This is a genomic window from Bacillus sp. LNXM65, from assembly GCF_002998575.1.
Classification (GTDB): Bacteria; Bacillota; Bacilli; order Bacillales; family Bacillaceae; genus Bacillus.
Genome location: NZ_PVRB01000004.1, coordinates 171313 through 227135 on the forward strand (window position 1 = coordinate 171313; position 55823 = coordinate 227135).

Below are 55823 nucleotides of genomic sequence, written 5' to 3' on the forward strand. Positions count from 1 at the left end.
GCCGAAGTACCTGGAAAGCTCAAACAAGCTGGCATCCTGTATGGTTTGTGATGATTTTTTTCCTTTAAAAAGATGGTAGACAGCACTAATGGAGCGTTCGCCGTTCAATTTATATACGCTGTCCATTAACATGACATCCAAATAATGAAGAGTCATTCATCAAAGCACCTGTCTTCCTGACAAAATTCGAATATTTTCTCCCTTTATTTTAACAGATTTCATACAAGAAGAAATGTTTAAACTCAATTTATGGGGGAAAGTTATGAACAAACCCTTATGTGATAAGCATTCTCAATCACTTTACAGTTGAAATGTGAATTTAAAATCATTACAATAAGGTTTGAGGAAATTGTTTTTTATCGGTGAAACTAAAAAGGTTAAACCATGTGTTCCATCGAACTATCTGGGAGGTATTTTTTAACATGGCAAAATATACAATTGTAGACAAAGACACATGTATTGCTTGCGGCGCATGCGGTGCAGCTGCTCCAGACATTTATGATTATGATGATGAAGGCATTGCATTTGTTACGCTTGACGACAACCAAGGGACTGTAGAAGTTCCAGAAGTACTTGAAGAAGATATGCTTGATGCATTTGAAGGATGTCCAACTGACTCAATCAAAGTTGCGGACGAATCTTTCGAGGGTGACCCACTTAAGCATGAATAGTATAAAAGCCCCTTATGCAGGGGCTTTTTTTATATTAACTATTTTGAAGTCGGCGTTTATTTTCAAACCATGGACGCATTTTCACAAAAATGAAGCTAAACACGATGGTAATGATCATTCCTTTAATAAAGTTAAAAGGTAAGATCCCTGCTGTAATGGTCGTCTTGAGCGCATGATCAGATAGTTCAGGTGCGTTTAAAAACCATGTGTAAGCTGGCAGGAATAAGAAGTAATTTAAAATGCTCATCATCACAGTCATCAGTAATGTACCGATGATCATTGACCATGCCATCCCTTTTGCTGATTTAATTTTTTTGAACATAAAGGCGACTGGTAAGATGAATAATGTGCCTGCAATGAAGTTCGCGACTTGCCCAACTGGAACACCAGACATACTGCCTTGAATGAGATAATGCAGAACATTTTTTAATGCCTCAACGGCAATTCCTGCACCCGGCCCATAAATTAAAATCGCAATAATCGCTGGTATATCACTGAAATCAATTTTCAAATACGCTGGAAGCCCTGGGAAAGGGAAATCCAATAAAATTAACACGAACGAAATACTGCTGAGCATACTGGTGACGACTAAACGTTTTACTTTACTTTGATTCAATATTCTCTCTCCTTTTCGATCAAATCTTTCGAAAAGAGGATTGTTCAATTTCAGCCGCAAAAAAACCGCTCATGAAAACAGGAGCGGGGAATTTGGGCTAGACAAATAAACGTGTGAAAAACCATGTTTTCAACGTTTACGAACCTCCATCTTCTCCCATCCAGACTATACTGTCGGCTTCGGAATCACACCGAATCCTGCCAAAAAAGGCTCGCGGGCTTAGAGACTATGCTCATCACCGCCGGTAGGGAATTGCACCCTGCCCCGAAGATTGATCATTATTCAATTCGACATCATTATATATGATATATGAGCATTTGTACAGATAAAAATCCTGAGCAATTTCATCAGTTTTAAGAAATCGTAAAAAACTTAAAAATTATAATGACAAATGCGCAAAAATTGGTTATCTTTTGTTTAAAGGTGTCCATTCTTTATAAAGATACCAATAAATGTTCGTGTTTTCTTTTTCGCTTTACTGCTTTAATTTGATTGACACAGTGAAAAGGAATATGGTAAATTATCAGATATTTATGACGTTTATTTTAGGAGGAAATCTTACGATGTTTCGAGTATTAGTCTCAGATAAAATGAGCAATGATGGTCTTTTACCACTTTTAGAATCAGATTTTGTTGAAATTGTCCAAAAAAATGTAACAGAAGCAGAAGATGAATTACACACATTTGATGCCTTACTTGTCAGAAGTGCTACGAAAGTGACCAAAGAGCTTTATGAAAAAATGTCTTCATTAAAAATTGTCGGCCGTGCCGGTGTGGGAGTAGACAATATTGATATTGATGAAGCGACCAAGCATGGCGTCATTGTCATCAATGCACCAAACGGTAATACGATCTCCACAGCTGAGCATACATTTGCCATGATCTCTTCGCTCATGCGTCATATTCCACAAGCCAATATTTCTGTGAAATCAAAAGAATGGAACAGAGGCGCATATGTTGGTGCTGAGCTTTATGGAAAATCTCTTGGGATTGTTGGACTTGGCAGAATCGGAAGCGAAATCGCCCAGCGTGCAAGAGCATTTGGCATGACGGTAAACGTATTTGATCCATTTCTCACAAAAGAACGGGCAGAAAAAATTGGTGTCAATGCCAAGTCACTTGATGAAGTACTCGAAGTATCAGATATTATCACTGTACATACCCCATTAACAAAAGAAACAAGAGGGCTTCTCAATAAAGAAACAATTGCAAAAACAAAAAAAGGCGTTCGCCTAGTGAACTGTGCGCGCGGCGGTATTATTGACGAGCGTGACCTTCTTGAAGCGCTTGAAAGCGGCCATGTTGCAGGAGCTGCACTCGATGTATTTGAGGTAGAACCTCCTACTGATAATCCGCTTGTAGACCATCCGCTCGTCATTGCGACTCCGCATCTTGGCGCATCGACAAAGGAAGCACAATTAAATGTAGCGGCGCAAGTTTCTGAAGAAGTACTTCAATTTGCAAAAGGACTCCCTGTCATGTCATCTATTAATCTACCAGCGATGACAAAAGACGAGTTCAAAAAGATTCAGCCTTATCATCAGTTTGCAGGAAAGCTCGGACGTCTTGTCTCTCAATCAATGAGAGAGCCTGTAAAAGAAGTAAGCATCTCTTACGAAGGCTCTATTTCAAAACTCGAAACCTCCTTTATTACAAAAAGTCTCCTGTCAGGCTTTTTAAAAGAACGCGTCGATTCGACTGTAAATGAAGTAAATGCTGGGATGGTGGCAAAAGAACGCGGCATTAGCTTTAGTGAAAAAATTTCTTCCAGCGAATCTGGTTACGAAAACAGTATTTCTATTGAAGTCAAAGGTGACCTTTCAACCTTTACTCTAAAAGCAACCTACATCCCGCATTTAGGAGAACGCGTTGTTTCCATTAATGGATTTAATATTGATTTTTATCCAGATGGGCACCTTGTCTACATCCAGCATACAGATGCCCCTGGTGTGATTGGAAAGGTTGGACAAATATTAGGCGACCATGATGTCAACATTGCGACAATGCAAGTAGGACGTAAAGAAAAAGGCGGCGAAGCCATCATGATGCTTTCTTTCGACAAACATCTTGAGGACGAAATTGTCAAAGAATTAACCGAAGTGCAAGATATACTTTCTGTCCGTCTGATCGACCTATAAAAAATAATGTTAAACCTCATGCATTTGCATGAGGTTTATTTTGTTGAAATCATTAAACGGTCTCCCGTTCGGATGAGATGAGTAGTAAGCTCATTGATTTTTTTCAATTGTTCCACAGTCATCTCGTGCGCCTTTGCAATCGACCAAAGGGTATCTCCTTGTTTAATGAGATATGTATTGTTTTCATGCCCGTTTACATGAAGAGCCGGCTCTTGGAAACGATCCATCGCAATGATTGTGAGTGGATCTACCGCATCTTCTTTACTGACTGACCAATTACCCTTGTGCACCTCAAAATGCAAATGAGTGCCTCTAGAAGCCCCTGTGTTGCCGATAATGCCGATCGGCTGTCCTGCTTCTACATGGTCATCCTTTTTAACAAAACGCTCGTGTAAATGAGCATAGACGGTTTCATATCCATTTGGATGCTGGATAAACACAACCTCTCCATATGTAGCAGATACATACGAACGCGAGACCACACCTTCACTTGCAGCAAATATGGATTCTCCTTCAGGCGCAGCTATATCTAATCCCTTGTGCGAGCCACCTCTTGTCCCAAACAAATCCGTGACTTCTCCTTTTATCGGCTCCACCCATTCGCTTGTTTTCTGTGCATGAGCAAAAGGCGAAAAAATCAACAGCAAAAAACAGCTGGCACATATGAAGCAATACCTTTTCATCAGTGACTCCCCTTCTTTGAGGTTCTTTTTATGACAGCTTAGTATACAGCAAGGAAGCTATTTTCTATACATCAAAAAAGAACGCAATTTCTTGCGTCCTTTAACGGTCTCTTATAACAACTGGATTCGGCAGAGCCGGCACCTCTATGGGTTCTTCTAATTCATATGGACCAACTTGATCTGCCCCCGCCTGTTGAATGGTGACCTCTGTAAAACCAAAATCTTTCGCTGAGAGCAGCAGACCTTCAATGAGTAGAATATGATCATTTGAGTCCGATAATTGCGCTGATGCTCCAAACGTGATAGTCACATGTTTTCCTTTAGTCGTCACTTCTTTAATCGATTCATCTTTAATTAATGGATCAAGTCCGGCATCACTTGTCCGCTTCATGGCCTCTACCGCATCTTCATACGAAGGATAATGGGTTTTTGAAGGCACTAAAAAAGTCCCGCTTTTGTTGTCTAAAACATAATAAGCGTGCTTTGTTTGTTTCTCAATCGACATTGTTCCAATGCGGCCATTTGCTCCTAATTGAAGTTGAGAACCTTTGGATGTCTTGACCTGTACCTGCTTATACTTACTCCATTTTAGCGTTTCTTTTACCATATCTTTAAACCGGTTGGCTTCTTTTAACGTATCGAGGGACAAATCATTTTTTAACTGAAAGATGAGTGTATCTCCTTTTTCTCGAAGATCTACCATATCAATATAAGATTGAAGAGGTTTTGTCATTTCAGGCAGCTGCACTTGCTCATATGTGTTCATCATTTCCTGCAAATGATCATACTCATCCTCTTTTTCAATGCTAATTGGAACTACCTGAGAGGTTGATTCATCTATGTATGCAATGGTCATATACTTTTGCTGCTGCTTACGAGAAACAACGTGTGAGGGCCCATCAGTCTGTTTGACCGCCTCTAATGTGGCGTTCACCTGACTTTTGTCAGCACTTGTTTCCACTTGCTTATGATGATCTTGAGCAGCCGGCTGAAATAAATGAGGAGAAATCAAAAACGCCATAAATAAAACCACAACGGTTGCGACCGCTGGACCGATCCATTTGGCACTTTTCTTTTTCTGCCCGCTTGCCATCAGCATCTGCTGGTATATCTGCTTAGATGAACGGTTGTCCTCCACCTTTGGAAGCTGACTTAGTAACACCTTGATTCGTTCTTCGCTCCAATCGGACCTGTTCGTTTTCATTCACTAGCTCCTCCTTCAAAAGCTCCATATGTTTTCGGAGCACTTTCAGGCCTCGGTGCTGCGTTGTTTTGACTTTGCTTTCCGAGAACTTTAGCGCCTTTGCCGTCTCCATGATTGAGTAGCCCTGGATAAATCTTAAAATGATGACAGCTCGTTGATCAATCGTGCAATGATCAAGTGCGGCATAGATTTCTTTTACATTTTCATCCTGTACAGCCAGTTCGTCTGGGAGCAAGTCTGGGTCCTTTACATCCTGCTTATCCCAATCAAACGTGCCGAGTACCCGTTGTCTAATGGTTTGCTGTTTGCGAAACCAATCAATCGCCACATGCCTTGCAATTGAAAACAGCCACGTTTTCTCGCTGCTTCTTCCTTCAAAAGTTTTATATGAGTGAAGTACCCGGATGTAAACCTCCTGAACGAGATCCTCTGCCTGATTTTTATCTTTAACCATATAAAATAAAAACTGGTACAAATCTTGATGGTACGAATCATATATTTTTTGAAAGGTTTCATGCATAGGAAACCCCTCCGTTCACTTATTTTTGTCGATTGACTCTTACAAAACGTTACATTACAACTTTATGACAAATATATTACAAGTTCGACAATTTGGGAAGGGCTTTTTGTTTAACTTCTCCTTAAAAATATGAAAATAAAAAAACACTTCTTTTTTTAGAAAAGAAGTGTTTCTCATGTAACAAGATTCTTCGTCAGGATTAGACGAGTTCCTGCTTTTTTCTCGGAATATAAAAGGTAAAGTGTGTACCTGTACCCGCTTTGCTATGTGCATGAATGGAGCCTTGATGCGCCTCTACGATGTTCTTCACAATCGCAAGACCAAGCCCAGTACCAGAACGCCCTCTTGTTCTTGCCTTATCCGCTTTATAGAAACGTTCGAAAATAAATGGCAGATCCTCTTCCGGGATTCCGCTTCCCGAATCTTTTACATCCATTTTCAGACCGCTTTCCACCGATTGAACCGAGAAGTGAACCTCTCCGCCCTCTGGTGTATGACGAATGGCGTTATCAATGAGATTCGTAAACACCTGCTCAATCTTATCCGGATCGAGTACAAAGTGCGGTTCATCCACTTGAATGTCATATGTGAGATCAACTTGTTTTTCTTTCGCAATACCGAGAAACTTGCGGTAAATCTTCTCGGTTAACTCTTCTGTATCTGTCGATTCAAGATTAAGTGTAATATGGCCCGCTTCCATTCTCGCTAGATCTAGAAGGTCATTCACAAGACGTCCCATTCGAAGTGATTCGTCGTAGATAATTTGCGCAATCTCTTTCTTTTCCTCTTCTGAGCCTGCAATATCATCTACAATCGCCTCACTATACCCTTGAAGCATGGCAATTGGTGTACGAAGTTCATGACTGACATTGGCAATGAAGTCTTTTCTCAGCTTATCAAGTCTTCGTTCCTCTGTCATATCACGAAGGACCGCAACTGCTCCCCTGACATCCTGCTGATTATAAAGCGGAGACATGAGAAGAACCCAAGTACGTCCTTGCAGCGTGACTTCGATCATTTGCTCTTTTTCTGTGCTGACGGCTGTATGAAACAGTTCTCTCGCTTCTGGTGGCAGTTCATCTCCATCTTTGATCTTCATATTTTGCTCGTAATACCATGCCTGCAAGAATCGTTCTGCAGGAGGATTCGTCATGAGAATCGTTCCATCAATATTGATGGTGATGACACCATCGGCCATACTGCTTAAAATGTTGGACAAATGTTCTTTTTCTTGATTTAAGGCTGTGATATGGAATTTAAGCTGCTTGCCCATTTGATTAAAGGCGATGGCCAATTCTCCAATTTCGTCTTGCGTTAATATAGGAATCTTTGTATCAAATTTCCCCTTCGCCAAATCCTGTGCTCCCTCTCTCATCTTTCTGAGAGGATAGGTGACACGTGTTGATAAGAAGAAAGCGAAGATAGTGGTCAGAACAATGGCAATTCCGGCTGCTAAGAAGATATAACGCGTCGTATGTTTCGTTGTTTGTTCTACAGCGAGTAATGATTGAGAAAGAAAGACCATGCCTTTTTTTCCGTTTGCCTCAAATGGAACACCGACGACAATTCGTTCATCTTTCTGATTGCCTGCATTTGGTTCTGCACGTTTACTGATTTTTTTACGATCTTTTAGTGCTTGATTTAAATCACTGTCCGCTTCAATTTGTTTCTTTGTAATCGCAGGAAGCTTCCCGTCTTTTTCAGACGAATACCACTCTAGCCCGTCCTCTTGGATAATCGCAATACTCGTCAATTTGTCAGCAAGCTCTGATGTAATCGACCTTGCGAGCGATTGATCCTCATGGCTTTCTAAAATGACCGCTACTTTGTTTGCCATTTGAGTTAAATCTGACTTTGCTTCTTCTACATGGTAATTCTCAATGAACTCTAAAAGAAGCACGGTTAAAATAGATAAAACGATCAGGACGAGGAAGAGAATGGTTAACCATAACTTTCCAACGACACTTTTCCACAGTTTCATTCAGCGCCGACCTCAAATTTGTACCCGACACCCCATACCGTCACGATTTTTTTCGCAGCTTCTGGTGACACTTTATTCAGCTTTTCGCGAAGTCGTTTGACGTGGGTATCGACTGTTCTCAAGTCTCCAAAGAATTCATACTGCCATACTTCTTTTAACAGCTTCTCTCTGTCATAAACCTTATCCGGTGTTTTCGCAAGGAAATATAAAAGCTCATATTCCTTCGGCGTGAGACTGACTTCTTTGCCATCAGCCGTCACTCTATGCGCATCGTGGTCAATTGAAAGATGAGAAAACACAAGTACATCTTTTGTTGTTGTCCCAGTATTGAGATAAGACGTTTGAGAAGATCTTCTGAGCAATGCCTTCACACGTAAAACAACTTCACGCGGGCTAAAAGGTTTTACGATATAGTCATCCGTTCCTGCCTCAAACCCTTGGACGCGGTTGGCTTCTTCTCCTTTTGCCGTCAGCATAATGATTGGAGTCGCTTTTTTGTCTCGAATTTGATTACACACTTCGATTCCATCTGTCCCAGGCATCATTAAATCGAGTAAAATGAGGTCATAATCTGTTTGGAGTCCTTTTTGAATCGCCTCATCTCCATTTTCTGCTTCATCGATTTCATAATTTTCACGTTCTAAATACATTTTTAAAAGGCGGCGAATTCTTGCCTCATCATCTACGACTAATATTTTCGTTTGAGTTGTGTGTTCCATTAGACAATCCTCCTGCTTTCTCCGTTGTTACATTCATTTTAACAAAAAGCCGAATCGATTCATAAAAGTTGGCCTTTTTCATGTGATTACGCGTAAGAATGAAGCCCTGCAATCACAAGATTGACAAAGATGAGATTAAACATAATGATGGCGAATCCGATGACAGCTAACCAAGCGGACTTTTCGCCATGCCAGCCCCTTGATAAGCGAAGATGAAGGTAGGCTGCATAAAAGAGAAACGTAATCAATGCCCATACTTCCTTCGGGTCCCAGCCCCAGAACCGAGTCCAGGCAATTTGCGCCCAGATCATTGCAAAAATCAGCCCGCCTAACGCAAATACAGGGAAACCAATGGAAACAGCCCTGTATCCAATTTCATCGACTAAATCTAGGTTCACCTGCTTCACAAGCGGTTGAAGCAGAGCGCTGAGTCGTTTGCGAATGATCAACCGAATCAGTCCATACAAGATCAGCCCCGTGCCGAATGACCATAACACCGTATTGACCTTTCTTCCTGAAAAAACAGGCGGCAAATCAACAAATGGTTCCAAACGATCTTGCGTCACAAGCTCTCCTTTATGAGGTCCAACTAGAGCTGGCAGCTCATAGACCATCACACTTTCCTCTTTATTTTTATCGACCCAATTAAATTTCGCCTCGTATCCTGTCATTCTAAAGATGGACGTGACAGCGATAAATGCAAGTGTGACGACAATCATAAACATGACGAGCTCTAAACCAAATGTCTTCTTCCCTGGCTTTGTTTGGTCGACATGCTTTAATAGGAAGATGACACCTGCCACAAAGCTGATCGCTAAAATGGCTTGCCCAAGTGCTGCTGTTGTCACGTGAATATAAAGCCAATTACTTTGTAGTGAAGGAATCAGCGGTGATATATCAGATGGGAACATACTTGCATAGGCAATAATCAATAAAGCGATTGGAAGTGTAAATAAACCAAGTACAGACACTTGATACACAAAATATAAAATGATGAATGCGAGCACAAGCATCATGCCAAAAGCGGTTGTGAATTCAAACAAATTACTGACTGGTGCATGACCAGACGCCATCCATCTTGAAATAAAATAGCCAAATTGACTTAAAAAACCGATGATGGTGAGCGTAATGCCGATAAGTGCCGCCTTATTCCTGCGCGGTCCATCAACTTTCTTTTTTCCTTTAATGGCACCACCAAAAAAAGGAACTGCCGCTAAATACAATAGAAAAGCTGCAAATAACAGGTTTTCACTGACTGCTGCCATCTAATCCTTCCCCCTTGCTTTTGCTGATACTTGTTGTATCAGGCAGTTCTTTTTGATCAACTGGCTGTTTGATGCCACTGTCACTTAGTAACACGTTGAGATCAGACTTTAAGCCGAACCAGTTTTTGTTTGTGTGTCCTGCCACAAATACTTTTCCATCCTTTGCAGACAGCCAAATTCTTCTATGCTGCCAATACATCCCCTGCACGACACCAATCATGAAGATAATCCCGCCTACGATGAGCACCCCGAGAGTTAAATCTTTTCTAACCGTCAATCCCGTGACGTTTTTCGTTTCCACTCGATCAAACTTCATTTTATATATGTTGTTATCAGAGCCTTCTACTGTCTCTTGAATCGCCACAAAGCTTTTTTCACCTTTAGGCTTTTCAGGAGAAATCATTTCAAACACGAAAGCAGGATTATTCGGATTCCTTGTTTTCGTACTCGGCGTTCCATCATCGTCAAAATAAAAATCAGGGAGATAGCTCATCACTTTGACTTTGTAACCGCTACCAAGATCATATTCTGACTTAGGCTCCAGCAGATTAATCTTCACTGTTCCGAAAGATTTTTCTGTATCTTTACGAATCAGTTGAAAGACCATTTGATCGAGTTCATTTTGTTTAAAATCCACTTGATATAATGAGAAATGATCAAACTTGAGCGGTTCGTTCACTTTGATATCGTGTTCTGTTACCTGCTTCAGCTTGGGCTTTTCACCAAACACAACTTCCCCTTCACGTTTGTATAAAGTGGCATCGGTTTTATAACTTTTCACCACTTGACCGTCGCCAGCTCTTTCAATCGCATTCTCAAACACTTCTTTTTCATTTCCAGTTTCATAGCGGTCAATTGAAAACGCATTATTTTTCAAGAAGTATTGACCATCTGTGCCTGGGATTGGGGCCGTTTCACCTTCTCTGACCCAGAGCGTTTCATCCACGTACATGCCTGGGACAAACCGGAGCATCGATCCAATGAGAAAGATGATTAATCCAATGTGATTGACGTAAGGCCCCCAGCGTGAAAAGCGGCCTTTTTCAGCTAAAATATGTCCGTTTTCTTCTCGCACGCGGTAACGCTTTTGTTTCATTGCTCTTATGATGCCTTCATATGTATGCTGATCTAACGTTTTGTCTGTCTCACTGAACAGACGCTGTCTTCTCATAAAGCCTTCTTTTTTGATAACCCCTTGGTTTTTAAGTGCCCGATAAAGAGGAATGACCCGGTCGAGACTGCAAATGACAAGGGAGATTCCGATTGATGCGACTAAAGCTAAAAACCACCAAGAATTATAAAGATCATGGAATCCAAGTATGTAATACAGCTTACCAAACGACCCATATTGCTCTTCATAATAGGTGGAAGCAGATGCACCTGGCGGAATAAACCGCTCCTGCGGAAAAATGGTTCCTAGTGAGGAAGCAAGCAGTGTAATAACAATCAGCCACACACCCACTTTAACGGAAGAAAAAAAGTTCCATACTTTATCCACAATCGTTTTGTTGTATGTTTGCGAGCGTCTTGCACTGCCGTCATATCTCATATCAAGCAGCTTTGAAGAGTTTTTCTCTATAGCTGCAATTGGATTCCCGCATGATTCACATAGAACAGTTCCGATTGGATTAATATGTCCACACTCGCACTTTACCTCTTTCATTCTATGACCCCTTTGGTTTAATCAAATTCATATATTCATAGACATTACGTTCTGTCATGGTTCCCTTTATGACTTTGATTACCTTGCCTTCAGGATTAATTAAAAGCGTAGTTGGCAACTGCCCAATATCATATGCCTCTGTCACTTGACGATCTTTGTCCATCGCAACAGGAAAATTCACGCCATAGGATTCCATAAAATTCTTCACGGCAATATTGGATTCCGCAACATTGACTGCAACAATTTCCACACCGCGATTCTTGAACACTTCATACTGATTCGACATATAAGGGAATTCTTGTTTACACGGACCACACCAGGTCCCCCAAAAATTTAGAAAGATGCCTTTGCCTTTTAAGTCCTTTAATTCAATCTGTTCCCCATCCACAGATTGAAGGACAAAGTTTGGCGCAATAGATCCTTCTTTGACCCGATCCTGTTTGGCAAATACTGAGTTATACATGGTATAACATAGTGCAGCAAGCATCACGAGGAGAATGCCCGTCCGTATGAAAAACCGTCTTTTCTTCATCTGAAGTACCCCTTCCCCATAGACATTCAGGTAAATTATAGCATTCTCCTTCTTTTGATGCTTCTTCATTTTTTGAAGTTTATGTGAAAATTAAAAAGCGCTTTTCCCATGATCTGCAATCGCTCTTAGGCGCTTGACTTCATGCGGAGACAATTCTCTGCGGTCTCCCGGTCTCATGCCTTCAATATGAAGGAACGCATATTGCTCTCTTTTTAGCTTTAACACATCATGACCGATCGCTTCAAACATGCGGCGCACTTGTCTGTTTCTGCCTTCATGAATGGTTAATTGAACGATAGATGTCTGCTTTCGTTTATCGATAGAAAGCATTTTGGCACGAGCACGTGCTGTCTTTTTATGATCTAACATGATCCCTTTTTCTAGCTTTCTAAGCAATTCCTTTGATGGGATGCCTTTTAGCTTCGCTGCATACGTTTTATCAATTTCATATTTCGGATGCATGAGCTTATGGGCAAATTCCCCGTCATTTGTAATTAAAATCAAACCGCTCGTATCATAATCTAAGCGGCCGATTGGATAAAGGCGCTGCGGGACGTCATCAAAGAAATCTGTGACGACCTTACGTCCTTTATCATCCTCAGCAGCTGAAATGACGCCGCGCGGTTTATAAAGCATAAAGTAAACCGGTTCTTCTCTTTCAAGCTTTAATCCGTTGACTTCAATTTTATCTGAAGAGCCCACTTTTACTCCGAGCTCTGTCACTGTTTGTCCATTAACGGTAACTCGTCCTTCTTTAATTAATTCTTCTGCCTTTCGTCTAGAAGCGACGCCGGCATGTGCAATTACTTTCTGTAAACGTTCCATTTGTCTTTCACCTCATGTACTATCTTACTTGCTTGACTTAAAACAAACAAGCATTCGTGGAAAAATAAGCGATTCGTCTGTCTAATTTCAGCTAAAAAGCGATTTTCCATCCACGAAATACAAAAAAGCGCCTCATTAGGCGCCGCTAAATAACAAACTGACGATGATGACAGATGCAATGATTCCAATGAGGTCCGCTAACAGTCCTACTTTCAGCGCATCCCCCATCTTTTTAATACCGACTGCTCCAAAATAGACCGTTAAAATGTATAGGGTGGTATCTGTTGACCCTTGCATGACAGCTGCGAGCTGTCCGATAAAAGAATCTGGTCCATATGTCGCAATGAGGTCTGATGTCATCCCGAGTGCGGCCGTGCCAGATATCGGACGAATAAACGCAAGCGGCACCACTTCTGCCGGGAAGCCGATCGCTGTAAACACGGGTTTTAACAGTCCCATGACAAAGTCAAGCGCACCAGACGCACGGAATATCGTAATGGCTACAAGCATACCGACTAAATAAGGAATGATTGAAAAGGCAATTTGAATGCCCTCTTTCCCGCCCTCGACAAATGTTTCATAGGTCGGTACCTTTTTAATGGTTCCTGCAATTAAAATTCCTGCGATGATCAGTGGGATCAAAGCAAGTGACAGCCAGTTAATAAATGACACGAGATCACCCCCGCCTGCTTCTGCGATAGTGGAAATAGCGATCAATGAGAATTGCACCGATTCCTGAAATGAGTGTTGCCAAAATGGTTGGGCCTACAATGTCTGTTGGCTGATCTGCACCATAGGTCATTCTAATCGCAATGACGGTTGTTGGCACAAGTGTGATAGAGGATGTGTTGACCGCTAAAAATGTAATCATGGACCGGCTTGCTTCATTTTTCCCCTCGTTTAATGCTTTCATCTGCTCCATTGCCTTAATCCCAAGCGGTGTTGCGGCATTCCCGAGACCAAAGAAATTCGCCATAAGGTTGGACAAAATATATCCCATTGCGGGATGGTTAGGCGGAATATCCGGAAATAGCTTTGAAATAAAGGGACGGCACAATTTACTAAAGAAATTTAACAAACCTGCCTCTTCTGCAATCTTCATCAGTCCGAGCCAAAAAACGAGGACACTAATCAGACCAATTGAAATGGTAACTGCTTCTTTTGAGCCCTTAAATACAGCTTCGTTTACTTCCTCCATCGTTCCGTTGAACATCGCATACACAAGACCGATGACAGTGAGGAATACCCAAATTAGATTGACCATGAAAATCCGCCTATAGATGTCTGAAAGACAGACTTAAACATTTCTTGAAAGCTTTTTTGAGGCATTCGATTTCGTTTATTTTCATAAAAAATCGGCACTTGCTCGATCACCTGGCCATCTAATAAAAATGTCATTTTCCCTACAACATCCGGGATGGCTTCGGCGTTTTTTTCCCACTTCTTTTGAGGGGTAAGCATTTCCGTTTCAATTTCCACTAGCTTTTTCTCATCTTCATTTAAAAAATAGTCCACATCACGCTTGATAAATGCTTTTTTTTCGTAAAAGGTTCCTTTTAACGAAGCGAGTCTTCCTTTTTCAGCAAGTACGTACGTTTTATAGTGATCAAATGCATATTCAAACATAGAGATATGATCCTTCCAATCATCTGGAGCATTAATGGTCACAGCGATCAGCGCCGCATCCCCTTTTGCAGCTGTAGAGACAAGTGTGCGTTTTGCAAGCTTCGTATATCCCGTTTTCCCCCCAGTTGAATATTGATATAAACCAGTGAGGAGCTTGTTTTTATTTTTCCAATAGCCTTCCATCGTTTTCGCTTTATAGAAAGTCGTGCCCGCAATTTTTTGATATTGTTTATGCTCCATGGCATATTTTGTTAAAATGGCCATGTCATAGGCTGATGAATAATGATGTTTATGATCATCGAGTCCATGCGGATTTTGAAAATTTGTATTCTCCATTCCTAGTTCAGACGCTTTTTGATTCATCATAAAAATAAATCCTTCTAAGCTGCCGCCCACATGCTCTGCAATGGCAACAGCTGCATCATTTCCAGAACGCAGCATAAGCCCGTACGTCAAGTCTTCTAAACTCACCTTCTGCCCTTCTTTTAAATAGAGCGATGAGCCCTCTGCTTGAATCGCGCGTTTTGATACCTTGACGGTGTCTTTCATTTTTCCTGATTCAATGGCTAATACCGCCGTCATAATTTTCGTAATACTGGCGATTCTCCTTTTTTCATGCTCGTCCTTTCCAAATAGGACTCTGCCTGACTGTCCATCTATTAAAATGGCGCTTCTTGCACTCACAGATAATGATATGTCTGCTTTGGCATGTGAGGAAAAAGGCAGTAAGAGTGTAAATAGAAGAAGGACTGCTGTTCCAATTTTTAAATAGGGCATGTTCATTCACGTCCTTGTCCGTTTTGTACAAGTGTATGCGCGCCTTAAAAAGTTATGATGCCTCGTCCATAAAAAAAAGCGTCTCTATATGTAGAGACACTTTTTCCTCTTGCTATACCATTTTCATTTGCTGATGAGATGTCGTATATTCTAGCTCTTCTCTCATCGCTAAAAAATCGTTTTCTAATGAAGAAAATAATCGTTTCATATCAGCGGATACTTCATGGTGGAAAACAATGCTGCCCTTTCCTGTATACGCGGAACGGCTGTCTTCATACCATGTATCCTTTTTCGGCGTAAAAAATTCTTCAATACATTGATGATAAATACGGTGAAGCGTCTGCTGCGCGGCTTGCTGAGGGAATGTCTGCTGCTGGCTGATTTTCCTGCAAACTGCCGCTGCATCCTCGCTGTACACTGCAAGCTTCCGTAATGTACTCAATATGTCACAATAATAGGCTTCCGCTTCAGGGTTTAATCGTTTCATGCTTGATAAGGTAGCTTCGTTCAGAAAACCATTCATTTCAGTTGCAACCTTTGATAAAAAGACGCCTGCTTGATCAACTTGAGCCTTTACATTCATATGTGCCATTTGTTTCGTGTTTACCTTCCCCTCATGGCTTTATTACCATTTTATCTGACATCAATAGATGTTAGACCTAAAATCTTTTTTATATTTTATCATACATTTTTAATTCTTTTGAACTATTTTATCTCTTCGAATGTTTGATTGAAGTTTTCAAAAAATAGATCAGCCTCTTCTTGTACACCATCTGCTTCCACATTCTCTGGCAGCGGAGGTAATTCATCCAAGGCCTTTAAGCCAAACTGCTCTAAAAAGGTAGGTGTTGTCCCATAAAGAATCGCTCGCCCCGGGCCATCGGCACGTCCTACTTCACAGAGCAGTGCTTTGGCTACTAAACTATGAAGCACCCGCTCTGATTTGACTCCTCTGATCTCCTCTACCTCACTGCGTGTGATCGGCTGTTTATAAGAAACGATTGCGAGTACCTCAAGCGCTGCCTGTGACAAACCTTTGGATGGGGTCTCGACTAATTTTTTCAAATAAATGCTGTATTCTTTTTTCGTCAGCAGCATATATGAATCTGCATATTCAATAAGCTCAATCCCTCGTTCTTGTTTTTGATATTCTTCCTTTACGGCAGACATCATGTCGAGTAATGCTGCCTCTTCTACTTCAAGAACAGACATGAGCTGTTTTTTTGTTAAGCCTTCGTCACCTGCTGCATACAGCAGCGCTTCTATGATGGCTTTCCAATTCACGATATCAAGCGTCATGAATCGTTTCACTCCCTATTATATAAATGTCTTCAAAGTTTCCTTCCTGCTCTAACATGATTTGATGACTTTTCATCAATTCGAGAACAGCAAGAAACGTCACGACAAGGTGCTCCTTTTGATCATGTTGAAATAGAGTCATGAAATTGGTCCGCTTTTTCGTTTTTCTTAAATGGTTCATAATCTCATTCATTTTGTCTTCAATCGGGATTTCTTGTCTTGTAATCTTAGATGGTGCTGGTTTCGTTATTTTTTTTCGGTTCAATACCTTTTGGAACGCACCTAACATATCATACACCGTGACATGTAAGTTTGTGTCCTTCACTTCAGATTCTTTTGCAAATTCGCTTAAATCACTCGGAGGTTTTGTAAAGGCATTTTGCCTTTCTTCCTCGCGTTCCTTTAGTTCTTGTGCTGCATTTTTATACTTGCGGTATTCAATCAATTTGCCAATCAGCTCTTCTCGAGGGTCCTCTTCCTCTTCGAGCAGGTCTTCATCAAATAGCTCTTCCTCTTGTTTCGGAAGGAGCATTCTGCTTTTAATACTCAGGAGGGTTGCAGCCATCACCAAATATTCACTTGCCACATCAAGTTCAAGCTCCCTCATTGTGTGGACATATAATAAATACTGCTCCGTAATTTTAGCAACGGGAATATCATAAATATCGATTTCCAACCGGTTGATTAAATGTAAAAGTAAGTCCAAAGGACCTTCAAACGAATCTATTTTCACCTGATATTCCAGCATTTTTTTCTCACCATTTCTACTGTCTTCTAAGTACCGTTTCACCGGCTAACCTTTAGTATAAGACAGGACAAAGCTCTCGTCCAATATAATTTCGACCATGATGTCCTAGGCAAAACAAGAAAAACAGTGGTTTCGCCCATACCACTCAGGGCATTTATACATAGAATACCATTGTAAAACAGAACTGATGAAAAAGGAGGCCGTATCATTATGGGAGATGGCTATAACTTTGGCGGAGGTTTCGCGCTTATTGTCGTGCTTTTCATCTTGCTGATCATCGTTGGCGCGGCTTGGGTTTATTAAAGAAACAGAGCGTCCTTTCACGAAGGGCGCTCTTTCTTCTTTTCTTTTCAATATGTTAGACTGAGAGTGGAAAAGGAGATGACCACTGTGTATCCAGAAGCGTACGTGGCTTTTTTACATGAATTTCATACGACAAGAGATTATTTTGAGTGTCATGAAATTCTTGAGGAATATTGGAAGGAAGACCCGCCTGAGCAGCGCAAAGAATATTGGGTTGGTTTCATTCAGCTTGCCGTTGCTTTGTATCATCAAAGACGGGGAAATGGAAAAGGGGCAAAACGGCTCATTTCAAACAGCCTCCACTTGCTGGAAGCAAACCGGCCCGTATTAGCGAACCTCGGTCTAGATGATGAGGCGTTTCTCATACTTCTGAGAACGCTAAAGAAGAAAATGAATGAAGACATGCCCTACGAAAGTGTGTTGCTCCCGATCAAAGATCAAGCGCTTCTTTCTTTATGCCAAGAAATGGCTCAAAAAGAAGGACTGACCTTTGGACAGGAGAGCAACTTATCCCACACATTTTTGATCGAAAAACATAGACTGCGTGACCGGACAGATGTATTGCTTGAACGAAAAAAGCAGATCGAACGTAAAAAAAGCAGAGGACTGTAGCCTCTGCTTTTACATGTGTGATATTTAATTTGTTTCGCTGTGACACTTATGAAAGAAGCCTTGCGTTAATTCATTTGGAATGAGTGTTTTGGTTTTGAATACCTCTTCCACGGCTAAAACCATTTCCTTGCCGATTCCTTGATCTCGATGGGATGGATTCACACTAATATGCTCGATTTGTACTTGGTCGTCTGTTTTCAACACACCAATGGCACCTACGATATCCTCGCCATCTTTCCAAAGGAACAGCTGCCGATTTTCATCCATTTCATATGACTTCATCGTCTGCTGAAGCTGTTTGACGTCTTTCTCACCCGGCATGAAGGAGAGTAGCCCCATGGCAATTTTTTCAAAAGACCTCTTATAACGAATTAACATATATACCCCTCAATATTCAAATTATCCTAATGTCCAGCAAATGTCTCACGAATCATTTGCTCATCACACATTATAAACATTTTTATACCGTTTTTAAACTCTTTTTCACTAAATTAACGAAAGGTTCGATTGAGATTCGCCATTTCAATGGCAGCTGCAGCCGATTCGCTGCCTTTATTTCCAGCTTTTGTGCCGGCTCTTTCGATGGCTTGTTCAATGGATTCTGTTGTTAGTACACCAAAGATAATCGGTACTCCTGTTGACATGGCACTTTGAGCAATTCCTTTAGCGGCTTCATTACAAACATAATCGTAGTGAGTTGTTGCGCCCCGGATTACGGTTCCTAGTGTAATGACGGCATCGTATTTCTTTGTTTCAGCTAGTTTTTTTGCCATGTACGGAATTTCAAAAGCACCCGGTACCCACACGACATCAATATCGTCACCGTTTGCTCCGTGTCTGAGCAATGTATCTTCTGCTCCGTCAAGCAGTTTACTTGTAATAAAGTCATTAAATCTCGCGACGACGATTGCAAATTTTAGTCCTTCTGCTACTACATGCCCTTGTATTGTATTCATATGTTGATCATCCTTTTTTGTGATTTTTATTTTGTTTCGATAGTTGCTGTTTCGTTATTGTTTAAATAGGTCTGCAATGCTTCGATTGTCAGCATCTTTAAACCGTGCTGTTTTTGGATCTCTTTTAGTTCGGGGACGCGCGCCATTGTGCCATCTACATTCATAATTTCACATATGACACCCGCTGGCTCTGAACCTGCCAGTTTCGCAAGATCTACCGCCGCCTCTGTATGACCTGGTCTTTCTAGTACACCGCCCTCTTTTGCAATGAGCGGAAACACATGACCTGGGCGGGCAAATTCTTCTGGTGTTGCGTCTTTATTTAACATGGCAAGCATGGTCGCAGAGCGCTCAAAAGCACTAATACCAGTCGTCGTTGTCACATGATCAATGCTCACTGTAAACGCTGTATGGTGTGCATCTGTATTTTGTACTACCATTGGATGCAGGTTCAGGTGTTGGGCGATCGACGCATGGACCGGTGTACAAATGAGGCCTCTTCCATGTAAAGCCATAAAGTTAATAACTTCAGGCGTGGCATGCTCAGCAAGTGCCACAAAATCTCCTTCATTCTCTCTGTCTTCATCATCCACTACAATAATGATTTCTCCTTCTTTTAGAGCATATACTGCTTCTTCTACTGAATGATACATACAATCGCCTCCTAGAATCCGTGCTCTTTTAAAAATGATGGGGTCAATCGGGATGGCTGCTTTTCGCCTTGTTCTTTTGTTAAAAAGCGATAAATGTATTTGCCGATCATGTCACACTCTATATTCACAATCTCTCCCATAGATTTAGTCGGGAAAATAGTTCCTTCAAGCGTATGAGGAATAATAGAGACTGTGACGTGTGAATCTTGCAAATCGAAAATGGTTAAGCTGACACCATCTATTGCGATCGAACCCTTTTGCGTGAGCATATCTGTGAGGGTCTTGTCCATCTCCAAATCATAGTAAATGGCATTACTTTTCTTTTCTATTCGGGTAATGACTGCCGTTCCGTCAACATGGCCTGAGACAAAATGGCCGCCGAATCGTCCATTCGAGGACATGGCCCGCTCTAAATTCACTGGACTGCCTGATGTCAGCTGATCCAGTGATGTCGCTTTGACCGTCTCTGGCATCACATCTGCTGCGAACTGTGCTTTTGTAAAGCTTGTGACTGTAAGACATACACCATTGATCGCAATACTGTCTCCAAGGTGAACATCTTCTAGCACACGGCTGCACTTAATGACAATTTCCATGGCATCTGCTGACTTTTTACTTAATGACTGTACGGTGCCAACTTCTTCAATTATCCCCGTAAACATGTGATCCTCCCTTTCTTTTCATTTGTATTTCTCACTTTATAAAAAAGCGATGTTAGGGACATGTGATCGATTGAGCACCTTCGTCGCTTTTTAAGGTCCATACAAGGTAGATGAGGGATCACCTAATAAACACTGCATGCCGGTCTATTAACTACATGTACATACAGAAAGCCCCGGAAAAAATTCCGGGGCTTTGGCTTTTTTGCATCAGAAATAAAACTATGATCAACAAATATTTTTCGTTCATAGCTTTCTTTATCCTTCTCCCATCCAGACTTTCACTGTCGGCTTCAGCTTTTCACTGAATCAACCGTTAATAAATTAACGGGTCACGGGCTGTAAAGCATTTGCTTTATTACCGTCGGTCGGGATTTTCACCCTGCCCCGAAGGATACAATCGATATTTAGCTGTCCTTAGGGGCTATTATAGCGATCCTTGTTGTCAAATGCAACAATCAAGATTTCTCACAAAAAAAGTCTCCTTATAGGAAAGGAGACTTGTTAATTAACGACTTTTACTACTTTTATAAGTCCATCTATTCTTTTTTCATTACTAAAGTAGGCTTTAATACGATCGCCTTTCTTCAAGTCGGCCACATCATCTTCGAATTTCTTTCCATTAAAAATGATTTTTGTGCCGTTTTTTGCTTGACCGTAATATTCATCTCCATCAATTTTCGTAATGGTATATTCATAGATGGTATAATCTTTATCATTATTTGTTAAGCTTTCACCAATGGCTGTTGGCACATCTTCAATTTTCATGCCATTCATGTATAAATAACCTGCGCCTAAACAAAGCAGTAAAACAAATAAGACGGCAATTTTCAATTTAATTTTCCCCATATTTAGAACCTCCATCATCTGCACTTCGCCTATTTGTATGTTTTATTCCTTCTTTTGATGAAATAAAACCAAAAAAGCTGATTTCCATTAATGGTTACTTATATAACGATTGAGTTGGACCTTTGGTTCCACCTTTTCATCATTACATATGATACGAATATGCGTTCTTTATTAAGGGGGTCTCTTTCCTCTTTATCCGTTAGTAGGGCGCACACCATTGATGATCATCTTTTTTCGAGTGCGAATAGATCTTCCTCTAACAATTGCGATCTCTGAACAGCAATGTTCCGGCTGTCACGAACCCCTTGATTATAATAGTAACTTCCAAGATTTTTTGTGATAAATTCTAGTATATTAATGGCTGCTAATTCACCAATCTCTTCTTCTCGTTCTTCGGCAAAGTAACGCTGAATGGCAATCATCATTTGATTTTTTTCTTCTTTTGTTAATGGTTTCAAATTATCTCCTGCTTTCTTTCAGCATGAAACACGCTTTTTTAATTTGCATTGACTTCTGTTTTTCAGTTGAATGTGGCGACACCCACAAATGCGAATATTTGTTCTCTTATCATATCACAAAATCGAGTTCTGTCCATAACTGTCCTAAAAGAAAAAGCGTGTTTTGATAGCTTGATCAAAATACGCTTTCCCTATATTGACTGTTTTCCACGTAGACTGTTTATTTCAATATGGAAAGTATCGTCGCTACAGAATGATCTACAAATGAACGCTCTGGACGAGATTTCATGAGGACGGTAAGTCCAATGAAAGAAACGACCAGTGTCTGTGCTAAAGCTTTAGCATTCAGACTGCTTTCGAGCTCACCCGAGCGAATACCTTGAACAATCCTTTCTTCAAAAATGACCGAAAGATACATCTGATGCTCTCTTGTAAGAATTTCAAATTTCTCTTCGTGTGGCGCAAGTTCCACTATTGTATTGATGCAAAAACATCCTTTACTCGGACCATCTCTATATTCCTCTTCTACTAAATCTGCAAATAATGCATGAAATGCTTCCTTTGCAGAAAGATTGCTTTGAAGTTTTGTTCGAATATGGCCAGCATGCTGTTTTGTATATTTGCGTAATGCGGCCTCAAATAATTCCTCTTTATCTCCAAAAGCTGAGTATAAGCTTGGCCGCTGTATTCCCATTTTTGCAGTCAAATCGCTTAATGTAGTGGCCCTATACCCCTTTTCCCAAAAAAGCACCATTGCCTCATCCAACGCTTTTTCCTTATCAAATTCCCGTTGTCGAACCATCAGCAATTCCTCATTTCAACAATAAAATTTCTTCACAAAGTCAGCCATCTATTTCTTGATATTATTCTCTATTTGGTTACCAATCAGTACATTATAATTTTATTTTATTGACGTACTAATGTCAAATTGCCTTACCCTCTCAAGATCAGCATCAATTAACTGTATTAAAGTCTTGACTTTAAAACGTTTTGTTGGTTATCCTTAACAGGAATCATAATATACCGACCAGTATATTATACTTTTTAGTACAAAAGGAGACGATGAAATGCATGGTGAAAGAAAAAATCACTTCCATTGAACATCTTGATATGGAAACGACTCATTTACCAATCAAACCGAGATCAACGATGACTCGCTATATGGCACTGCTGTTTGCGATAGCCTGCGGGATGGCAGTTGCAAACATATACTTTGCACAACCGTTATTAGACTCCCTCGCATCCGAGTTTGGTATCACCTATTCATCCATTGGCATGGTCATTACGATTACTCAGCTTTGTTATGCGCTGGGGCTGCTACTGATAGTACCACTTGGTGATCTATTGAATAGACGCCGGCTCATCATTGGTCAGATGCTTTTATCCGTGTTGTCTCTCATTCTAGTCGGCATCGCTCCTATCGTCTCCGTCCTCTTTATAGGATTAGCTGTGGTCGGACTGCTTGCTGTGGTCACTCAAGTACTCGTAGCGTTCGCAGCGACTTGGGCCGCTCCAGAAGAGCGCGGTCGTATTGTTGGCTTGGTGCAAAGTGGGATCGTGATCGGGATTCTTCTCGCACGAACGTTTGCTGGTGTACTAACCGATCTCGCCGGCTGGAGGTCAGTCTACCTAGTTTCTGCCATTATGATGCTTATCATAACTGGCGTGTTGTTCCGAATTCTCCCGGGTGATGACAGCGAAAGAGAGTCATTATCCTATGCAAACCTGCTTCGTTCAATGTTTACATTGTTCAGACAAGAACGAATCCTGCGCATCCGTGGAATTCTGGCTCTTCTTATTTTTATTGTGTTTGGTACGTTATGGACTTCGCTCGTGCTGCCCCTCAGTACCACGCCATACAATCTTTCACATACGGCAATTGGTGCATTTGGTCTTGCTGGAGTTGCCGGAGCATTAGGCGCTGCTCGGGCTGGAAGCCTTGCTGATCGAGGTTTAGGACAGTTCACAACCTGCATTGCCCTTGTCCTATTGCTCGTTTCATGGTTTTTCATCGGTTTGGTTAAGCATTCACTTATTGCATTAGTCATTGGTATTATCATTCTTGACCTATCTGTGCAGGCCGTACACGTGACCAATCAGAGTATGATTTTCACTGTGCGGCCTGAGGCGAGAAGCCGGCTTACTGCTGCTTATATGATTTTTTACTCCATCGGCAGTGCGACTGGTTCTATTGTTTCAACCAGCATCTACGCAAACGATGGCTGGATCGGGGTATGTTTATTTGGTGCCTCTGTCAGTGCCATTGCCCTTTTGTATTGGATCATCACCTACCGCCTCACGGAACAAATAACCGTAAAATCAGATTTAACATAAAAAAACACCGCGATTAAGCGGTGTTTTGGATTAAGCATCGACAACTTCGACTTTTTCCATACCTTGGCCTTGTTCCATATCTAGAACAGCCTCGATACCAGATGTTACTTTGCCAAAAACAGTGTGAACACCGTTTAAATGCGGCTGAGGGTCATGTACGATAAAGAATTGGCTGCCGCCTGTATCTTTACCAGCATGCGCCATTGATAATGAACCTCTTTCGTGTTGATGTGGATTCCCTTCTGTTTCACATTTAATTGTGTAACCAGGACCACCAGTTCCATTACCGTTTGGATCGCCGCCTTGGCTTACGAAGCCTGGGATGACGCGGTGGAATTTCAATCCATCGTAGAAGCCTTCATTCGCTAATTTTTCAAAGTTTGCTACTGTACCTGGAGCAGCCTCTAGGTATAGTTCAAACTCAATTTTCTTACCATTCGTTAGTTGTATGTATCCTTTTTTCGCCATTTTTCACATTCTCCTTTCAGGTTAAACAACGCTCATTATAGCACATTTTCGGTGATGTTAAACATCCCCTGCTCTTTGATTGTGATTTACCTCTTTTCTTAGGATTGATACAATAGAAGAGCTTGATCCTTTTTTCCTATTAAATTGATGACAGACTGTGCAACATGTCTTCATTATATTGGAAAAGGAAAACATCTTAAAAAGAAAATTGAAACGTCGAATCGATTTGTTACGTCTATATGATGGAGTGCATTTCTTTACGTGTGCTCAAAAGATGAGTTTCTCTTGAAAGAGGAACCCTTTCGACTTGAAGGAGGTCAACATGTTTAAAAAATCAATGCTTGGTATGATGGCAGCGCTCCTTTTCCTAATTGGTGCGCCAAAAGTCAGCTTAGCGGATGCAGCTGTCGGCGATGTCATCGTCACACTTGGGCAAGACTTAACTCCGGCTGATCGCCAGAAGGTGCTTGACGAGTTGAATCCACCTGAAAATGCGACAAAAATTGAAGTAACCAATAAAGAAGAGCATGAATATTTAGGAAAGTATATCCCTCGTTCTTCTATCGGGACGAGAGCATTATCATCTTCATCTATCACCATTGAAAAATCAGGTACTGGTCTGACTGTGGATACACATAACATCAAGACCATTACAGATGAGATGTATTTAAATGCTTTAATGACAGCCGGTGTCAAGGATGCCAAGGTTGTCGTGACTGCGCCGTTTGAAGTTTCTGGTACAGCCGCACTGACGGGTCTATTAAAAGCCTATGAAGTGTCAAGCGACAAAGCCATTCCAGAAGATGTGAAACAGGTAGCAAACGAAGAGCTTGTGACAACTTCTAAATTGGGTGACTCCATCGGGAAAGACAATGCTTCTGCCCTTATTGCAAAAATCAAGGATGACATTGCGAAAAATGGTGTCCCTAAAACAACAAAAGAAGTAGAAGAAAAAGTGGATCAGGCTGCTTCTGATTTAAACTTAAATCTAACGCAAGATCAAAAGGATCAGCTTGTTTCACTATTCGATAAAATGAAGAACATCAATATCGATTGGAGCCAAGTAGGATCTCAAATCGATAAAGCAAAAGACAAGATTACGAAATTCATAGAATCAGATGAAGGGAAAAACCTTCTTCAAAAGATTTGGGATTTCTTTGTCTCCATTTGGAACGCAATCGTCTCTGTATTTACTGGAGGAAAATAAGTCATCATAAAAAGCTGCCTGTACATCAGGCAGCTTTTTTACGTAGATGATTTCACTTTTGATTGATACGGTAAATCAAGTTTGACAATATCGGCATATGTTTCGCGTTCAACGACAAGCTGCGCTTCCCCGTCTTCTACAAATACAACAGCCGGGCGCGGGATGCGGTTATAGTTGTTTGACATACTGTAGCCGTAAGCTCCGGTACAAAAGACAGCTAATAAATCTCCTTGTGATAACTCTGGCAAATCGATATCCCAAATGAGCATATCTCCGCTTTCACAGCATTTCCCTGCAATGGAAACCGTTTGATCATGCGTTTGGCTCATTTTGTTGGCACTTGCCGCTTCATATTTCGCTTGATATAAAGCTGGACGAATGTTGTCACTCATTCCCCCATCTACCGCAACATAATCGCGAATGCCAGGTACATGTTTTGATGAGCCGATCGTATAAAGCGTTGTCCCTGCATCTCCAACGAGAGAGCGGCCTGGCTCAATCCAAATTTCCGGCATATCAAACTCATAGCGGGCTACGTTCTCTTTTACAGCTTGGATAATTTTCTCGACGTATTCTGTCGCAGGAAGTGGTTCATCTTCTTCTGTATAACGGATACCAAAGCCGCCGCCTAAGTTTAACACGGTCGAAATAAAACCAAATGATTCTCTCCATTCATCTAGCTTCAAAAAGATTTTATCTGCTGCAAGGACAAAACCAGCCGTATCAAAAATTTGTGAACCGATATGGCAATGAACGCCTAAAAGCTCGATCACTTCTGATCCAAGCACTTGTTTCACCGCTTCATCTGCTTGTCCATTGTGAAGGTCAAAGCCAAATTTGGAATCCTCTTGGCCTGTTGTAATGTAATCATGTGTATGCGCTTCGACACCTGGTGTAATACGGAGCAGCACTTTCACCTGTTTTGACAGCTCTTGACCAAGCTCTTCAATGAGCTTCATTTCGTAGAAATTATCTACGACAATACAGCCGATCTCGTGCTCTAACGCCATTTTCAATTCTTCCCTGCTTTTATTGTTGCCATGGAAATGAATTTTTTCTACCGGAAACCCGGCGCAAATGGCTGTGTGAAGCTCCCCTCCTGATACGACATCAAGAGATAATCCTTCTTCCTTGGCAAGCTGAAACATGGCGATGGAGGAAAATGCTTTACTCGCATATGCTACCTGCGCTGTTAACTCTTCTTCTATAAATGCTTTTTGAAAGCTTTTTGCACGCTCCCGTATTAAAGCCACATCATATACATAAAGTGGTGTCCCATACGTTTCAGCTAAAGAAACGGCATCAACACCACCAATTTCTAAATGACCGAGTTCATTTTGTCTGCAAGTGCCGTGTAAATACAATGTCATTCCCTCTTTCTCCGCCTCGGCTGAAAAAAGACAGCTGCGTGAGCTGCCTTTTGCCGTTTCTCAAAGTTAAAAATACAATATCACAATCTTCAGCCACTTTCAATGAGCGTTAAGAATTTGGCGGAATTTTTGATCTGTTTTGAGGGTGAACGATGCTTGGCCTTACTTTTGAGCCAGGAACAGACGTCCGAATTAACACTTGCCATAAAGCTTTCCCATTAAAAGGAAGAAACGGCCACATATAAGGCGTCTGCAATGAACGTATGGATGTTAAATATATGATTAACAACGTAAAACCAATGATGAGTCCATTCAGCTTAAAGATCGCCACGAGTGCTAGTATGATGAGTCGTACAATCTTATTGGCGACACTCAGCTCATAGCTTGGCGTTGTAAATGTCCCGATAGCCGCTAGTGAGACGTATAAGATGACCTCTGGCGTAAATAAACCGACATCAATGGCGATTTGTCCAATTAAAACAGCCGCAATCAGCCCCATAGCGGTCGACAAAGCGGTTGGCGTATGAATCGCTGCCATCCTTAAAAATTCCACCCCAAAATCAGCAAGGAATACTTGTAATATGACCGGGATATGAGAAGGTTTATTAAAGCCAATATAGCTTAAATGATCCGGCAGAAGACTTGGTTCGAGGATAAACAGAAACCAAATTGGTAAAAGAAACGTTGAACATAAAATGCCTAAAAAGCGTACCCATCTTAGGAACGTACCAACTGCAGGTGCCTGGCGGTATTCTTCTGCGTGCTGAACGTGGTGAAAAATGGTGGTTGGCGTAATGATGACACTAGGAGATGTATCCGTAATGATGATGACATGACCTTCTAGTATATGGTTAGCGGCGACATCTGGACGCTCGGTGTAGCGTACAAGGGGAAAGGGATTGTATCCTTGTTTAATAATGAATTCTTCAATCGTTTTATCAGACATCGTCAGCCCATCGACTTTGATTCCTGATACTTCTTTCTCTATGATATCGACAAGATCTGGGTCCGCAATATCTTCAATGTAGCAAACACATACATCCGCTTTCGAACGTTCGCCTACTTTGAGCATTTTGTATCTCAGTTTTTCATCTCGCACCCGTCTTCGTATGAGCGCTGTATTGACAATAATGTTTTCAACAAAGCCGTCTCTTGCGCCCCGGACAACCTTTTCTGTATCCGGCTCCTCTGGCATTCTGCCAGGATAGCTTCTGACATCAATGATAAATGCGTAGTTTTCACCTTCTACTACAACTGCCACAAGCCCCGACAGCACTTGGTCTACCGCTTCATCGAGCGTTTCAACCTTTGAGACCTGCTGATTGACTAGACGGTTCTCGACCACACGTGCCAGATCATCTGATTCAGGTTCGTTGTCATTGATTTCAATTAGCTCTTTTAATAAGTAGATGACATACTGTGTATCACACAGTCCATTTACATAGTAAAGTTGGATTTCCTGATCGTGTATATAAATTTTCCGCACGCCAAGGTCAAAGCTGAGACCCATTCCGACATTTTCCTTGAAGTAATCTTCATTTTTCTTCGGGTCTCGGTACACGTTTACCTTGTCTTTCTTCATGGAAACCACTCCTTTCTAAAATTAATTCAACTGCTTTCATTGTGATCGGAGATCCCTTGCTCAGATCATCTTTACGTCCCATTTTGCCAATATCTCCAATCCCAACAACAAACGGAAGATGGAGCGAGTCAAGACAATACACTGTATCCCCGCTCATTTTATGAGGCTCCATTTCAGGAAGACCATGCTTGTCGACACCGTATTCTGTCAGTTCACCCTCCCGGTCAATGGAAACATGAACCTTTGTCCATTCAGCTTGATGCGTTTTGGATGCAACGGCGATCGCCCCAATGACTTCAATTTCAGGGTGACGCGCAACATGTTTCATCGCCGTCTCCCCTGTTCCTTCACCAGTCAGGCCAGAATCATCAAACATGACAAACACTGGATCATACGGCGTTTTTAAAATCATCTGTACAAGTTCAGGCCCTGTCCGTTTGCTTGGATTTCCTTTTGAGCTGGAAATACATCGTCCACCGACTTTGTTAGCAGCAAGCTCAATGGTTTTGGCAGCATATATATCTCCGTCTGTCACTAAAATGACTTTCCGTCTTTGCCCCATATTAGGTTATCCTTTCGGTTTAAAGATAAGAGCGATAATAAATGAGAATAAAATCGCAGCTGAAATTCCAGCAGAAGTTAATTCAAAAATACCGATCCCGATTCCGATGAACCCGTGTACATCTGCCTGATGCATCGCCCCATGAAGCAAGCTATGACCAAAGCTGACGATTGGTACGGTTGCGCCCGCACCTGCAAATTCAATAAATTTATCATAAATACCGAATCCGTCTAAGATGGTACCCGCCACAACAAAGGTGGTCATGACATGTGCAGGCGTAAGTTTGAGTACGTCTAGTAAAAGCTGGCCAATGACGCAAATAAGTCCGCCTGCAACAAAAGCGATAAGATAATCCATTAGCTCTCTCCTCCTGCACGCTCAAATACGACACCGTGCGCAATGGTTGGAATGGTCTCTTTTTGCTGGACCATCGTCGGGCTGAGAAGTGCCCCGGTTGCGACAACCAGTACTCTTTGCAAATTCCCTGCCTTCATTTCTTGAAAGATGTGACTGAATGTCACAATAGCTGAACAAGCACAGCCGCTGCCTCCAGCGAACACGTTTTGATCGGGTGTATAGATGATTAATCCGCAATCATCGTGCTTTCGGCCGAGCTGAATGCCGTCTTCTTTGAGCAGATCCTTTAAGATCGGTGAGCCAATGCCAGATAGATCACCTGTTAAAATAAGATCGTAATCGTCAACCGTTCTCTCTAGATCTTCTAAATGCTGCTTGATGGTATCTGCTGCTGCCGGTGCCATTGCGGACCCCATGTCAAATGGATCTGTAATCCCAAGATCCATAACTCGTCCCACGGTTGCGCTTGTAATTTGAATTTGGGAGGGCTCTTGGCTGATAATAACGGCCCCGCTCCCAGTCACTGTACTTGTCGCTGTATCTGGTTTTTGTCCGCCGTATTCTGTCGGATTACGAAATTGGCGTTCTGCCGTCGCATTATGACTGCTTGTCGCAGCAATGGCTCTTTTTGCAAAACCACCATCTACTAATGCCGAAGCAATGGCGACCGATTCCATTGATGTGGAGCATGCTCCAAATAAACAAAGAAACGGGATTTTAAGTTCTCTTGCCACATAGTTTGCTGTGACGTTTTGATTCAGTAAGTCTCCTGCCAGCAAAAGATCAACATCGCTTTTTTGCAAATTTGCTTTTGATAAAGCGGTTGATATCGCATCATCCATGAGCTGCCTTTCAGCCATTTCCCAGTTCTTTTGATAACAATGCATTTCGTCGTATGTTTTATCAATAAGATGACCGATCGGGCCTTCTTTTTCTTTCGGTCCTGCAGCTGTTCCTTCTGCATTGACATAAAGCTTGTGCTCAAATACCCAAGATTGTTTACCTGTTAGTTTCACGTTTCATTCCTCCTACGAAAACGCCTTTTCCAAGATGTATCGAATGATCCCTACGACATATGCCGAGACGACACCAAAAACAATGACGTTCCCAGCAAGCTTAAACATGTTCGTGGCTACACCTAACACAAGCCCTTCACTTCTATGTTCAAGAGCAGCACTTGTCATGCTGTTTGCAAACCCTGTCACCGGGACAGCGGATCCCGCTCCAGCAAACTGGCCGATTCTATCGTAAATACCGATACCAGTTAATATAGAAGAAATTAAAATGAGGGTCGCTACGGTTGGGTTCCCTGCTGTCTTTTCATTAAAATCAAAAAAGTGAATATAGAAATTTTGCAGCCCCTCGCCTATGGCACAGATCAATCCACCAACAAGAAAAGCCTTGATGCAGTTGAGGACATAAGGAGGTTTAGGCTGATACGTTTTCACCTTAGATGGATAGTTCTCTTTTAAACTCGACACGTGTTGTTCCCTCCAAATTCTTAAATATAAATTAGCCAATGAAATAGTGAACCAAATACCTTTCCTAAGACAATGGCCATGAGAAGCAAAACAATTTTCCCGTCCATTCCAATTCTTTTCGTTAATATAGGAAGTACATTTAATACTTCAGTCAGCGCAGCTGCAAGCATGCCGACGAAGATGCCCGCTAAAAGACCGATCGGAAGTGCCAGCCATTTGGATAAATGCAAATGTATTGGACTTAAGGTTGCCCAGCCGCCAACGACCGCCCCGCTGATGACAGCCGCCTCGTACCCTTGTATGAAGCGCTGCGTTTTGGTTAATTGCATTAAACGAGGGATGATGCCCAGCACTGTGAGAAATGCCACAAACCCTGCTCCTACCGTTAAACCGCCGCCAAGTCCAACAAGCACGACAAAAAGCCACTTACCGATCATGAATGTCTTTCATTGTCTCTTTATTTTCTTTGAGGGCGACATAATGATCGAGATCGAGCTGATATTTAAACATTTCCACTTCAAGCGGACTTGGTTCTTCATTTAAACGCTTTTTAAATACATGATTGAAAAATAAAATCATGCCGAAGCCTAGTCCGAAGCTATATGGAATTTGCAATAAATAAGGATGCTCAACCGTTTTTCCTGTGATCATTTCATATAGGCGGATATGAACGAGCCGCATACTGACATCCTCGTGGAAATTCATAATGGCAAGCGCCGCTCCGACAAATAACAGGAGCCATACAAACACAAATAAAACGGGAGAAAGCTGGCGTTTGCCTGTATCAATTTCGACAATGGCCTCAGCGCCTCCAACGGTTTGAATGTCGATGTCTGGCCATGTTTTTTTGATCGTTTTGACCACATGCATGATATCAAGAACGGCGATGTGACGATCCTTTTTACTGACATGATATATCGGCATTTTGCTAAGCTTTTGCACAGCAAACTCATCACCAGTGATTTGGGCGATATCTTCTAAATAAACAAGCTGATCATTACCGGTCTTGATTCGATGGCGCAGCCGAAGAAAGATTTGTCCGTCCATCCAAGTCACTTCCTATACGATGGGTTAAAAATAGTATGTGGTGAAAAATGGTTCTCATACTGATAGAACTTGATTTACCGGTAATTACCACACAAAAAAAGCCAGCCTAATTGGCTAGCTGTCTTTTTGATCCATTTGCATTTGGATTTGTTTTAAAATTTTCTTTTCAAGCCGCGAGACTTGTACTTGTGAAATACTGAGCCTCTCTGCTACCTCAGATTGTGTTTGGTCTTTATAATATCTTAAGTACACAATGAGTTTTTCTCGTTCTTCTAATTCCTTGATCGCTTCTTTCAGAGCGATTTTATCAAACCATCTTTCTTCTGAATGATCCGCAATTTGATCAAGCAATGTAATCGGGTCTCCGTCATTTTCATACACGGTTTCATGAATCGATGTCGGTGAGCGGACCGCTTCTTGGGCGAGGACGACATCCTCTGGTGTGATATCAAGATATTCGGCAATTTCCTGGACAGTGGGCATTCTTCCGTGAGACTTAGACAATTCATCTCTTGCCCGCCGAATTTTATTTCCAAGTTCTTTTAGTGACCGGCTCACTTTGACTGTTCCATCATCACGAATGAATCGCTGGATTTCACCAATGATCATTGGAACAGCGTAGGTCGAAAACTTCACATCATATGACAAATCAAATTTATCAACAGATTTCAGCAGTCCAATACAGCCAATCTGAAACAAATCATCTGGTTCATATCCTCTATTTAAAAAGCGCTGAACAACGGACCAAACAAGACGCATGTTTTTTTCTACGAGGAGGTCTCTTGCTTGCTGATCACCGTCTTGGCTTTTTTTGATGAGCTCTTTGACTTCATCATTTGACAGCTGGGCTTTTTTTGCTTGCTTTTTTACCTCCACATCCATATGAGCAGCTCCTTTAATTACAAAGCGCTTTGCTTTTTGATAGATGCTTTGTTAAACGGATGGTCGTGCCCATTTCTGGAGATGAGTCTATCATGACATCATCCATAAAATTCTCCATGATGGTAAAGCCCATTCCAGAGCGTTCTAAGTCTGGTTTTGTGGTGAATAGCGGCTGTCTTGCTTCTTCAAGATCTGTAATGCCCATGCCTTCGTCACGGATGGTGAGGTACACAACATGGTCATCAAGTGTGACATGGATATGCACCTTGCCATCTGGATTTCCATCATAGCCATGGATAATGGAGTTTGTCACCGCCTCTGACACAACGGTTTTGATTTCTGTTAATTCATCTAATGTCGGATCAAGCTGGGCGATAAACGCTGCGACTGTCACCCTCGCAAAGGATTCATTTTGACTTAAAGCAGAGAAGGTCAGGTTCATTTCATTCCTCATGATGCCACCCCCAATGTTTGCAATGCCGTTTGCTCTGAAGGCTCCATACGGATGATTTTAAATAAGCCAGACATATCAAATAATCGGTTCACTGCTGGCGAGATAGCACAGACGACCATTTCTCCGCCAAGCTGCTTAATTTCTTTATATCTTCCTAAAATCACTCCGAGACCTGAGCTGTCCATAAACGTTAAATCAGCCAAATTCAGCACGATGTGGCGAATGTCCTCTGTTTCCAAATAATTCGTCACCTTTTGTCTCAATGTTTCTGCGGAGTGATGATCAAGCTCTCCTGTTAACCGAATGCAAAGTACGCTCTCTTTTACTTGAAAATCAATTTCAAGGCTCATCTTTTTATTCCTCCTTGCTCTAATTTCGGATAAAGATTGTTTCTCTTTTTTATCAAGTAAATCCTTCACCATGACAAAACTAGTGACCATTCGTCACATTTAGATGTTCTTTTCTTCTTACTCATAGCAAAAAGACTGCCAATTACAGCAGCCTTTCACATTTTATTTCCATTTCACAAATTCCGCCATCGCTCTTTTCAAGAAAGTCCAAACGCCTGCTTTTTCCATTCCTTCTTTAGCTTCTACAGGGCTTTCATGCAGCACTTTTCCGTCTTTTTTCAAGACAATTGTACCTAGTTCCGTTCCTTTTGAGAATGGGGCCGTGACATCCTGAGACAATTTGATTTCTTTTTTAATCTGATCCACATTTTCGCCTTTTTTCGTTAAAAGGGAGATTGGCTCAGAGGTGACAAGCTGAATTTTTTTCTTTTTCCCTTTGCTTACCTTGATCTCCGCTACATCTTGTCCTCGTTTGTAAAGCGGGTGAGTGGTGTATTGACTAAATGCATAGTCTAACATTTTGACCACTTGAGCGTTTCTGTCTTTCGGTGTACTTGCGCCGAAGACAACTGCAATGACGCGCATGTTGCCTTTTTTAGCGGATGCAGTTAAACAGTATTTGGCTTCGCCTGTAAAACCTGTTTTCAACCCATCGACTCCTGGATAAAATTTAATCAATCGGTTCGTATTCACAAGCCAGAATTTTTTATCCGTGTTTTGACGGAGATAGTCTTCGTAGACCCCTGTGAATTTAGTGATTTGTTCATATTTCAACAGCTCTTTTGCCATTTTTGCCATATCATGAGCTGTACTGTAATGGTCTTTTTCAGGAAGTCCTGTTGGGTTTTGAAAGACCGTAGAGGTGAGGCCGAGTTCTTTTGCCTTTTTGTTCATTTGCTCCACAAACTGTTCTTCAGACCCTGCAATATGCTCTGCCATGGCAACTGAAGCATCATTTCCTGACGCAATCGCAATGCCTTTCATCATTTCTTTCACGGTCATTTCTTCTCCAGGCTCAAGGAAGATTTGTGACCCTCCCATTGATGCTGCATAGTCACTTGTTCTAACCTTGTCAGTCATTTTCAGTTTTCCTTGATCAATGGCTTCCATGATGAGAAGCATCGTCATGATTTTGGTCATACTTGCGGGTGCAAGCTTTTCATCGCTGTTTTTGTTGTAAAGCACTTTTCCCGTGTCACGTTCTATTAAGATCGCTGATTTGGCTTCGTGCACCAATTCTGATGTTTGTTTTTCTCCTGGTTTTTCAATCTTTTCTTTTGCTATCGCTGATGGTGAAACCATTGAGATAAGGATCATTAAAATAAACAATGCACATATATGACGTTTCAAGTGGCAGACCTCCATTATCGTAATCCTTTCTATTTTTTCCTCATACAGGCTGTTTTATTCAGAGATCGTATGATTGCCATAAAAAAACCTTCTGTCGATAAAACAGAAGGCTTCTTGAAACATGCTATGAGAGTTGTTTGACTACATCTTTTACTAAATCAAGGAAACTCGCTTTCACTTTTTCCGTTACTTCAATGACTTCATCATGAGACAGCGGCTGATCTAAAATACCTGATGCCGCATTAGAAATGCATGAAATACCAAGCACTTTGATTCCTGCATGACGCGCAACAATCACCTCTGGAACAGTTGACATGCCTACAGCATCTGCTCCAAGTGTTCTGAGGAAACGAACTTCAGCCGGTGTTTCATATGAAGGACCTGTCATCCCTGCATAAACACCATGCTGTACAGATATACCTAAGCGCTGAGCTGTTTCTTCTGCAAGTGCCAGCAAATCTTTATCGTATGGGGCAGACATATCAGGGAAACGAACACCTTGACTGTCATTTGGTCCAATTAATGGATTGGTCCCCATCATATTGATATGATCTGTAATCAGCATGAGATCGCCTGGATGGAAGGATGTATTCACACCGCCGGCTGCATTTGTCACAATGCATGTCTCAATGCCAATTTCTTTCATCACACGGACTGGAAACGTCACTTGCTTCATATCATATCCTTCATAGAAGTGAAAACGTCCTTGCATAGCACATACGACAGTGCCTTTCAGCGTCCCGATGACGAGCTGTCCTGCATGACCCTCTACTGTTGAAACAGGGAATCCAGGAATATCTTCATATTTCAATTTGATTGGATTTTCAATCTCATCTGCTAAAATGCCAAGCCCTGAACCTAAGATCAATCCAACTGTTGGTACGTTTGTCGATGCTTGTTTAATGTATGCCGCCGCTTCTGAAAACTGTGCTCCCACGAGATTTCCCCCTATTTGAGTTTAGATAAAAAGCTTGTGCCGTATTTTGGCATGGCTGACTTGAAATTGTCTGCAACTGTTGCTCCAAGATCAGCAAAGGTTTTTGCTGTTGGCAGTTCATTTGCTCCCTGATGCTTTTTGCTGTAAGCAATGAGCGGAACGTATTCTCTTGTATGATCTGTTCCGTGATGAACAGGGTCATTTCCATGATCTGCTGTGATCACAAGGAGATCATCCTCTTTCAACAGGTCAAACACTTCAGGAAGTCGTGCGTCAAATTCCTCTAATGCTTTTCCGTAGCCCTCTGGATCTCTTCTATGTCCGTAAAGAGCGTCAAAATCAACAAGGTTTAAAAAGCTGAGTCCTGTAAAGTCTGTTTTAAGTGTATCGACCAGCTTGTCCATTCCATCCATGTTCGATTTTGTTCTAAGAGAAGATGTGATTCCTTCGCCATCATAAATATCAGAGATTTTGCCGATCGCAATCACATCGAGCCCATCATCTTTCAGCTCATTCATAACTGTACGGTCAAATGGTTTTAAAGCATAGTCATGGCGGTTTGGTGTTCTGACAAATGCGCCAGGCTCCCCGACAAACGGACGAGCGATAATACGTCCAACCATATACTTTTCATCTAATGTGAGTTCACGTGCAATTTCACAAATACGGTAAAGTTCATCTAAAGGCACCACTTCTTCGTGCGCAGCAATTTGCAGCACAGAATCCGCAGATGTATAGACGATTAGATCGCCTGTTTTCATGTGCTCTTCGCCAAGCTCGTCTAAAATTTCAGTACCAGACGCAGGTTTATTTCCAATAATGCCTCTGCCTGTTTTTTCTTTTAGTTCATTTAATAGTTCATCTGGGAATCCGTCTGGAAAGACTTTGAACGGTGTGTCTATGTAAAGACCCATGATTTCCCAGTGTCCTGTCATTGTGTCTTTACCATTTGATGCTTCTTGCATTTTCCCATAATACGCAAGCGGCTTTTCATCCGCTGGAATTCCTTTGATTTCTTTAATATGGCTCAGCCCAAGCTTCGCCATATTCGGCATATGAAGCCCGTTCATTTTTTCAGCAATATGTCCTAGTGTATCTGCACCTACATCATTAAATTCAGAAGCATCGGGTGCTTCCCCAATTCCTACTGAATCCATTACGACGAGGAAAATGCGTTTATACTGATAATCAGGCATTAAAAAGCGCCTCCTTCAATATTCTTGTCTTTTGACCTTTCAAAAAGAGAGGTCTGACATCTCAAGTATAAACCGTTTACAAGCCGGTTGACAACCATAAACGGTGCAAACATGAAAAAGCATGACACACGTTCACTGTGTCATGCTTTACTTATGCCCTTGGATGGAATTTGTGATACACATCTTTCAGTCTTGTTTTCGTCACATGTGTATAAATTTGTGTTGTTGAGATATCGGCATGTCCGAGCATCTCCTGCACGGCTCTTAGGTCTGCACCGTTTTCAAGCAGATGTGTTGCAAATGAATGCCTGAGTGTATGGGGTGTGAGTTCCTTTTGAATCCCAGCTTCGATGGTTCTTTTTTTCAAATTCTTCCAGAAACCTTGCCGCGACATTTTTTTTCCGTGATGATTGAGAAATAAGGCATCTGCCGGCTGTTTTTTTAACAGCTTGCTTCTTCCCTTTTCGATATATTCTTCAATCGCACTTGCAGCAGCTTCACCAATTGGCACAATCCGCTCTTTTCTTCCTTTTCCAAAACAACGGATAAAGCCCATTGCGAGGTGAACATCAGCAAGAGTCAGATCCAGCATTTCACTGACGCGAATGCCTGTTGCATATAAGAGCTCGAGCATCGCTTTGTCACGGTAGTCAAACGGAGTGTGCTGATTTGGTGTATCAAGCAGCTTTTCGACTTCCCCTAGTGATAGAACTTTCGGTAGTTTCCGCTCTGTTTTTTGCGTTTCAATGTTCCACGACGGATCATCTGTTGTCACTTTTTCCCGGAGCAGAAATTGATGGAAGGAACGGATCGAGGATAGATGCCGCACTGACGTTTTGCTCGATTTCCCTTCCTCCTTTAGCTGCTTTAAATAATGAATGATATGCAGGCGCGTGACATCTTTGATATCCGTCAGCTGCTCATGTGTCATTAAAAAAGAAAGGTAGTTCTGTAAATCTCGTTTATAAGAAACAATGGTATTTTCAGAGAGTCCTCTCTCTACTGTCATAAAATGAATAAAGTCGGATAATTGATCGTTCAATGATTTCTACTCCCCGTTTTGATAAAAATAAATCAATCGGTCTTGCCAGTTGTCTTGATTCGGCTGATCCATTTCCATCACTTTAATTGCTGCACCCTCTGGTTTATCATAACGATGGTAGCTTTCATATTCTGAATTTATCCATATCATAGCATAATAGAACAAGACGGTAAAACCAGTGAACAAGATGAATACTTTCATCACTTCACCTGTTGTTTTGAGCCATTTTCGCATGATTTTCATGTCCTTTCTCAAGCTTCTCATTACTTCAGCATATGCCAGGTGGGACAAGGAATATACAGCGAAAATGCAAAAAACCTCTTCATCTTAAATGAAAAGGTTCCAATTCGGATTATTTGCCGGATTCATCATCATGACACCGGTGGCAAATACCATGGAATGTCAATCTATGATCCTTAATTTTAAATTTCCAGTCACGTTCAATAATCTCTTCAACGTCTTCTAATAAATCATCTTCTATCTCATCGACTGTCCCGCATTCCATGCAGACAAGATGATGATGGAAGTGAGCGGCTCCTTCTTTGCGAAGATCATATCGCGAAACGCCGTCTCCAAAGTTAATTTTATCAACAACTTTCAGTTCAGTTAGCAATTCTAACGTTCGATAAACAGTAGCAAGACCAATTTCAGGAGACTTCTCTTTTACGAGGAGGTATACATCTTCTGCACTTAAATGGTCTTCTTCATTCTCAAGCAGTACTCTTACTGTTGCTTCACGCTGTGGCGTGAGCTTATAGCTGGAAGAATGAAGCTGTTTCTTAATTCGATCAATCCGATTTTCCATTGACTTTCCCTCCTACGCCACATTACTTGATCATTATATCAAATGATGTGCTGAGAGCCAACTATAATCATTTTAAATTGATAAATAAATTGATTATTATTTAATAACGATTATAAAATTATGAAAAAAGAACACCTGCCAGCTTTTTCATGAGCATGAAAGATACGTAAGATTCAAAAAAGGACGAAAGTGCAGCAAGCGTTAAAATCATCAGCAAAACAGATGCATACCGGGCGAACCACTGAACAGGTGCTTGACTGATGGTTTTTTTCATGAACAGCTGCCCAATGAGACGGATGGAAAACGCAATCGCACATGTACCAATCACTAAATAGGCTGGAATAAGCAATATGTTTTGCGGAAGAACCGATACGAACGAAAGGAAAAAACCACTCAGCCCCATTTGATTTACTAGAAAACCAACTGTAAACCCAACGACAATTCCTTTTAAAAAGATCATGAGAAAGATGAGCGGCAGGCCAATGATAGATATTCCTAGTATCCACATAAGACCTAAATATTTCATATGATGCAAAAAGCTTTGCAAAAACATTTCTTTTGATTCTGCTGCTTTCTCATTCGTCAGCTGACCAAAAAATTGATTTAAATAATAGAATAAATCCTCTTTCTGACTAATTGTCATACTATTAACGATGATGGCCCCAAAGATCACGCCCATTAAAAAGAGTACAGAGACAAACAAATAAATCGATAGATGGTCTTTTACGTGCTGAAGAAGATGTTCCTTCCAAGACTTTTTCCGCATGCGTCTTCCTCCCAAATAGTAAAGGTTACTAGATTCTATGAGAGAGATTACGAAACATGACAGTTTTATTGAAAGAAAAAAGAGAAAGCAGCCTAAACACTGCTCTCTCTTATCATTTATCGGGCGGCTTTTTGTACGTTCACAAGCCCGGCACCATAATAAAAAGGATCTCCAAGCTTTGCAGCCGTTTTTGAAAGTCTCTCGCGCACTTCATCGTTTGTCAAATTCGGATGTTTTGATAGAATGACAGCCGCAGCGCCCGCTACATGCGGTGATGCCATGGATGTTCCACTCTTATAGCCATATTCATTATGAGGAATGGTGCTGAGCGTTGAAACGCCCGGTGCTGAGACTTCCACTTCTTCGCCGACAGATGAATCAAAGGCTCTTTGTTTTCTTTCGTCAACAGAGGCAACCGCCATCACTGAGGCGTACTTAGCTGGATAGTCAACCGTGTTGAGAGAGCCATAACTTCCTGCATTCCCAGCAGAAGCCACAATGAGAATCCCTTTGTCGTATGCTCGATCTACCGCTTCTTTCAGCGCTTCAGATTCACTTGCTCCTCCCATACTAATATTGATGACATCCATGTCATTCTCAATGGCCCATTCAATTCCTTTAATGATCCAGCTATAGTAGCCGTCACCATTTTCATCTGCCACCTTGACCGCATAGATAGAAGCCTTTGGCGCAACACCAACGACACCTACCTTATTATCTAACGCTGCAATTGTGCCTGCCACATGCGTTCCGTGTTCATGCGGGTCAACAAGCGGATCTGACTTTGTTGGAACAAAGCTGACTCCGCCGGTGACATGTAAATCTTCATGTTTGCCATCGATGCCGCTGTCAAGAACGGCTACTTTGACATTCTGTCCGGCGTATCCCCGTTTATGTACCTTTTGTGCTTTGATGCTTTTGATGCCATATGGGATCGTTTGACCGCTTGTTTTTGCCTTTTGGTCTTCCTCAATGAAGGTCACTTCTTTTGCCTGATTCAGTTTCTCTTTCGATGCCTCATTCAAGGAAACTTTCATCATATCTATTTGCTCTATGGATTCTTTTACATGCCCACCAGCTTCTTCGACAAGCTGTTTTTGTGTATGATCTTGAACGGAAGAAGAAAAGCCGATCATGTACTCTTTTTTTGCTTGCTCCTTTGCAGAAATATGTGAGGCGCCGAACGTGACCGATGCCAGCATCATACTTGCCATACAAAGCCTTGCTCCAATTGACTTGACGTTCACAATACTCACTCTCCCTTTCATCTTTTTGTCATTTAACTACATTTTCAGACAAAAAGAAACGACCGTTTGTCCTATTTTTTAAAATTTTTCCATTTATTTGAACTAGTTGTCACAAAAAAGCAAAATAAAAATGCTTATGATCCTCTTGAAAGTGATCATAAGCATTCCTTCTTTTATGTTTTTTCATCATGTGCTGCAAGGCTTCTTGTTTTGTTTTTGTCTTTCTTTCATGTGTGCTAAAATGCGGCATGTTTCCTCTCGACAGTTCCGGGTTTCGGCTGTGCTGCCTTTCAATATGTTCTCGTTTTTTCTTTGCATTGCTTTTTCCCATTTGGCAAAACCCCTTTCGTTGACGTTATGATACACGATGTGACATAAAAAAGATAGACGTATACACGCCTATCTTTCTGTTTTCACCATATCAAGATGAGGAATCCCATCTTCATCATAACAATCTGAAACGGCCTTAAAACCAAATGATTCGTAAAACGACTTCAAGTAGGCCTGCGCCTGAATTTTGACACTTGTTTCACCTAATTCACTCAGCTTTTCCAAAGCCTTGCTGAGCAGCATTTTTCCATAGCCTTTTTTTCGGCCTGCCTGCGTCACAAGAACGCGGCCAATGGACGCCTCTTCGTACATGATTCCGCTTTGAAAAATTCGGCAATAAGCCACAATCGTGCCGTCCTCTTTTGCAGACAGATGAAGCGCTTCTTGGTCCCGGTGATCAATTTCAGGGTAAGGGCATGTTTGTTCAACAACAAACACATTGACTCTTTCCATTAAAATTAGGTAAAGATCCTCTTTTGTTAATTGGTCAAACGTTTGACATGTCCAGTTAACTTGATTCATGATTGATATCCACCTTACCGTACACTCCGCCCCCGCCAGCGATCAGTTCGACTTCACCTTTTCTTGCTTTGATGATGTAATTGGCTGTTTTTTCTGGCAGGATAGCTTTTAGTTCTTGTTCTGTTGCTTGATGAAGGATATTCATCTCTGTGTGAAACACGGCTTTTAGCTTCTCCAGCGTTTTGGCTCCGACACCCGGAATAAATTGAAGCGGGAGCTGATGAACATAAGGAGGTCTTGTTCCTTTGTCACTTTCTTGGTCAGCAAGCTCCTTTAAACGCTCACTCACCCCTTTTGTCATCCGGGTATGTCCGCATGCGTGGCACTTTTCTTGATCTAGCGCGCGAGGTCTTACTCCGCACTTCTCGCAGGTTGTATGATAGTACTTCCCAAGCCGCGGAGCGAGTCCATAATTTCCTGTAATGGCTCTGCCCTCTTTCCCTTCAAGGGCTAGTTTGAATTCGGCAAAAGAGGCATGATCCATTCGGATTTTTGTATATTCTCGCGCAATTTTCCCTAAAGAATGAGCGTCTGAATTCGTTAAAAAGGGATAACGGTTCAGCTCACTTATTTGGGACGCCATTGACGTATCGCAGCTAAGACCTAGTTCAACAGCATCAATGAGGTCTGGGTCGAATACTTCCGTTAAAGACGTGTTGACTCCTTTGCCAAATAAGCTTTTATGCGGCGTGAAAATATGAGCAGGAATAAACAAGCCTCCTAGCTCCTTGACCTTGCGCTGAAGTGTTTTCCCATCAACATAGAGGCGCTGTGAACTCAAATGCACATTTTTCATATGAAGCGCGAGCCATGCGGAGAACTCAGACATTTTGTGAAGTGTGGGCATAAATGCAAGCACGTGAATTGGACCTTTTGAATGGTTATCGTTAATTTCTAATTCACTGCCTAAAAGCAGCACGGTCTGTCCAAATGATAGACCGCCATCATTTAGTTCAGTGTACTTGCCTTCCTCTACACCCTCTATTAATTCTTCTAGGACTTCTGGAGATTGTGCATCAATCACACCAATCATCCCCATCCCTTTACTTTGCGTTGCTTCAATGAGAATTTGGTCAATTGTCAGTGACCTTGCACCTGTAATTTTAACAGCTCTGCCTGTTCTGGTTCTGCCAATATGAATATGGATGTCTGCAAAAAACTCCCTCATTTTGTTGACTTAAGTACCTCTTGCAATTGTAAGTACTGAATGGCATAGGCTGTTTTTGCATCATAAATGTGCTGCTTTTCAATGAGGTGCAAGGCTTCTTCTAATGAAACTTCCATCACTTCAACAAATTCATCTTCATCCAGCTCTCTTTTTTCTTCAAGCGGAACCAGCTGATCTGCAAGATAAATGTGGACGATTTCATCTGCGAAACCAGGTGATGTATAAAAGGCCGTCAGCTTTTGGAGCTGCTGAGTGGTGTACCCTGATTCTTCTTCTAATTCTCGCAGTGCTGTATGTGCCGGCTCTTCTCCTGGCTCTAATTTTCCAGCCGGAATTTCAACGATGGCTCTCTCTAGTGCTTTACGGTATTGCTTGACCAAGATGATTTTATTTTCGTCTGTACGAGCAATGACGGCTACTGCACCAGGATGTTTGATGATTTCGCGTTTGCCTTGTTTTCCGTTTGGCAATTCTACATCTTCAAGAACCAAATCAATGATTTTTCCATTATATAATTCTTTAGTCGATAATGTTTTTTCTTCAAAGTCCTTCAATTTTGTCAGCTCCTCGTTCTACTTTCACTTTTTACTTCATTCATTTTAACATAGATGATTTAGGAGAAGCGAAATGCGAACGCTTGCTTCAATGCGCCACTTGAAATCACCTAGCTTGAATTCCAGATTTTTTTCACTTAATGTGAAGGGATAGGAGTGTGATGGAATTGAAAAAAAGACGAATTGGTACCTCGGATCTTTTGGTGAGTGAGGCAGCACTAGGATGTATGTCCCTTGGAACGGAAAAAGGAAAAGCGCTCTCTTTATTAGATGAGGCTATAGACCTTGGAATTAATTATTTGGATACAGCCGATTTATATGATTTTGGGACAAATGAAGAAATTGTCGGGGAGGCTATTAAAAACAGGCGGCAAGATTTGATTTTGGCCACAAAAGGCGGCAACCGCTTTGAAAAAGGCAAATCTGGCTGGGACTGGGACCCTTCAAAGGCGTACATAAAAAAGGCCGTGAAACAAAGCCTCAAGCGGCTGCAAACAGATTATATTGATTTATACCAACTGCACGGAGGCACGATAGATGATCCTATCGATGAGACGATTGAGGCTTTTGAAGAATTAGTGGAAGAAGGCGTTATTCGCTATTATGGCATCTCTTCTATCCGTCCAAACGTCATTAAAGAATACGCCAAAAAATCCAACATCGTCAGTGTGATGATGCAATATAGTTTACTCGACCGCCGTCCAGAGGAATGGTTCTCTCTTCTTGAAGAACAAGGCATTAGTGTCGTCGCAAGAGGACCTTTAGCAAAAGGGCTTTTAACTGAAAAACCACTTTCGCAAGCAAGTGCAGCGATTCAAAAAAACGGCTATCTTCAATATTCATTTGACGATCTCCAGCAGGTCATTCCTTCTTTAAAGAAAGTCGCTTATGACCTATCACTCACAGAGCTGTCCATTCAATATTTGCTTAAGCATTCTGCGGTCAGTTCCGTTGTATTTGGCGCAAGCTCGGTGGAACAGTTAAAAGAAAATGTTGCAGCGGCAAATGCACGTTCTTTAAGTGACCAAGAAGTAAAAGCATTGACTTACTATACAAAACCATCTGTGTATGAGGCGCACCGGTTTAAATAAGATAAAAAGAGATCGCTTTATGTGATCTCTTTTTTATCGTGTTTTTCTCTATTAAAAATGAGAAGGGGCTAAAAGCCCCTGTACTCTTATCTATTTGCACTTTCATAATACGCATAATTTCCGGCTTTGCCTTTAAGGTGAAATGTAGTACCAAAACGTTGAAAATTATTTGCAAATACGCCATTATCTGAATGCATACATAATCGATTACCTCCACCTTTAAAAGGAGTTACAGAACAATCAACAATTGTAGTCACCGACGTACGAAAATCCGCTTCCGTTGAATCATTTGTAGCAAGAGCTTGTCCAGAAACAGGTAAAAGCAATCCTAAAGATAAAGCAACTCCAGTCATTGTTCTTCTCAATTTCATGTGAATCATCTCCATTTCCAAATTTTTCAATGCATCTTCATTATAAGAAGAATGCTCCTCTATTTAAAGGGTCTTAATTACTATATTTGTAATAAAAAGGAATTTTAATAAATCAATACTCCCGTTTCTTCTATTTTGATCACGTATAAAATAGGTGATGGGATTTAGTTTTAAATCATATTGTCACGAAGCTGAAATGAAGTGAAATTCGAAGGAGTCAGAAGAGTCTGCTCTCAAAGCACCTATGTTTTGAACAAGTTCATTTCTGTTGCTCAATCTCAATGATGACATGAAAAAAAGGAAGCATCAGAGCTCCCTTTTTTTAGCTTTTATATTTTCTCCAGTCCAAATGACTTTCATCTAGCAGCTCGGAGAAGCTTTTATTTTTTTCTTTTTCTTTCTGCTGCCGAAGGAGGTCTTGTCGTTTTTGTTCTTCTCTTTTTTCTGTCTCGGCGGCAAGGTTCTGCTTCATTTGAAGGAGCTGCTGTTTGAGATCCTCGTTTATGCCGTCCTTTAATTTCGCTTGATCTTGATTGGTCTTTTTCATTGTGCCTCTCTCCTTTTGCCCTAAGTGTATCATCCGTTTTATTTGCTGAGCAAGAGTCACGCCAATCTCCCAACATGTGGTATGATCGTCATAGGAAAAACTTCGGAAAGGAAGAATCAGCTGGATGAAGAAATGGATCGCTATACTTGCCTTGATATTATGTCCGCTCGCTGCAATCGGCATTTTTTTCACCAATAAAATGATGTATATTCGAAAATTAACAGATGAAGAGCTCATCAAAAGAGAATCAGATGAAGGACACTATCATCACGAAGAGTTTCAACAGCTTAAAAAAGAGAAAGTGTGTATTCCTTCAGCATTTGGTTATGATCTTCATGGCTATTTTGTGCCGCATCCACATACAACACGCACCATTGTACTTTGTCATGGCGTCACAGTCAGTTTGATTAATTCCGTTAAGTATATGAAATTATTCCAAAAGCTCGGATGGAATGTGATGCTTTATGATCATAGAAGACATGGAATGAGCGGCGGGAAAACCACGAGTTATGGATACTATGAAAAAGAAGATTTAGCGCAGGTCGCGAAGTGGCTCAGACAAAGACTCGGGGAAAATGCCATTATCGGCATACATGGAGAATCAATGGGTGCAGTCACGACTTTGTTATATGCTGCAAATCCGGAAGCAAGCGCCAATTTTTACATAGCTGACTGTCCTTTTGCTTCTTTTGAGGATCAGCTTCTCTATCGATTAAAAACAGATTTTCGTCTTTCAGGGCAATGGATTCTTCCACTAAGTGATCGAGTGTTAAAATGGCGGGATGGATACAGCATTCGGCAAGTTTCACCGCTGGATGTGATCGATCAGGTGAAAGAACCTGTGCTTTTTATCCATAGTCTTCATGATGACTATATTCCATGCGAGCAGAGTCAGCAGCTATATGCTCGAAAAAAAGGTGATAAACAGCTATTTATAGCGCCGCACGGGGCACATGCGATGTCTTTTAGCGAAAATAAGGCAGCTTATGAACAAGAAGTTCAAGGATTTCTTCAACAATTTGAATCGAATGAAGATAAAAGAGGAGAATGAACAGCGGTTCGTCTCCTCTTTTTGAGCTAACTTATGCGATAGTCACCACTGTTGTATGATGTCTGCCCGCCAGCTCCATATGACTCTCTTCCGATTGCTGCTGACTCATGACCGATAATCCTGCAGTTGCTGCCAATAAAAGAACTATCAAACTCGTTTTCATATAAATGACCCCCATTTTGAATTTTTGATATGGCTTGAATCTTCCTTTCGTAAAACCGTGTAGATGCTTCATACAGTCCAAGCTCATTGTAATAATGAGCCGCATCAAGTGCCAATTCCTCAATATCTGGGTATAAGCGCTTGTCCTCGAGCAGGTCTAATGTATCGTCTATGATCGTTATTTCTGCATCAACGTATAATGCTTTTAAGAACTGAAATTTGCAGATGTAAATTTCATCTTCTAATTCACAGGCTTTCATAATACCTTGTTGATAGAGGGTTAACGACTCTTCTATTTGTTTTTGTTTAAACAGGATTTGGGTCAGCATAAATAGTGGGTCTAGAGAGCGATTAAGATGGGTTAAATTCTCCTTTTCAAACACTTCAAGAGAGTCTTTCAGATAACGGCTTGCTTCCGCAAGATCGTTCATTTGGTAATAACAGTTACCTAAGTTGAAAAGGGCCGAACCTATGACTCGAGGGTTTCCAATTGAGCGTGCTCGATTTAGAGCATTTTTAAAGTAGGGCAATGCATGTTCATAGCATTTCAAATCATCATAGTTTGCACCGATGACAAATTCACAGTGGATGATTCTCAGCGTGTACGTTCTGTAGGCAGAGTACGTATCTAACGCTTGCAAGGCATAGTGCATCGAAAAGTGGGTTTGTTTCATGTGGTAGTATATTTCAGCTAATTTAAAGTAAAATTCTGCTCTTTCTATATCATCTGATATGAGATTGAGCTTTTTTTCTGCTGAACGGTAATAAGCAATGGCACTTAAATAGTTTTGCTGTTCAAACTCAAACATTCCTGTGAAAAAATGAACATAGTATTCAAGCATGTCCGTTAATTTCGTTTGCGAATGTTCGATCGTTTCTAGCAGGTTCTTAATTTCTTCATCGTTTGAGGCTTTCTTTGCCGGTTCAAAATATTCAAGCATCACCTTATGGCGAAAATCCATCAGCTGGTAAAACAGCAACAAGTTTTGATCCTGTTCCATCTCCAGAATTTCCTGCTCGATCTCGGCCTTCAGTTTCTCTGCTTTCATGACATGAAATCCGCAAATCTGCCTATACCATTCGTTTATTTTGATTCCAACCTGAGGCGATGACAGCTTGAGCTTCAATTCACTTTAGCACCTCCCTTCTCATATACGATACATGTTGTATTCTATCACATTCCCTCGAATGGAAGAAATATGAAATGTCATTTTTCGCAAAGTTTTCGGTATCCCGCAATAAACGCTTTCATTGCCTATTTTTCGGCATTTATAACCACGATTTTTTCATTTCTATTTTTCTCATTTTGTCGAATTGGTTGTTATAAAACGGTTTTTTTGCGTTTTAAAAGATCATTTTTCAGATTAGACTTCCCTGCTGTTTGATGAGATGATGAAGGCACGAAAAAAACCCTTTTGTCAAAAAAGGGCTTTTATAATACATCTGTTACCTGTTCCATATTCTCTTTGATCCAATTGACAGCTAATTCGAGCGTTGGAAATTCTTCCGTTTCAAATGTGACTTCATCTTGAAGAAGCCAAACGTCCTTTTTCACCGAATCCATTCCACCTATTGACCAATGCAAAAGGGTATAGGGATGATTGTTATTTAAAAACGACACCCATGTTTTATTTTGTGCCGTGTTTTGTATCACTCTAAGCTTCTGATCCACTACGTTTCCACCTTACTTTACAAGTATGCCCATTCTTGGACTGAGTATTTGCTGAGGACTTTTCAGCATCAATGTATTGGCTTTTTCATTAAAATCGATGGTCATTTCCTCATCAAAAAATACCTTCTGTGCAATGTGTATATATAGTTTTAAATGTTGGCTATTATTCAGTTGTTCCCATTCACCTGTTCTTTCACTTGTTAACCAAAGCATTGGTACGCCACTCACTGCACAGCCACAACCTTCTGAATCGTAGCGAAGCAGTAATTCCTTAGTTTCGTTTCCTATTTGCTGTTTTTCTATATATGTTTTAGCCAGTTCTGTGATGTGAATATACATGGCGAACATCCTTTTTAAATTGATGCTTACATTGTAACACATAAAACACCATAAAACATGACACACGACTAAATCCGAAAGTCATATTCTTTGAAATACACGCTCTTCTCACTAGGATTATATCTATCTATTGGCTCTTTTCGCTTCTTGTTTTTTAGAATTATACTTATGACGCTACCAATTTTAAAAGAATAAACAGGAGGTTTTAGATCGTGAAAAAAAGATTATCTCTCTGCTTCATCGGGGCACTGATATTTATGTTGAGTTTCGCTGTGCCAAACATGAAAGCGGCATCTGTCCTTGATGAAGAACGAGAAAGCTATGCGACTTATACGGGATCTGGTTACTCAGGGGGCGCCGCATTATTAGATCCTATTCCATCTGACATGAAAATTACGGCTTTAAATCCTCATGACTATAACTATAAAGGGGTAAATGCGGCACTTGCTGGTGCTTACCTTGAAGTAAAGGGTCCAAAAGGAAAAACCGTTGTGTATGTAACCGATAAATATCCAGAAGGAGCAAAAGGAGCTCTTGATCTTTCTCCTAATGCCTTTGCCAAAATCGGTAATATGGCAGATGGAAAAATCCCAATTAGTTGGAAAATTGTAAAAGCACCGATTAGCGGAAATGTAGCTTACAGAATAAAAGAAGGCAGCAGTGAGTGGTGGGCTGCGATTCAAGTGCGCAATCATAAATATCCGATTATGAAAATGGAATATTACAAAGATGGACAATGGGTGAACATGGAAAAAACAGACTACAACCATTTCCTTGGATTTAATATGGGGTCTAAATCTCTTCCTGTTCGAATCACAGATATCCGCGGGGTCATAGTAAAGGATAAATTACCCGCTCTTCCATCTACTGCTGCTTCACAGGCCTATATTGTAAAAGGCAATGTTCAGCTTCCTAATTAACGAGGAAAAGAGGTAGCTTATTTAAGAGCTTCCTCTCTTCCTTCTCTATCCCAGTGATATGCCTCATTTTCTATTTCTTTTATGATTTCATTCTTTCCTGCCATATAGCTTTGTATATCTTCCGGATACTGATTTGCTAATTGTTCCTTGACAGACGCATACGCTACAGCTCGTTCTGAATGGGCCCTTAAGTAATCTCGAAACAATAAATGCCTTTTCACATCAGGGTGATTTCTCTCATAAACATGGACATGATGCGTACGATTCAAGCCACCCTTTTGAAAAAAACGTCTCCCTTTTATGCCATTTTCACCTAGCGCTTGATATCCAAGATGTTCAAAGCTCTCTCTTTTTTTATCGATCTCTTTTATATGACTTACTTCTATTAAGATATCAATAATTGGTTTGGCAACAAGCCCTTCAACTGACGTACTACCAATATGATGTCCTTCTATCCAGTTCTTTTGAATGATTTGCTTGAGTTGCTGCTTTTCTTGATGGAATTCTTCATGCCACTCTTTTTTGAATTCGACAACCTCAACCTTTCGCCTTGGTCTCCATTTCATTTTTGATAAGGTGAGCTCTTTTGCAACATGAATCACATCTGTTTCAAGAAATCCTAACTTTTCGTATAGCCTTTTTGCAGGGGTGTTTTTTTGCCCTGTGGTCAGTTCTATAGGGACATTTTTCTCCATAATTGTGGACATAAGTCTTGTTCCAATACCCTGCTTTAGCGCTTTTGGATGTACAGCCAATCGACTAATGATCAAATAATCTTTCTGCTCTTCATAAGAGGCAACGCCTAGTAAGATTCCCTTTTGCTCAAAACCAATAAATTGCTCTTTTGCTTTCATTACATCTTGAATGGTCTCTTTTAATGGTGGGAGATCGGCATAGCCAATTTGTTCAGCTTCTTGTTGGTATGCAGCTAGTTGAATATGTAAGATCTGCTTTGCTACATCACTTATTGTTTGATCTAAATTGACAATCATTGCATTGCCTCTAATTTTTTCACAAATAAAACACGATCTTCATTTATTCCATCATAGTCTGAAAACACGGAGATTCCTTCTACAGTTTTGTCCCCTTTTTCAATTTGAAAGCCCAATTTTGCATGATAGGCAATCGATACTTTATTTACAGGTGCTGTTACCGCTTTAATGGTTGTTCTTCCTTCCTGTTTTGCCACATCATAAAAGGCTTGATATAGGATTTTTCCTATCTTTAATTTCCGATGGTCTGGATGTACACCTACAAAATGAATATACGCTTCATCTGAATGAGATTGCGATAAAAAACCGACTAAAAAGCCAATAAGTTCACCTTTTTCAACGACGACAAAACTTGTTTGCTGAAAATGTTCAAAAAATAGCTTCGGCAATTTTGCGCGCAAATCTCTGCCTCCCCACCAGCTTTGGATGACGGATGTGACGGCGTAAAAATCTGACGGCTTCACTTGACGTATCATGATGACCTCGCCCCTTTTCATTTTTGGCTTACCGCTCTCTTTTTTTAAAAAACTGTTGTTTCAATAGTCTACCTGTTCGATTAATTGTTTGTAAAGATCACGTGTCAGCCTTTTTTCCTTTCAGCTTTGTTGATTCTTCGTTCTTTCGCCGTCATCTCCTTTTAAATCTTCACACTTATTTCAAAAAGTTCACTTTTTGTGCGAAAGTTTCATTCTTTTGGTATGTTAAGATGGTTCATATAGGAAATGTAACAAATGTTTATTGGAGATGATGATATTGGTTTGGATTGTTACTTCACTTGTTGTGTTTAGTCTTTTAAAGCTTCTTGTCACTTCGCTGCCTTCTGGTGTTGTGGAACGCCTTTTTAGTCGTTATGCGGTGCATGCAAAAGTAACAAGTGATCAAACAACGATCATGTTTGAAGATCGTCCGCTCAATGATCAGCAAGTATCTGAAATTATTCGACATTTTAATGATGCGATCTTTATTGAACGCTATTATATTTATCCTGGTGATGAAGAGCGTTTTCTTCATCCGCAGGAAGGGCCTGCGCCGCTTACCATGCAAACAAAGCTTGGCAAACATGATGTGACCCTTTATCTGTATCATTACGATGACCACGTGGATGTGGTGCGGCAGTTTACACATAAGCCTAAGAAAAAACTGACGGCCTATCGTTTGCGTTCTGAGCCGCTCCAAACATCTCACAACTTGGCACATGCTTAAAATAATGTTGCATCAAATGAGACGAAGTGGAAGACACTTCGTCTTTTTTGTATGGATTTACACTCTTTTCTTTGAATGATTTACCAGTATCAATTTCGCCTCCTGACGGTTACAATATAAACAGAACATACGTTCTAAGAGGTGAAAATAATGAATGAACGAGCCATTCTGCTTGTGGATATGCAATCGTTTTATGCGTCAGTCGAAAAAGTGGAGGCTCCCCACTTGAAGGATGTGCCGCTCATCGTCTCTGGAGATCCTGAGCGGCGGAGCGGGGTCGTACTTGCCGCCTGCCCGCTCGCTAAAAAACGAGGCGTACAAAATGCATCAAGATTATGGGAAGCGCAGGAGAAATGCCCCGAAGCTGTCGTCGTACGCCCCCGTATGCAGCGCTATCTTGATATCTCTGTCATGATAACAGAGCTGCTCGAACAATACACAGATCTTGTCGAACCCTATTCAATTGATGAACAATTTCTTGATATTACAGGCAGTCTGACACTACTCGGTTCTCCCCGCGAGATCGCTCAAAATATACAAACAACCATTATGAACCAGACTGGCATTTACGCACGTGTTGGCATCGGTCCTAATAAAGTGCTCGCTAAAATGGCCTGTGACCATTTTGCTAAAAAAAACACATCTGGTATCTATGAACTTCGTACAGACAGTGTTGCGGCTGATTTATGGCCGCTTCCGATTGGAAAATTATTTGGCGTCGGCAAACGAATGGAGCACCATTTAAAACGAATGGGCATCAGTACCATTGGGACGCTTGCTGCTTATCCGTTAGACCGGCTTAAAAAACGCTGGGGAATCAACGGAGAGCTTTTGCAGCGAACAGCTTTAGGGCATGATCCCTCTCCGGTCACCATTCACACACATGATCAGCAAAAAGCGGTTGGACATCATATGACTCTTCCCCATGATTATGCGTCTTTTGAGGATATCAAAGTCGCTCTTCTTGAATTGAGTGAAGAAGTGGCAAGACGTGCACGCTTTAAGCATTATCTTGGGCAAACAGTGTCTGTTGGCGTGAGAGGCGCTGATTTTTCTCATCCGACTGGATTTCATAGACAAATCAAGCTTCATTCACCTACACAGTACGGGACAGATATTGCAGACGCAGCCATTCAGCTATGCCAGCAGCACTGGGATGGCCAGCCCATTCGCAGTGTGGGGATTACTCTCTCACAGCTGCAGTCTGACAGCCAATATCAGCTGACTTTATTTGATCACCATGTTCAAAAAGACAAACTCAGCAAAGTATTTGATGCGATCCACATGAAGTATGGACCTGCTGCCCTGCTGCACGCTTCGTCACTGACAAGCGCAGGGCAGGCGTATCACCGCGCCGAAAAAATTGGCGGACATTACAAATAACGGAGGCGAACAGCCATGAATCCCAATAAATTAACACCTGGATACAACCTCATGTGGGAATCAAGCCGAATGATGCTTCCAGAGCACCGGGAGCAGCTGCTTGCTCAAAAACGGAAGAAAAAAGAGTACACCCCTCCCCCGCTGAGCACCGATCAACTGGAGGAAATGAATTTTTTGATCACACAGTCGATTACCGAGGATCAAGCGATTTACGTGACATATGCCGCAGCAGGTATGAAAGAGCAGTTTTGGGGCTGGGTAAAAGCCATTCATTATGAAACGCAGCGCATAAAAATCGTCAATGATGAGGATGTTCTCAACCTGTCCTTGCAGCAAATCGTCGCGATCGACCTTGATTAAATTTTCGCCAAATGACCGCGCGAATCAGTGACATAGAAGCACTGGCAGCAAAAAGCAAACCTCCAAATGGCGAGCCAATCTTGCTTCTTTGCCATATGGCAGATGTCTCCTCCATCAAATTGTGTATTTAATTTGCACAATTTTTCATGTATGATTGGAACATCTTACAAACTCAGGGGAGAAACAGCATGAAAAATAACTTACGTACGTTACATCCGCTTAGTTGGACGATCATCATCGGCACCATATTTGGCCGAATGGCGACGTCCATGAGCATTCCTTTTTTGGCCGTTTATTTGACACAAGTCAAAGGCGCCTCAGCGTCTTCTGCTGGATTAATCATTGCCGTTAGCTCTCTGATTGGGATCGTTGCGAGTTTTTACGGCGGATATATTTCTGATCGTATCGGCAGAAAAAAGGTCATGCTTCTATCGATCTTCGGTTGGTCACTTGTCTTTGTTGGCTTTGCATTTGCAGATGCCATTTGGGTCTTCTTTATCATGAACGCTTTAAACGGACTGTGCCGGGCACTTTTTGAACCAACATCTAAGGCGCTCTTATCTGATGTCACCCCATCAAGTATTCGGTTGTTTGTGTTTAATTTACGGTATACAGCCATTAACATAGGGGTCATCTTCGGTCCTCTGCTTGGCTTATATCTCGGGTCATCGAAAACAACGTTCCCATTTCTCGTTGCTGCCTTCATTTACTTGTTATACGGATTAACGCTGGTCTGGCAATTTCAGAAACATCCAGTTGCTGCTCCAGAAAGCACGAAACAAATTGGTGTCAAAAAAGCCCTTTCCATTATCCAAAAAGATACGGTCTTTAGCATTATCCTCATCGGCGTGACCTTATGTTCGTTCGGTTATTCGCATTTGAGCTCAACGCTGCCTCAATATTTATCCGCTTCGCCTATGATTGAGGATGGTCCGAAACTGTTTGGATACCTTTTATCTTTAAATGCAGTTGTTGTCATTGTCGTACAATATCCGCTCATCATGATCGCCAAGCGCTACTCCACCATTTTGTCGCTGACCACTGGGAATATTCTTCTTGCCGGCAGTTTGTTTGCCATTGCTTTTTCACAGAGTCTCGGCATGCTTGCTTTCATCATTGTCGTGTTTACAATTGGAGAGGTTCTGCTGTTTGCGATGATGGATCTTTTTGTAGACAATGTGGCAAAGCCAGAAGTAAAGGGATCGTACTTTGGTGCGATGGGATTTTCTCAGCTCGGCAGCGTCATCGGACCATTTATCGGCGGACTGTGCATTGACTATTTTGGCGCAGCCCATCCCTTCTCCATTTTTTCAGTCTTGTCGATGGTCACCATCGCAGGTGTCCCGTTCTTACTCATTGGATACTACCGCCTGAAAAAGCGATCCGCAGCTGCGGTCGCTGTTAAAGTCAGTGGAGATCATTAAAAAAACCGCTCTCGTTTGAGCGGTTTTTCTTTATACTCGGCGGATAGCAATCTCTTCCACCTTATGCTGATCACCTTTTTTCAAAATGAGATCGGCTCGATATTTTGTCGGTAAAATATTTTGATATAAATTAGGGCGATTGACGGTATTCCAAATCGTGCTTGCCATGTGATCTGCCTCTTCATCCGTCAAATCTTTGTATTGATGAAAAAAGGATTCAGGGTCTTGGAAAGCTGTTTCCCTTAGCAAACGGAACCGTTCTTTATACCATGATTGAATTTGCGTTTCAGCAGCATCTACATAAATCGAAAAATCAAAGAAATCTGATACAAACACACGCGGTTCATCCTTCAGATCATCCAGCGCTGGTGATTGCAGCACATTGATTCCTTCAATGATGACAATATCGGCATCCTCCACTGTTTCATACACCCCTTCAAGCCGGTCATAGGTCAGATGCGAATATACCGGGGCATGAACAGTTTGTTTGCCTGATTTTAATTCGTTTAAAAAAGATAACAAGGCTTTGACATCATAGCT

The 55823-nt window shown here is 41.4% G+C and carries 68 protein-coding genes, 1 pseudogene and 2 riboswitches (2 of these 71 only partly in view); of the genes and pseudogenes, 13 read left to right on the top strand and 56 right to left on the bottom strand.

Annotation, left to right across the window (positions count from 1 at the left end):
- Nucleotides 1–156: the start of a YpbB family protein gene (locus tag C6Y03_RS09340; RefSeq protein WP_060596756.1), read on the bottom strand. Its footprint begins 897 nt before the window's first position; 156 of the gene's 1053 nt are visible here — the first part of the coding sequence; its start codon is at nucleotides 154–156; the stop codon falls past the left edge of the window.
- Nucleotides 157–422: 266 nt separating this feature from the next.
- Between C6Y03_RS09340 and C6Y03_RS09345 the strand changes: the two genes are divergently transcribed.
- Nucleotides 423–671: a ferredoxin gene (locus C6Y03_RS09345; protein ID WP_003215700.1), complete on the top strand. Its 249-nt coding sequence runs from the start codon at nucleotides 423–425 to the stop codon at nucleotides 669–671.
- Between the two features lie 34 nt (nucleotides 672–705).
- Here C6Y03_RS09345 and fmnP read toward each other — a convergent pair whose 3' ends face one another.
- Nucleotides 706–1287: a riboflavin transporter FmnP gene (fmnP, locus tag C6Y03_RS09350; protein ID WP_034661112.1), complete on the bottom strand. Its 582-nt coding sequence runs from the start codon at nucleotides 1285–1287 to the stop codon at nucleotides 706–708.
- Nucleotides 1288–1431: 144 nt separating this feature from the next.
- Nucleotides 1432–1563: riboswitch (FMN riboswitch) on the bottom strand.
- A 287-nt stretch (nucleotides 1564–1850) separates the two neighbouring features.
- On the opposite strand from fmnP, the gene serA reads away from it, so the two are divergent.
- The gene (gene serA, locus C6Y03_RS09355) at nucleotides 1851–3425 is read left to right on the top strand and encodes a phosphoglycerate dehydrogenase (RefSeq protein WP_106039218.1); all 1575 of its coding nucleotides are present in this window, start codon (nucleotides 1851–1853) and stop codon (nucleotides 3423–3425) included.
- A gap of 35 nt (nucleotides 3426–3460) precedes the next feature.
- Here the strand turns inward: serA and C6Y03_RS09360 are convergent, their stop codons facing one another.
- The 15 genes from C6Y03_RS09360 to C6Y03_RS09430 all read right to left on the bottom strand — a co-directional run bounded on the left by C6Y03_RS09360 (nucleotide 3461) and on the right by C6Y03_RS09430 (nucleotide 17267).
- Nucleotides 3461–4108, bottom strand: a complete 648-nt coding sequence (locus C6Y03_RS09360) for a M23 family metallopeptidase (protein WP_106031049.1) — start codon at nucleotides 4106–4108, stop codon at nucleotides 3461–3463.
- 100 nt (nucleotides 4109–4208) lie between these two features.
- On the bottom strand, nucleotides 4209–5312 hold the full coding sequence (locus C6Y03_RS09365; protein ID WP_106039219.1) for a sigma X negative regulator: 1104 nt from the start codon (nucleotides 5310–5312) through the stop codon (nucleotides 4209–4211).
- Complete coding sequence (gene sigX, locus C6Y03_RS09370) at nucleotides 5224–5832, bottom strand: RNA polymerase sigma factor SigX (protein WP_034318821.1); 609 nt, start codon at nucleotides 5830–5832, stop codon at nucleotides 5224–5226. Before sigX ends, C6Y03_RS09365 begins: the two co-directional genes overlap by 89 nt.
- Nucleotides 5833–6031: 199 nt before the next feature.
- Nucleotides 6032–7813 (bottom strand): ATP-binding protein, encoded by a 1782-nt coding sequence (locus C6Y03_RS09375; protein ID WP_060596757.1) that lies wholly within the window; start codon nucleotides 7811–7813, stop codon nucleotides 6032–6034.
- Nucleotides 7810–8532 (bottom strand): response regulator transcription factor, encoded by a 723-nt coding sequence (locus tag C6Y03_RS09380; protein WP_003215596.1) that lies wholly within the window; start codon nucleotides 8530–8532, stop codon nucleotides 7810–7812. The genes C6Y03_RS09375 and C6Y03_RS09380 overlap by 4 nt, the downstream gene beginning before the upstream one ends.
- Before the next feature lie 86 nt (nucleotides 8533–8618).
- A complete protein-coding gene (ccsB, locus tag C6Y03_RS09385; RefSeq protein WP_050943828.1) occupies nucleotides 8619–9797 on the bottom strand; it encodes a c-type cytochrome biogenesis protein CcsB in 1179 nt (392 codons plus the stop codon).
- Nucleotides 9781–11460 carry a cytochrome c biogenesis protein ResB gene (resB, locus tag C6Y03_RS09390; protein ID WP_060596758.1) on the bottom strand — a complete coding sequence of 560 codons (1680 nt, stop codon included), beginning with the start codon at nucleotides 11458–11460 and terminating at the stop codon, nucleotides 9781–9783. The genes ccsB and resB overlap by 17 nt, the downstream gene beginning before the upstream one ends.
- Before the next feature lies 1 nt (nucleotide 11461).
- Nucleotides 11462–11992 carry a thiol-disulfide oxidoreductase ResA gene (resA, locus tag C6Y03_RS09395; protein ID WP_106039220.1) on the bottom strand — a complete coding sequence of 177 codons (531 nt, stop codon included), beginning with the start codon at nucleotides 11990–11992 and terminating at the stop codon, nucleotides 11462–11464.
- A 90-nt stretch (nucleotides 11993–12082) separates the two neighbouring features.
- Nucleotides 12083–12817: a 23S rRNA pseudouridine(2605) synthase RluB gene (gene rluB / locus C6Y03_RS09400; RefSeq protein WP_034661122.1), complete on the bottom strand. Its 735-nt coding sequence runs from the start codon at nucleotides 12815–12817 to the stop codon at nucleotides 12083–12085.
- 135 nt (nucleotides 12818–12952) lie between these two features.
- A complete protein-coding gene (locus C6Y03_RS09405; protein WP_003216139.1) occupies nucleotides 12953–13489 on the bottom strand; it encodes a spore maturation protein in 537 nt (178 codons plus the stop codon).
- Between the two features lie 4 nt (nucleotides 13490–13493).
- Nucleotides 13494–14081, bottom strand: a complete 588-nt coding sequence (locus tag C6Y03_RS09410) for a nucleoside recognition domain-containing protein (protein ID WP_095285349.1) — start codon at nucleotides 14079–14081, stop codon at nucleotides 13494–13496.
- Nucleotides 14069–15220 carry a D-alanyl-D-alanine carboxypeptidase family protein gene (locus C6Y03_RS09415; RefSeq protein ID WP_106039221.1) on the bottom strand — a complete coding sequence of 384 codons (1152 nt, stop codon included), beginning with the start codon at nucleotides 15218–15220 and terminating at the stop codon, nucleotides 14069–14071. Before C6Y03_RS09415 ends, C6Y03_RS09410 begins: the two co-directional genes overlap by 13 nt.
- 112 nt (nucleotides 15221–15332) lie before the next feature.
- Nucleotides 15333–15812, bottom strand: coding sequence for a YpuI family protein (locus tag C6Y03_RS09420; protein ID WP_034661124.1), 480 nt, complete (start codon nucleotides 15810–15812; stop codon nucleotides 15333–15335).
- 113 nt (nucleotides 15813–15925) lie between these two features.
- The gene (scpB, locus tag C6Y03_RS09425; RefSeq protein WP_034661126.1) at nucleotides 15926–16519 is read right to left on the bottom strand and encodes an SMC-Scp complex subunit ScpB; all 594 of its coding nucleotides are present in this window, start codon (nucleotides 16517–16519) and stop codon (nucleotides 15926–15928) included.
- Complete coding sequence (locus tag C6Y03_RS09430; RefSeq protein WP_034661986.1) at nucleotides 16509–17267, bottom strand: segregation/condensation protein A; 759 nt, start codon at nucleotides 17265–17267, stop codon at nucleotides 16509–16511. The genes scpB and C6Y03_RS09430 overlap by 11 nt, the downstream gene beginning before the upstream one ends.
- A gap of 210 nt (nucleotides 17268–17477) precedes the next feature.
- Between C6Y03_RS09430 and C6Y03_RS09435 the strand changes: the two genes are divergently transcribed.
- Together C6Y03_RS09435 and C6Y03_RS09440 are read left to right on the top strand one after the other, a co-directional pair.
- Nucleotides 17478–17570 (top strand): YjcZ family sporulation protein, encoded by a 93-nt coding sequence (locus C6Y03_RS09435; RefSeq protein ID WP_012010430.1) that lies wholly within the window; start codon nucleotides 17478–17480, stop codon nucleotides 17568–17570.
- A gap of 87 nt (nucleotides 17571–17657) precedes the next feature.
- Nucleotides 17658–18182, top strand: a complete 525-nt coding sequence (locus tag C6Y03_RS09440) for a DUF309 domain-containing protein (protein ID WP_034661127.1) — start codon at nucleotides 17658–17660, stop codon at nucleotides 18180–18182.
- A gap of 24 nt (nucleotides 18183–18206) precedes the next feature.
- Here the strand turns inward: C6Y03_RS09440 and C6Y03_RS09445 are convergent, their stop codons facing one another.
- The 7 genes and pseudogenes from C6Y03_RS09445 to C6Y03_RS09480 form a co-directional block, all read right to left on the bottom strand.
- Nucleotides 18207–18560 (bottom strand): GNAT family N-acetyltransferase, encoded by a 354-nt coding sequence (locus C6Y03_RS09445; protein WP_003215830.1) that lies wholly within the window; start codon nucleotides 18558–18560, stop codon nucleotides 18207–18209.
- Nucleotides 18561–18673: 113 nt separating this feature from the next.
- Nucleotides 18674–19138 (bottom strand): 6,7-dimethyl-8-ribityllumazine synthase, encoded by a 465-nt coding sequence (gene ribH / locus C6Y03_RS09450; protein WP_060596841.1) that lies wholly within the window; start codon nucleotides 19136–19138, stop codon nucleotides 18674–18676.
- Between the two features lie 47 nt (nucleotides 19139–19185).
- Nucleotides 19186–19791, bottom strand: a pseudogene (gene ribB / locus C6Y03_RS09455) (3,4-dihydroxy-2-butanone-4-phosphate synthase); the annotation flags it as partial.
- An 11-nt stretch (nucleotides 19792–19802) separates the two neighbouring features.
- On the bottom strand, nucleotides 19803–20453 hold the full coding sequence (gene ribE, locus C6Y03_RS09460) for a riboflavin synthase (RefSeq protein WP_060596762.1): 651 nt from the start codon (nucleotides 20451–20453) through the stop codon (nucleotides 19803–19805).
- A gap of 254 nt (nucleotides 20454–20707) precedes the next feature.
- Nucleotides 20708–20849, bottom strand: a riboswitch (FMN riboswitch).
- Nucleotides 20850–20954: 105 nt separating this feature from the next.
- A complete protein-coding gene (locus C6Y03_RS09465) occupies nucleotides 20955–21299 on the bottom strand; it encodes a hypothetical protein (protein ID WP_034318777.1) in 345 nt (114 codons plus the stop codon).
- 224 nt (nucleotides 21300–21523) lie between these two features.
- Nucleotides 21524–21757: a DUF2164 domain-containing protein gene (locus C6Y03_RS09470; protein ID WP_003215556.1), complete on the bottom strand. Its 234-nt coding sequence runs from the start codon at nucleotides 21755–21757 to the stop codon at nucleotides 21524–21526.
- 220 nt (nucleotides 21758–21977) lie between these two features.
- The gene (locus C6Y03_RS09480; RefSeq protein WP_034661130.1) at nucleotides 21978–22559 is read right to left on the bottom strand and encodes a TetR/AcrR family transcriptional regulator; all 582 of its coding nucleotides are present in this window, start codon (nucleotides 22557–22559) and stop codon (nucleotides 21978–21980) included.
- Between the two features lie 269 nt (nucleotides 22560–22828).
- Between C6Y03_RS09480 and C6Y03_RS09485 the strand changes: the two genes are divergently transcribed.
- On the top strand, nucleotides 22829–24091 hold the full coding sequence (locus tag C6Y03_RS09485; protein WP_106039223.1) for an MFS transporter: 1263 nt from the start codon (nucleotides 22829–22831) through the stop codon (nucleotides 24089–24091).
- A gap of 30 nt (nucleotides 24092–24121) precedes the next feature.
- Here the strand turns inward: C6Y03_RS09485 and C6Y03_RS09490 are convergent, their stop codons facing one another.
- Complete coding sequence (locus C6Y03_RS09490) at nucleotides 24122–24559, bottom strand: peptidylprolyl isomerase (protein WP_106039224.1); 438 nt, start codon at nucleotides 24557–24559, stop codon at nucleotides 24122–24124.
- Nucleotides 24560–24881: 322 nt separating this feature from the next.
- Between C6Y03_RS09490 and C6Y03_RS09495 the strand changes: the two genes are divergently transcribed.
- Complete coding sequence (locus tag C6Y03_RS09495; RefSeq protein WP_034661133.1) at nucleotides 24882–25766, top strand: DUF1002 domain-containing protein; 885 nt, start codon at nucleotides 24882–24884, stop codon at nucleotides 25764–25766.
- Between the two features lie 38 nt (nucleotides 25767–25804).
- On the opposite strand, the gene lysA is transcribed toward C6Y03_RS09495, so the two are convergent.
- The 23 genes from lysA to C6Y03_RS09610 all read right to left on the bottom strand — a co-directional run bounded on the left by lysA (nucleotide 25805) and on the right by C6Y03_RS09610 (nucleotide 43768).
- Nucleotides 25805–27130: a diaminopimelate decarboxylase gene (gene lysA / locus C6Y03_RS09500; RefSeq protein WP_060596764.1), complete on the bottom strand. Its 1326-nt coding sequence runs from the start codon at nucleotides 27128–27130 to the stop codon at nucleotides 25805–25807.
- A 115-nt stretch (nucleotides 27131–27245) separates the two neighbouring features.
- Nucleotides 27246–28718, bottom strand: coding sequence for a spore germination protein (locus C6Y03_RS09505; protein ID WP_034661136.1), 1473 nt, complete (start codon nucleotides 28716–28718; stop codon nucleotides 27246–27248).
- Entirely contained in the window at nucleotides 28672–29280 is a 609-nt protein-coding gene (gene spoVAEA / locus C6Y03_RS09510; protein WP_106036835.1) for a stage V sporulation protein SpoVABEA, read from the bottom strand. The genes C6Y03_RS09505 and spoVAEA overlap by 47 nt, the downstream gene beginning before the upstream one ends.
- Nucleotides 29281–29286: 6 nt before the next feature.
- On the bottom strand, nucleotides 29287–29637 hold the full coding sequence (gene spoVAE / locus C6Y03_RS09515; protein WP_007501045.1) for a stage V sporulation protein AE: 351 nt from the start codon (nucleotides 29635–29637) through the stop codon (nucleotides 29287–29289).
- The gene (gene spoVAD, locus C6Y03_RS09520) at nucleotides 29637–30653 is read right to left on the bottom strand and encodes a stage V sporulation protein AD (RefSeq protein ID WP_060596766.1); all 1017 of its coding nucleotides are present in this window, start codon (nucleotides 30651–30653) and stop codon (nucleotides 29637–29639) included. The genes spoVAE and spoVAD overlap by 1 nt, the downstream gene beginning before the upstream one ends.
- A 12-nt stretch (nucleotides 30654–30665) precedes the next feature.
- Entirely contained in the window at nucleotides 30666–31118 is a 453-nt protein-coding gene (gene spoVAC, locus C6Y03_RS09525; RefSeq protein ID WP_034661140.1) for a stage V sporulation protein AC, read from the bottom strand.
- Nucleotides 31119–31138: 20 nt separating this feature from the next.
- Nucleotides 31139–31555, bottom strand: coding sequence for a stage V sporulation protein AB (locus C6Y03_RS09530; RefSeq protein WP_034661142.1), 417 nt, complete (start codon nucleotides 31553–31555; stop codon nucleotides 31139–31141).
- Nucleotides 31545–32165 (bottom strand): stage V sporulation protein AA, encoded by a 621-nt coding sequence (locus C6Y03_RS09535; RefSeq protein WP_060596767.1) that lies wholly within the window; start codon nucleotides 32163–32165, stop codon nucleotides 31545–31547. Before C6Y03_RS09535 ends, C6Y03_RS09530 begins: the two co-directional genes overlap by 11 nt.
- Nucleotides 32166–32279: 114 nt before the next feature.
- The gene (gene sigF / locus C6Y03_RS09540; protein ID WP_106039225.1) at nucleotides 32280–33047 is read right to left on the bottom strand and encodes an RNA polymerase sporulation sigma factor SigF; all 768 of its coding nucleotides are present in this window, start codon (nucleotides 33045–33047) and stop codon (nucleotides 32280–32282) included.
- Between the two features lie 13 nt (nucleotides 33048–33060).
- The gene (gene spoIIAB / locus C6Y03_RS09545; RefSeq protein WP_034661145.1) at nucleotides 33061–33501 is read right to left on the bottom strand and encodes an anti-sigma F factor; all 441 of its coding nucleotides are present in this window, start codon (nucleotides 33499–33501) and stop codon (nucleotides 33061–33063) included.
- Complete coding sequence (spoIIAA, locus tag C6Y03_RS09550) at nucleotides 33498–33851, bottom strand: anti-sigma F factor antagonist (protein ID WP_034661146.1); 354 nt, start codon at nucleotides 33849–33851, stop codon at nucleotides 33498–33500. The genes spoIIAB and spoIIAA overlap by 4 nt, the downstream gene beginning before the upstream one ends.
- Before the next feature lie 162 nt (nucleotides 33852–34013).
- Nucleotides 34014–35168, bottom strand: coding sequence for a D-alanyl-D-alanine carboxypeptidase family protein (locus tag C6Y03_RS09555; protein WP_374955737.1), 1155 nt, complete (start codon nucleotides 35166–35168; stop codon nucleotides 34014–34016).
- Between the two features lie 157 nt (nucleotides 35169–35325).
- Nucleotides 35326–36138 (bottom strand): purine-nucleoside phosphorylase, encoded by an 813-nt coding sequence (locus C6Y03_RS09560; protein ID WP_034661149.1) that lies wholly within the window; start codon nucleotides 36136–36138, stop codon nucleotides 35326–35328.
- Nucleotides 36139–36149: 11 nt separating this feature from the next.
- Complete coding sequence (deoB, locus tag C6Y03_RS09565; RefSeq protein ID WP_066030705.1) at nucleotides 36150–37334, bottom strand: phosphopentomutase; 1185 nt, start codon at nucleotides 37332–37334, stop codon at nucleotides 36150–36152.
- A gap of 151 nt (nucleotides 37335–37485) precedes the next feature.
- On the bottom strand, nucleotides 37486–38376 hold the full coding sequence (gene xerD / locus C6Y03_RS09570; RefSeq protein WP_106039226.1) for a site-specific tyrosine recombinase XerD: 891 nt from the start codon (nucleotides 38374–38376) through the stop codon (nucleotides 37486–37488).
- A gap of 6 nt (nucleotides 38377–38382) precedes the next feature.
- The gene (locus C6Y03_RS09575) at nucleotides 38383–38610 is read right to left on the bottom strand and encodes a YqzK family protein (protein WP_003215798.1); all 228 of its coding nucleotides are present in this window, start codon (nucleotides 38608–38610) and stop codon (nucleotides 38383–38385) included.
- Between the two features lie 118 nt (nucleotides 38611–38728).
- On the bottom strand, nucleotides 38729–39181 hold the full coding sequence (fur, locus tag C6Y03_RS09580; protein WP_003215577.1) for a ferric iron uptake transcriptional regulator: 453 nt from the start codon (nucleotides 39179–39181) through the stop codon (nucleotides 38729–38731).
- Between the two features lie 118 nt (nucleotides 39182–39299).
- A complete protein-coding gene (gene spoIIM, locus C6Y03_RS09585; RefSeq protein ID WP_060596772.1) occupies nucleotides 39300–39947 on the bottom strand; it encodes a stage II sporulation protein M in 648 nt (215 codons plus the stop codon).
- Between the two features lie 116 nt (nucleotides 39948–40063).
- Entirely contained in the window at nucleotides 40064–41194 is a 1131-nt protein-coding gene (locus C6Y03_RS09590) for a S8 family peptidase (RefSeq protein ID WP_081311399.1), read from the bottom strand.
- Nucleotides 41195–41303: 109 nt separating this feature from the next.
- Nucleotides 41304–41525 carry a hypothetical protein gene (locus tag C6Y03_RS09595; protein WP_106031040.1) on the bottom strand — a complete coding sequence of 74 codons (222 nt, stop codon included), beginning with the start codon at nucleotides 41523–41525 and terminating at the stop codon, nucleotides 41304–41306.
- Between the two features lie 68 nt (nucleotides 41526–41593).
- Entirely contained in the window at nucleotides 41594–42046 is a 453-nt protein-coding gene (locus C6Y03_RS09600) for a GNAT family N-acetyltransferase (RefSeq protein ID WP_034661163.1), read from the bottom strand.
- Nucleotides 42033–43214, bottom strand: coding sequence for a TIGR00375 family protein (locus C6Y03_RS09605; protein WP_106031039.1), 1182 nt, complete (start codon nucleotides 43212–43214; stop codon nucleotides 42033–42035). Before C6Y03_RS09605 ends, C6Y03_RS09600 begins: the two co-directional genes overlap by 14 nt.
- Nucleotides 43211–43768, bottom strand: coding sequence for an NUDIX hydrolase (locus C6Y03_RS09610; protein ID WP_106039227.1), 558 nt, complete (start codon nucleotides 43766–43768; stop codon nucleotides 43211–43213). The genes C6Y03_RS09605 and C6Y03_RS09610 overlap by 4 nt, the downstream gene beginning before the upstream one ends.
- 167 nt (nucleotides 43769–43935) lie before the next feature.
- On the opposite strand from C6Y03_RS09610, the gene C6Y03_RS09615 reads away from it, so the two are divergent.
- Nucleotides 43936–44859 (top strand): aldo/keto reductase, encoded by a 924-nt coding sequence (locus C6Y03_RS09615; protein ID WP_060596776.1) that lies wholly within the window; start codon nucleotides 43936–43938, stop codon nucleotides 44857–44859.
- 86 nt (nucleotides 44860–44945) lie between these two features.
- Here C6Y03_RS09615 and C6Y03_RS09620 read toward each other — a convergent pair whose 3' ends face one another.
- Together C6Y03_RS09620 and C6Y03_RS09625 are read right to left on the bottom strand one after the other, a co-directional pair.
- A complete protein-coding gene (locus C6Y03_RS09620; RefSeq protein WP_066030702.1) occupies nucleotides 44946–45230 on the bottom strand; it encodes an LCI fold-containing protein in 285 nt (94 codons plus the stop codon).
- Between the two features lie 322 nt (nucleotides 45231–45552).
- Complete coding sequence (locus tag C6Y03_RS09625; protein WP_106031036.1) at nucleotides 45553–45777, bottom strand: YqkE family protein; 225 nt, start codon at nucleotides 45775–45777, stop codon at nucleotides 45553–45555.
- A 124-nt stretch (nucleotides 45778–45901) separates the two neighbouring features.
- On the opposite strand from C6Y03_RS09625, the gene C6Y03_RS09630 reads away from it, so the two are divergent.
- Nucleotides 45902–46828, top strand: a complete 927-nt coding sequence (locus C6Y03_RS09630; protein ID WP_106031035.1) for an alpha/beta hydrolase — start codon at nucleotides 45902–45904, stop codon at nucleotides 46826–46828.
- 26 nt (nucleotides 46829–46854) lie between these two features.
- On the opposite strand, the gene C6Y03_RS09635 is transcribed toward C6Y03_RS09630, so the two are convergent.
- From C6Y03_RS09635 to C6Y03_RS09645, 3 genes are all read right to left on the bottom strand, one after another.
- Nucleotides 46855–48117, bottom strand: a complete 1263-nt coding sequence (locus C6Y03_RS09635) for a response regulator aspartate phosphatase (protein WP_034661176.1) — start codon at nucleotides 48115–48117, stop codon at nucleotides 46855–46857.
- A 305-nt stretch (nucleotides 48118–48422) separates the two neighbouring features.
- The gene (locus C6Y03_RS09640) at nucleotides 48423–48662 is read right to left on the bottom strand and encodes a YqkC family protein (RefSeq protein WP_003215790.1); all 240 of its coding nucleotides are present in this window, start codon (nucleotides 48660–48662) and stop codon (nucleotides 48423–48425) included.
- 12 nt (nucleotides 48663–48674) lie between these two features.
- Nucleotides 48675–49001 (bottom strand): iron-sulfur cluster biosynthesis family protein, encoded by a 327-nt coding sequence (locus C6Y03_RS09645; RefSeq protein ID WP_034661177.1) that lies wholly within the window; start codon nucleotides 48999–49001, stop codon nucleotides 48675–48677.
- A 257-nt stretch (nucleotides 49002–49258) separates the two neighbouring features.
- Here C6Y03_RS09645 and exlX point away from each other — a divergent pair, with 257 nt between their 5' ends.
- Nucleotides 49259–49921: an expansin ExlX gene (exlX, locus tag C6Y03_RS09650; protein ID WP_223260752.1), complete on the top strand. Its 663-nt coding sequence runs from the start codon at nucleotides 49259–49261 to the stop codon at nucleotides 49919–49921.
- A 17-nt stretch (nucleotides 49922–49938) separates the two neighbouring features.
- Here the strand turns inward: exlX and C6Y03_RS09655 are convergent, their stop codons facing one another.
- Both C6Y03_RS09655 and C6Y03_RS09660 read right to left on the bottom strand, forming a co-directional pair.
- Nucleotides 49939–50913, bottom strand: a complete 975-nt coding sequence (locus C6Y03_RS09655; RefSeq protein ID WP_106031032.1) for a GNAT family N-acetyltransferase — start codon at nucleotides 50911–50913, stop codon at nucleotides 49939–49941.
- Complete coding sequence (locus C6Y03_RS09660; protein WP_034661184.1) at nucleotides 50910–51389, bottom strand: GNAT family N-acetyltransferase; 480 nt, start codon at nucleotides 51387–51389, stop codon at nucleotides 50910–50912. Before C6Y03_RS09660 ends, C6Y03_RS09655 begins: the two co-directional genes overlap by 4 nt.
- A gap of 277 nt (nucleotides 51390–51666) precedes the next feature.
- Between C6Y03_RS09660 and C6Y03_RS09665 the strand changes: the two genes are divergently transcribed.
- The 4 genes from C6Y03_RS09665 (at nucleotide 51667) to C6Y03_RS09680 (ending at nucleotide 55283) form a co-directional block, all read left to right on the top strand.
- Nucleotides 51667–52116: a YfmQ family protein gene (locus C6Y03_RS09665; RefSeq protein WP_060596783.1), complete on the top strand. Its 450-nt coding sequence runs from the start codon at nucleotides 51667–51669 to the stop codon at nucleotides 52114–52116.
- 150 nt (nucleotides 52117–52266) lie between these two features.
- Nucleotides 52267–53499, top strand: coding sequence for a DNA polymerase IV (locus tag C6Y03_RS09670; protein ID WP_060596784.1), 1233 nt, complete (start codon nucleotides 52267–52269; stop codon nucleotides 53497–53499).
- Between the two features lie 15 nt (nucleotides 53500–53514).
- Entirely contained in the window at nucleotides 53515–53859 is a 345-nt protein-coding gene (locus C6Y03_RS09675) for a YolD-like family protein (RefSeq protein ID WP_034661189.1), read from the top strand.
- Nucleotides 53860–54047: 188 nt separating this feature from the next.
- A complete protein-coding gene (locus C6Y03_RS09680; RefSeq protein WP_060596786.1) occupies nucleotides 54048–55283 on the top strand; it encodes an MDR family MFS transporter in 1236 nt (411 codons plus the stop codon).
- Nucleotides 55284–55313: 30 nt separating this feature from the next.
- On the opposite strand, the gene coaA is transcribed toward C6Y03_RS09680, so the two are convergent.
- Nucleotides 55314–55823: the 3' portion of a type I pantothenate kinase gene (gene coaA, locus C6Y03_RS09685; RefSeq protein WP_106039229.1), read on the bottom strand. The gene runs 450 nt beyond the window's last position; the window shows 510 of its 960 coding nt (coding positions 451–960); the start codon falls outside the window, past its right edge — the gene reads right to left on this strand; the stop codon is at nucleotides 55314–55316.

Excerpts from the sequence above, each read along its gene's own strand:
- C6Y03_RS09345 (WP_003215700.1), top strand. The coding sequence starts at position 423 with ATGGCAAAATATACAATTGTAGACAAAGACACATGTATTGCTTGCGGC.
- serA (WP_106039218.1), top strand. The coding sequence starts at position 1,851 with ATGTTTCGAGTATTAGTCTCAGATAAAATGAGCAATGATGGTCTTTTA.
- C6Y03_RS09360 (WP_106031049.1), bottom strand. The coding sequence starts at position 4,108 with ATGAAAAGGTATTGCTTCATATGTGCCAGCTGTTTTTTGCTGTTGATT.
- C6Y03_RS09365 (WP_106039219.1), bottom strand. The coding sequence starts at position 5,312 with ATGAAAACGAACAGGTCCGATTGGAGCGAAGAACGAATCAAGGTGTTA.
- sigX (WP_034318821.1), bottom strand. The coding sequence starts at position 5,832 with ATGCATGAAACCTTTCAAAAAATATATGATTCGTACCATCAAGATTTG.
- C6Y03_RS09375 (WP_060596757.1), bottom strand. The coding sequence starts at position 7,813 with ATGAAACTGTGGAAAAGTGTCGTTGGAAAGTTATGGTTAACCATTCTC.
- C6Y03_RS09380 (WP_003215596.1), bottom strand. The coding sequence starts at position 8,532 with ATGGAACACACAACTCAAACGAAAATATTAGTCGTAGATGATGAGGCA.
- ccsB (WP_050943828.1), bottom strand. The coding sequence starts at position 9,797 with ATGGCAGCAGTCAGTGAAAACCTGTTATTTGCAGCTTTTCTATTGTAT.
- resB (WP_060596758.1), bottom strand. The coding sequence starts at position 11,460 with ATGAAAGAGGTAAAGTGCGAGTGTGGACATATTAATCCAATCGGAACT.
- resA (WP_106039220.1), bottom strand. The coding sequence starts at position 11,992 with ATGAAGAAAAGACGGTTTTTCATACGGACGGGCATTCTCCTCGTGATG.
- rluB (WP_034661122.1), bottom strand. The coding sequence starts at position 12,817 with ATGGAACGTTTACAGAAAGTAATTGCACATGCCGGCGTCGCTTCTAGA.
- C6Y03_RS09410 (WP_095285349.1), bottom strand. The coding sequence starts at position 14,081 with ATGGTCAATCTAATTTGGGTATTCCTCACTGTCATCGGTCTTGTGTAT.
- C6Y03_RS09415 (WP_106039221.1), bottom strand. The coding sequence starts at position 15,220 with ATGCCCTATTTAAAAATTGGAACAGCAGTCCTTCTTCTATTTACACTC.
- C6Y03_RS09420 (WP_034661124.1), bottom strand. The coding sequence starts at position 15,812 with ATGGCACATATGAATGTAAAGGCTCAAGTTGATCAAGCAGGCGTCTTT.
- scpB (WP_034661126.1), bottom strand. The coding sequence starts at position 16,519 with ATGACGCTTGATATCGTGAATTGGAAAGCCATCATAGAAGCGCTGCTG.
- C6Y03_RS09430 (WP_034661986.1), bottom strand. The coding sequence starts at position 17,267 with ATGCTGGAATATCAGGTGAAAATAGATTCGTTTGAAGGTCCTTTGGAC.
- C6Y03_RS09435 (WP_012010430.1), top strand. The coding sequence starts at position 17,478 with ATGGGAGATGGCTATAACTTTGGCGGAGGTTTCGCGCTTATTGTCGTG.
- C6Y03_RS09445 (WP_003215830.1), bottom strand. The coding sequence starts at position 18,560 with ATGTTAATTCGTTATAAGAGGTCTTTTGAAAAAATTGCCATGGGGCTA.
- ribH (WP_060596841.1), bottom strand. The coding sequence starts at position 19,138 with ATGAATACAATACAAGGGCATGTAGTAGCAGAAGGACTAAAATTTGCA.
- ribE (WP_060596762.1), bottom strand. The coding sequence starts at position 20,453 with ATGTTTACGGGGATAATTGAAGAAGTTGGCACCGTACAGTCATTAAGT.
- C6Y03_RS09465 (WP_034318777.1), bottom strand. The coding sequence starts at position 21,299 with ATGGGGAAAATTAAATTGAAAATTGCCGTCTTATTTGTTTTACTGCTT.
- C6Y03_RS09480 (WP_034661130.1), bottom strand. The coding sequence starts at position 22,559 with ATGGTTCGACAACGGGAATTTGATAAGGAAAAAGCGTTGGATGAGGCA.
- C6Y03_RS09485 (WP_106039223.1), top strand. The coding sequence starts at position 22,829 with ATGGTGAAAGAAAAAATCACTTCCATTGAACATCTTGATATGGAAACG.
- C6Y03_RS09490 (WP_106039224.1), bottom strand. The coding sequence starts at position 24,559 with ATGGCGAAAAAAGGATACATACAACTAACGAATGGTAAGAAAATTGAG.
- C6Y03_RS09495 (WP_034661133.1), top strand. The coding sequence starts at position 24,882 with ATGTTTAAAAAATCAATGCTTGGTATGATGGCAGCGCTCCTTTTCCTA.
- C6Y03_RS09505 (WP_034661136.1), bottom strand. The coding sequence starts at position 28,718 with ATGAAGAAAGACAAGGTAAACGTGTACCGAGACCCGAAGAAAAATGAA.
- spoVAEA (WP_106036835.1), bottom strand. The coding sequence starts at position 29,280 with ATGGGGCAAAGACGGAAAGTCATTTTAGTGACAGACGGAGATATATAT.
- spoVAE (WP_007501045.1), bottom strand. The coding sequence starts at position 29,637 with ATGGATTATCTTATCGCTTTTGTTGCAGGCGGACTTATTTGCGTCATT.
- C6Y03_RS09530 (WP_034661142.1), bottom strand. The coding sequence starts at position 31,555 with ATGATCGGTAAGTGGCTTTTTGTCGTGCTTGTTGGACTTGGCGGCGGT.
- C6Y03_RS09535 (WP_060596767.1), bottom strand. The coding sequence starts at position 32,165 with ATGGACGGACAAATCTTTCTTCGGCTGCGCCATCGAATCAAGACCGGT.
- sigF (WP_106039225.1), bottom strand. The coding sequence starts at position 33,047 with ATGGATGTGGAGGTAAAAAAGCAAGCAAAAAAAGCCCAGCTGTCAAAT.
- spoIIAB (WP_034661145.1), bottom strand. The coding sequence starts at position 33,501 with ATGAGGAATGAAATGAACCTGACCTTCTCTGCTTTAAGTCAAAATGAA.
- spoIIAA (WP_034661146.1), bottom strand. The coding sequence starts at position 33,851 with ATGAGCCTTGAAATTGATTTTCAAGTAAAAGAGAGCGTACTTTGCATT.
- C6Y03_RS09555 (WP_374955737.1), bottom strand. The coding sequence starts at position 35,168 with ATGATCCTTATCTCAATGGTTTCACCATCAGCGATAGCAAAAGAAAAG.
- deoB (WP_066030705.1), bottom strand. The coding sequence starts at position 37,334 with ATGCCTGATTATCAGTATAAACGCATTTTCCTCGTCGTAATGGATTCA.
- C6Y03_RS09575 (WP_003215798.1), bottom strand. The coding sequence starts at position 38,610 with ATGCGAAAATGGCTCAAAACAACAGGTGAAGTGATGAAAGTATTCATC.
- fur (WP_003215577.1), bottom strand. The coding sequence starts at position 39,181 with ATGGAAAATCGGATTGATCGAATTAAGAAACAGCTTCATTCTTCCAGC.
- spoIIM (WP_060596772.1), bottom strand. The coding sequence starts at position 39,947 with ATGCGGAAAAAGTCTTGGAAGGAACATCTTCTTCAGCACGTAAAAGAC.
- C6Y03_RS09595 (WP_106031040.1), bottom strand. The coding sequence starts at position 41,525 with ATGGGAAAAAGCAATGCAAAGAAAAAACGAGAACATATTGAAAGGCAG.
- C6Y03_RS09600 (WP_034661163.1), bottom strand. The coding sequence starts at position 42,046 with ATGAATCAAGTTAACTGGACATGTCAAACGTTTGACCAATTAACAAAA.
- C6Y03_RS09605 (WP_106031039.1), bottom strand. The coding sequence starts at position 43,214 with ATGAGGGAGTTTTTTGCAGACATCCATATTCATATTGGCAGAACCAGA.
- C6Y03_RS09620 (WP_066030702.1), bottom strand. The coding sequence starts at position 45,230 with ATGAAATTGAGAAGAACAATGACTGGAGTTGCTTTATCTTTAGGATTG.
- C6Y03_RS09625 (WP_106031036.1), bottom strand. The coding sequence starts at position 45,777 with ATGAAAAAGACCAATCAAGATCAAGCGAAATTAAAGGACGGCATAAAC.
- C6Y03_RS09630 (WP_106031035.1), top strand. The coding sequence starts at position 45,902 with ATGAAGAAATGGATCGCTATACTTGCCTTGATATTATGTCCGCTCGCT.
- C6Y03_RS09645 (WP_034661177.1), bottom strand. The coding sequence starts at position 49,001 with ATGTATATTCACATCACAGAACTGGCTAAAACATATATAGAAAAACAG.
- exlX (WP_223260752.1), top strand. The coding sequence starts at position 49,259 with ATGTTGAGTTTCGCTGTGCCAAACATGAAAGCGGCATCTGTCCTTGAT.
- C6Y03_RS09655 (WP_106031032.1), bottom strand. The coding sequence starts at position 50,913 with ATGATTGTCAATTTAGATCAAACAATAAGTGATGTAGCAAAGCAGATC.
- C6Y03_RS09660 (WP_034661184.1), bottom strand. The coding sequence starts at position 51,389 with ATGATACGTCAAGTGAAGCCGTCAGATTTTTACGCCGTCACATCCGTC.
- C6Y03_RS09670 (WP_060596784.1), top strand. The coding sequence starts at position 52,267 with ATGAATGAACGAGCCATTCTGCTTGTGGATATGCAATCGTTTTATGCG.
- C6Y03_RS09675 (WP_034661189.1), top strand. The coding sequence starts at position 53,515 with ATGAATCCCAATAAATTAACACCTGGATACAACCTCATGTGGGAATCA.
- C6Y03_RS09680 (WP_060596786.1), top strand. The coding sequence starts at position 54,048 with ATGAAAAATAACTTACGTACGTTACATCCGCTTAGTTGGACGATCATC.